Source organism: Streptomyces sp. NPDC051776, from assembly GCF_040681345.1.
In the GTDB taxonomy this organism is placed as follows: Bacteria; Actinomycetota; Actinomycetes; order Streptomycetales; family Streptomycetaceae; genus Streptomyces.
The window spans coordinates 1-48,605 of record NZ_JBFAYQ010000047.1; the positions used below are offsets into that span (position 1 = coordinate 1).

A 48,605-nucleotide genomic window follows, 5' to 3' on the forward strand; every position below is an offset into this window, starting at 1 on the left:
ACGCCCGCGACGACGGTCGACTGCCAGTGCGGCTCCTCGCAGCAGGCCAACCACATGGTGGCCAACATGATCGCGGCCGGTGTCATCGACATCGGCATCGGCTGCGGTGTGGAGGCGATGACGCGGGTGCCGCTCGGCAGCGGCTCCAAGCACGGGCCGGGGAAGCCGTTCCCGGATGAGTGGAACGTCGACCTGCCCAACCAGTTCGAGGCGGCCGAGCGGATCGCGCGCCACCGCGGCCTGTCCCGCGAACGCGTCGACTCCCTCGGGCTGCTCTCCCAGGAACGGGCCGCGCAGGCCTGGGCCGAGGAACGTTTCAAACGTGAGACGTATGCGGTGCAGGTGCCCACGACCGAGGCGGAGCAGGCGGCGGGGCAGGGCATGTGGCGCCTGGTCCACCAGGACGAGGGGCTGCGCGACACCAGCATGGAGGCGCTGGCCCGGCTGAAGCCGATCATGCCGACAGCCGTGCACACGGCGGGCAATTCCTCGCAGATCTCGGACGGGGCCGCGGCCGTGATGTGGGCGTCCAAGCGGATGGCGAGGGCTCTGAAGCTCAAGCCGCGGGCCCGTATCGTGGCTCAGGCGCTCGTCGGAGCCGACCCGCACTTCCACCTCGACGGGCCCATCGACGCGACGAGGGCCGTGCTCGGCAAGGCGGGGATGACGCTCGCGGACATCGATCTCGTCGAGATCAACGAGGCGTTCGCGTCGGTCGTGCTGTCGTGGGCGCAGGTCTTCGACCAGGACCTGGAGAAGGTCAATGTGAACGGCGGGGCCATCGCACTCGGCCACCCCGTGGGCGCGACGGGCGCCCGGCTCATCACCACGGCGCTGCACGAACTCGAGCGGGCGGACAAGGAGTTCGCGCTCGTCACCATGTGTGCGGGCGGCGCGCTGGCGACGGGGACGATCATTCAGCGGCTGGGCTAGGCTTCCGAGACGGGAACTCCGTTCGGATGGCCGGCGAGCCGTTCGACATGCGCTCGTCCGCGGTCTTCTCGTCCGCGGTCTTCGTCCGGACGCAGGGCTTGGGGATCGGTGTTCCATGCGGCGATCCAGCTGCGGATGTCTTCCTCCAGTGCTTGGGCTCTCTAGTGGACGCCTCGCCGTATCTGCTTGTTCGTCAGCTCGGCGAACCACCGCTCGGTGCTCGGCGCCGAGTGCAGACCCGGTCAAGCTCATGGTCATGCCGAACCGTGCGGCGGCCTGGAGCTGCGCGGCCTTGAAGTCGGCGCCCGTGACCGCCGCCGGGTGGTTGACACAGCGGGCTCCGTGGAGTGGTCAACGCTCGCGTTCCTGCCACCGGAAAGTGATCGCTGTCAAGCCGGTCAGGACCGCACTGGTCAAAAGCAGCAGCCCGCTGCTGTAGAGGGTGGAATACTGCGCAGGCAGCCCGGTGAGCGTGTGCCTCAGCAGGTCTCCCATGTAGGTGAACGGAAGGAACTCGGCCGCCTCTGCGATGGGGGAGGGGAACAGTGTTACCGGTAGCAGGACGCCGCTGAGTATGAGCACGACGGGAACGGCGAGGCCGAGCACCGGAGTCACCAGCTCCGGCGAGGCGAACAGACCGCCCAGGAAGTAGCCCAGTGCGGTGAGTGTGAGGCAGCACAGCAGCAACGTCCACAGCAGCAACGTCCACAGCAGCAACGTCCACAGCAGCAACGTCCACAGCAGCAGGACGGGATGGCTTGTGTTCAGTGCGCCGCCTGCAGATGCCATTGCTCCGACCAGCACCAGCTCGGCGCCCACGACTACGGCGCGTGCGGGTACCAGCGCGGTGACGAAGGCCAGTCGTGTCACTGGTGTGAGGCCGACGGCGCGCAGTACCCCGCGCTGCCGCAGCACTGTCAGCGGTACCGCCGTCCCGGTCGTGGCGAGCGAAGTCATGGCCAGCAGGAGCACCGCCGGAAGCCCGAAGACGAGACTGTCGACCGGAGCAGCGCCCGGTGCGGGAGCGACGTCGGGTAGGAAGGTGAACAGCAGGATGAAGCCGAGCGGGAAGACGATCGACATACCGATGTTCACCGGGTCGCGGGCGAGTTCGCGCGCACTGGTCAGGGAAAGCTGGCGAAAGGAGGCGAGGTTGGGCATCAGTCTTCCTCTTCCTGCTCGCGTCCGGTCAGAGCGATGAATACGTCATGGAGAGAGCCGGGGCGAATCTGCATCGTTGTCGTTGATACCTGGCCCAGTTGGTTCATGTGCTGTGCTGTGCTGTGCTGTGCTCGGCTTCGGCGGTCAGTAGCCGGATCTCGTAGTTGCTGCCGCGTCTCACCCTCGCCGTCCGGGGCAATTCGCCTACTGGCGGGGGAAGGCGGGGGATGCGGCCGGGGCCGCGGCGGCGTTCGCGGAGCTTCTCGCCGACCGGGTGCGGGTGCTGGGCGATGACCACCCCCACACCCTCACCACCCGGCACGGTCTTGCCTACTGGCGGGGGAGGCAGGAACCTCAAATTCCACGATCTCGACACCGAACCCCTTGAGCACATCGTGACCCGGTGGCTCAGGCCCGATGCACCGGAGAGCACCCCATGAAGATCCACCTGTCCAGCGTCTTCGTCGACGACCAGGCCAAGGCCCTGCGTTTCTACACGGAGATGCTGGGCTTCTTGAAGAAGACCGACGTACCGGTGGGCGAGGACAGGTGGCTGACCGTCGTCTCGCCGGAGGATCCCGACGGGACCGAACTGCTGTTGGAGCCCGACGGCCATCCCGCGGTGAAGCCGTACAAGGCGGCGCTGGTCGAGGACGGCATCCCGGCCGCCTCCTTCGCCGTGGAGGACGTACACGCGGAGTTCGACCGGATGCGCGGGCTCGGAGTGCACTTCACGCAGGAGCCGCTGGAGATGGGCCCGGACACCACCGCCGTTCTGGACGACACGTGCGGCAACCTGATCCAGATCGTGCACAGTGCGCAAAGGCCCTCGTAGAAGCGCCACTTGCGATCCCTTGTGCGAGGTCGGAAGAAGACGCGGCAGAAGCGCTGCCTGCTCTGCTCGATGAGCACACCGAGGGTGCCGTGGTCTCGGCGGCGGACCGGGGGACGGGCCGTGGGCGGGAATGTGGTCATCCGCTCCGTCCACGGCAGCGCAGCCGACCGTGCGTCGGGGGCCCGTCTGTCACACGAATTCGCTCCCCGGCCGGGTAGCGGTGAGCCATGAACGCAACGTTCGCTCTCCCCCATTCGCTGGCAAAGATAGGGCGGCGATGGAAGCCCGCGAGTATTCGCTGACGACACGCCATGGTCGGGAAAGGACAAGAACTTGGACAGCCGATCCTGGTCATCGGAACCGCGGAAGGGAAGTGGTAGCGCGGTCGATCACGCCGTCAGTCCTGGCGGGGCGCCTCGGGCATTGCGGGCGGAGCCGGTTCGGTGAAGACCACCGGCACGTCGAACGCGGCGCGCCGCGTCGCCCGGCGCAGAGCCCCCAGCACAGCGGAGCCCAGGGTGAGCGTGGCGACCGCCGTCAGCACGGCCCGTCCCAGATCCCAGCCGAGCGAGGTGGCGGCGCAGTAGGCGGCGAAACGGACGAGGTTCTCGTGCACCGGATCGCCGGGGACGAACGAAATGCCCGACGACATACCGCTGATGTACGGCCAGCCCTGGAGGTTCATCGCAGTGCCGTAGAGGAAGGAGGCGGCGGCCCCGTACGCGGCGAGCAGGACGAGCTCGCCGCGACCGCGCAGCCACCGCGCTCCGGCGCCCGCGGGTCGTGCGCCCCCGGCGCCGGGGAGCAGTCCGGCGCCCATCGCCACCCAGCCCATCGCAAGCATCTGGAACGGCATCCACGGCCCGACTCCGCCGGTCAGCAGGGCCGAGGCGAACATGGTCACCGCGCCCAGCGCGAACCCGAAGCCGGGTCCCAGGACTCGCCCGCTGAGCACCATGAGGAAGAACATCGGCTCCAGTCCCGCGGTTCCTGCCCCCAGGGGACGCAACGCCGCCCCGGCCGCGGCCAGTACGCCCAGCATGGCGACGGCCTTGGAGTCGAGACCCCCGCCGTTCGCGGTGTCGCCGATCGTCGCGACGACGACGGCGACGAGCAGTGGGAGCAGTGCCGCGAACAGCCAGGGCGCGTCCTGGGCATGGGCGAGCCCGGATGAGCTGTCGGCCAGCAACGGCCATCCGAACGAGGCGACCCCGACGCCCGAGACGATGCAGAGCGCGAGGGCGGCGCGGGGGCCGAGGACGACGGGACGGCCCGCCCGGATGCCGGTATGGCGGCCGCCACGAGAGGAGTTGAGTGCCGGAGGACTCATGGTGCGGCCTCCAGGGCCGCGCGTACCTCGCCGACCGTCAGCCAGCGCTGCGGGCTGAGGATCTTCGTCACCTGCGGGGCGAATGCGGGGGAGGAGAGCACGACGTCGGCCGTCGGCCCGTCGGCGACCACGTCTCCGTCGGCCAGGATCACCACGCGATGGGCGAGTTCGGCAGCAAGCTCCACGTCGTGCGTCGCCAGGACGATGGCATGGCCCTCCGCCGCCAACCCGCGCAGGATCTCCACCAGCCGCGCCTTCGTCGCGTAGTCCAGCCCGCGCGTGGGTTCGTCCAGGAGGATCAGCGGCGGGCGGGCGGTGAGCACGATCGCCAGGGCCAGGGCGAGGCGCTGGCCCTCGGACAGATCGCGCGGGTGCGTCGAGTCCGGTACGTCGGGAAGCAGTTCGGCGACGAGCGCGCGGCAGGTGCCGCGTTCGGCCTTCGCGTCCTCATCGGCCGCGGCGCACTCGGCCGCGACCGTGTCCGCGTAGAGGAGGTCCCGCGGCTCCTGCGGTACCAGGGCGACACGGCTGATGAGATCCCGCGGGCTGCTCCGGTGCGGCGACAGGCCGCCGACGCGTACCGAACCGGCCGCCGGGGCGTGCAGACCCGTCAGCGTGCCCAGAAGTGTCGACTTGCCCGCGCCGTTGCGGCCCATGAGCGCCACCGTCTCACCGCGCCGCACCGTCAGGTCGGCGCGGCGCAACGCCTCAATTCTGCCCCGGCGTACGGACAGTCCGGAGGCGTCGACAGCGGGTCGGCCCCGGTCCGTACGACCCTCGCCGGTGTGTGCGCGGGTGGGTCTGCTCCCGCTCAACGAGGCGGCGGGCGGCATCTGCCCGGCCAGCCGTTCGCGCAGCGCCACCGCCTTGCGCCGTGCGTCGCGGACCGACAGCGGCAGAGGCGACCAGCCCGCCAGACGGCCGAGGGACACCACCGGAGGATGGACGGGGGAGACGGCCATGATCTCGGCCGGGTCGCCGGAGACCGGCGGCTCGCCGGGAGCGGACAGCAGCACCACCTGGTCCGCGTACTGAACGACGCGCTCCAGCCGATGCTCGGCCATCAGCACGGTCGTGCCGAGATCGTGCACGAGCCGCTGGAGCACGGCGAGGACTTCCTCGGCCGCGCCCGGGTCGAGCGCGGACGTCGGTTCGTCGAGGACGAGGACCCGCGGGTGCGGGGTGAGGACCGAGCCGATCGCGACCCGCTGCTGCTGGCCGCCGGAGAGCGAGGCGATGGGCCTCTCGCGCAGGTCGGCCAGGCCCAGCAGGTCGAGCGTCTCCTCGACACGGCGGCGCATCACATCGGGGGGCATGCCCAGGGACTCCATGCCGTAGGCGAGTTCGTCCTCGACGGTGTCGGTGACGAAGTGCGCGAGCGGGTCCTGCCCCACCATGCCCACGACGTCGGCCAGTTCGCGCGGCTTGTGCGTACGGGTGTCCCGGCCGGCCACGGTGACGCGGCCGTGCAGCGTACCGCCGGTGAAGTGCGGTACGAGGCCGTTGACGGTGCTCAGTAGTGTCGACTTGCCGACTCCGGACGGTCCGACGAGCAGGCACAGTTCGCCCTCGGGGACGGTGAGGTCGACGCCGTGGATCGCAGGGTCGGGCGCGCCGTCGTGGACGACGGACACCTGCTCGAACCGGATCATGTGGACTCGCCTTCTGCGGTACGGCCCTGGGCTGCGGTACGGCCCTGGGCTGCGATACGGGCTTGCGGTTCTCCGCCGTCGCCGGATGCTGTGCTTCGGGGTGATGTGCCGCCGTGGGGTGTTGTGCTGCCGTGGGGTGCTCTGCCGCTCCGCAGTGGCGTCGTGCCCGGCGGCCGGCCGGCCGCGCGATCCCGCTCCCCGTAGCGTGCCCGGACCCGCCGCGGCGGAGCCGGGGCGACGAACGCCGGCAGCAGTCCCAGCAGCACGCCCGCCGCCGGCCGCAGCGGGAGGAGAGGCGCGGTGAGCGGGACGACGGAGGGGTGGAGGGCGGCGAGGTCCACGGAGCCGTACCGGATCAGCACGGCCGCAACCGCAGCTCCCGACCCGGACACCAGCCACGCGCGCAGGTCCCAGCGGTCCGGCCGGTAGCGGGTGCGGACCGCGCGGCGGCCGCCGAGGCGCAGCCCGGCCAGCGCCGCGGCCACTCCGGCCAGCAGCACGGGCAGGCCGAAACCCGCTCCCTGCGCGGCCAGCAGACCGTAGGTCCCGGCGCACACCCCGAGCAGGCCGCCGAGCGTGAGCACGGTGGTGGTGTGCCGGACGGCGGGCGGGACCTGGGCCGTACGGCCGTAGCCCCGGGCGTCCATCGTGGCGGCCAGGGCGACCGACCGCTCCAACGCACCCTCCAGCACCGGCAGTCCGATCTGCAGCAGCGAGGTGAGTCCCTTGTCGGTACGGCCGCGGAGACGGCGGGCGGCACGTAGCCGCAGCACGTCGGAGACGAGGTTCGGCGCGAAGGTCATGGCGACGACGACGGCCACGCCCGCTTCGTACAGCGCGCCGGGAAGGGACTTGAGGAGCCGGGCCGGGTTGGCGAGGGCGTTCGCCGCACCGAGGCAGGCGAGCAGGGCGGCGAGCTTGAGGCCGTCGTACAGCGCGAAGACCACGCCCTCGGCGGTGACCCGGCCACCGATCCGCACACCCTGCGCCCAGCCGGGGAGCGGGACTTCGGGAAGGGTGATGAGCGTGATCGTTCCGGGCACCGGCGAGCCGAGGAACAGGGAGAAGACCAGGCGGATCGCGATCACGAGCACGCCGAGCCTGAGGAACGCCGAGTAGCTGCGCGCCCAGGGTGCGTCGGTGCGGCGGACGGACACCACGTACCCGGCGACGACGAGGAGCAGGCCGAGGAGCAGCGGATTGGTGGTCCGTGACGCGGCGGTCGCGAGTCCGAGGGCCCAGAGCCACCAGGCCCCGGCGTGCAGTGTGTTGCCGCGCGAGGCCACGGCAGGCCGGGGGCGCGCGGGCACGCGCGGGCGCTGCGGGCGTACGGGGAGGTGCCGGGCGTTCATCGGCGGCGGCGCGCCTGCCACAACGCCGCGGCGCCCAGGACGGCGACGGCCGCGGCTCCGGCGATCGGACCGATGGACGGCCCGCCGGCATCGGGCCGGTGGCGGGAGCGTTCGCTCCGCCCCTGCGCCTCGTCCGACTTCGCGTCGCCGTCCTGCTGCGCCCTGCCGTCCTGCCGCGTGCCGGATCCGTCCCCGGAGACCTGCTCGGCGCACCCCTTCTCCGGGTAGCCCGATATCGCGCAGAGGATGGCCGCGGAGTCGTAGCGCAACGGCTTCGCCACTGCGGCGAGCGCCTCCGCGGACGAGGCGTCCTCGGCGACCCGGGCGCACTCAGTGCGGCCCTGCGGCTGGGTCTCACCACCGGGTGCGTCGGTCGCCTTACCGAAGTCGAGGACGAAGGCGACGCGTTTTGAACCGGACTTGGCGGGCGTGTCCGAGCAGATCGCTGTGAACTCGGCCCGGCCGCGCGGCTTCGCGCCGTCCCCGGAGTTCTCGCTCACGGAGAAGCGGAAGCCCAGGACGTCACCGTCGTCGGGCCGCAGCGTGGCCGGGCCCTGGGTGGCGTACGTCCACCGTGCGCCGTCCCGCTCCCAGAACGACCAGTAGCGGTAGCCGTTCCCGGCGTGTGCGGTCCCGGCCCCGAGCGCGAGAAGGGCCGTCGTAGCGATGACGGCGGTGGCTGCGGTGGCGGCGGTGGCTGCGATGTCCGGGCAGGCCGCCGTGCGTCGTGCGCCCCGCGGCGGCCGTGCCCGTTGCCTGGTCCTCCCGGTCACGTCTTCTTGCGGCCGCTCATGAGGAAACCGATGCCGACGCCGGCGACCAGACCGACGCCGGTGATCCACCAGACGCTGTCGCTGACGCCGCCGTCGCCGGAGTCGCCTGACTGCCCACCGGGCGCGCCCTTCGCCGGCTGGGTGCCCTCCGGCTTCGGCCCGGTGGCGTTGAGCTGCCGGACGAGGTCGGTCCCGCCGAAGTCGTGCGGGTCGGCGCCCGCCGCGTGCGCGGCGAGGACGAGCGAGCCGAGCGCGGCCGGGTTGCCCTTGGCCCAGGCCGAGGAGTTCCGCTCCAGCCACCGCAGCGGGACCTCGGCCGCGTCCTTGTGGCCGCCGGCGGCCAGCGCCAGGGCGGCGTCCGTCGTGTTGGCGAAGTCGGGCGCGGGCGTCTCTGCGCCCGGGGCGAGCGCGGACAGATGGCCATTCTTCTTGAGGGCGGACGCCAGGTACGCGGCCGCGCCGCCGGCCGCCTCGTCCGGCTCCCGCGCGTCCTTGGAGTCCGTCTCGGCGCAGTCCAGCGCGGTGACGTCCTCGTTGTCGTCCTTGCCGAGCGGTTCAAGTGCCAGGCCCTTGCCGAGTCCGGCCAGGGCGGCGGCGGCCGTGGCATCGGCGTTGGCGGCCAACCGGCCCTTCTTGTCGGGCTGGTAGGCGAATGCGCCGCTTTCGACGCCCTTGGCGTCACAGCCGAGCTGGAACGACATCAGCGCGTCGTACGCCGACTTGCCCTTCGGGGACCTGACGTCCTCGGGCTTCTCACCCGCGGCGGCGAAAGCGCCGATCACCACGGACGTGGAGTTGGCGTCGCTCGGGCCGCCGGGGGCGTAAGCCCAGCCACCGTCCTCGTTCTGCTTCGACTTCAGCCAGTCCACGGCCTTGCCGACCTCGGCGCCGTGGCCGCCGAGCGCGGCCAGGGCCTGGGCGGCGATGGCGGTGGCGTTGCTGTCGACCGGTGTCTTCGCGTCGCACTTCGCGGCCGCGTCCGCCCGGTACGGGGCGAAACCCCCGGAGGGGCACTGCTGTCCGGCCAGCCAGTCGACGGCCTTCCGTGCCGGGGTGACACCCGCCGTGTCCTGCGCGAGGAGGGCGACGGACTGCCGCCATACACCGTCGTACGCCGGGTCCTTGGTGCCGTACAGACCGGACGGCAGCTTCGCCGTCGGCGAAGGCTTCGCCGACGGGTCGTCGGCGCGCGCTGCCGGTGCCGCGGCCAGGCAGAGCGCGGCGGAGGCGGCCAGCGCGGCGGCGCCCCGGTGGACGGCGGCACCTGTCGCGCCCCGGCGCGCGGTGCTGCGGCGGGCTCTCGACGGCCGGGCATCCCGGCTGCGGCGTATCTTCACGGACGGTGCCTTTCGGTGGGCGGGTGCGGGCAGCGGATCCGCTGCGCACCGCGGGGCGTGCGGGATCTCGCACGCGGCGGGGCACCGGGCTCCGGCTCCGTATTCCTCGACAGTGCCGGTCACCGGCCGTGGCCGCGGGGCGCGCCACGTACGGTGACGTGAGCCGTTCACATCCGGCAGGGCGTTCCGACTCGCCGCCGTCGGAGGCGGCTCACGGTTGCGGGTCAGTGCCGGATTTGCACCAGCTTTCCCCTGTGGGATGCGATATCGACGCGCATACTCTACCGGCCTTCCGCAAGCCCTTCGAGGGAGGTCGTCCGAGGTCCGGGGACTGTTCCGCCCGTATCCACCCGTATCGCTCGTACGCCCGCGGGGGCGCGCGGGCCGGTGATGGGCAGACTCCCGCCATCCGGCGTCAAACCGCCTGATAGGTCATCGGGTCGCTGCCGGGTACGGGCTCGGCACGGCCCTGCTTCACGAGGCGCCGGAGATGGGCCGCGGCCTCGGAGACGGCGATGTTCCGGGAGCCGAAGGGGATCTGCTCCCAGGGGCGGTTCCACTCCATCCGCTCGGTGAGTTCCCAGAGCGTGAGGGGACGTTCGGTGAGCAGCGCGAGGAGGTCGGTCAGTCGGCTCTCGTGGTGCGTCAGCAACTCCCGTACGCGGGCGGGCGCGTCGGTGAACGCGTGCTGGTGGGCGGGCAGCACCTCGGCCGGGGCGAGGCGGTCGATACGCATCAGGGAGTCGAGGTAGTCGCCCAGGGGGTCGTCCCGGTCGGCGCCGGCGAGAGGACTGGCGCCGGAATCGGCGTCCGGGTCCTCGTACAGGCCGATGTGCGGGGTGATCTCGGGGAGCAGGTGATCGCCGGAGAACAGACGGCCGTTGCCCACCCGCCCGGCCGCCGGATGGGCCTCCTCCAGGTGCAGGCACACATGCCCCGGGGTGTGTCCGGGTGTCCAGATCGCTCGCAGCCGACGGCCCGGCAGATCGAGCAACTCGCCCGGGACGATGTCCCGGTCGGGCAGGGCGGCGCGGTTGCTTGGCAGCGCGCGCGCCTTCCCGGAGGCGCGCGCCTTCCGCAGTGGCGCAAGGTGCTCCTCGGGGGCGCCGGCGGCGGCGAGCCGGGCGGTCAGGTAGTCGAGCCAGGCGGCCGGTTCGGCGGCGCGGGTGCGCCGTACGACCTCGATGTCCGCGGCGTGCATGGCGATCCACGCACCGGACGCCTCGCGCACCTTCCCGGACAGACCGTGGTGGTCGGGGTGGTGGTGCGTGATGAGCACGCCGTGCAACTCCTCGACCGCCGTACCGCACGCGGCCAGGCCCGCGACGAGCGTGTCCCAGGCTTCCGGGTCGTCCCAGCCGGTGTCGACGAGGACGGGGCCGCGGTCGGTGTCGAGGAGATGGACGAGGGTGTGGCCCAGGGGATTGTCCGGAATGGGAACCGCGATGCTCCGGACGCCGCCGCCGTGATCCGTGACTACGGGTGTCCCCTGCGTCATGAAGTCCCCTCTCGCACATCGCACGACGCGGGCCCGCACGTGCGGGGATCACTATAACTAGAACCGGTTCCAATCTGCTGCCGCAATGGGCCTCTGGAGGAACCCTTGAGTCCCTCCCGGTCGCAGCGTCCGGCCGGGAGGGACCGCAAGCTCCACCGCCGGGACACCGGCCCGCCACCCGAGACCCCGGAGGACGCCCGGTGGTGCTTCACCGGCGTGCACGTGCAAGTCGGGAGAGCCGCTTGCGCCACTTCCGCAGGGCTCGCTGCTGCTCCCCGGCTGCTTCCGGCAACGGCCCGCCCGGTGACTTCCGTACGCCGGACCTGCCGCTTCCGGGGCGTGTTGGGCGGCCGCACCAGGCGAATGCCAACCGGCCGTCTCCATCGGTCGGTCGGCGGAAATGCAGGCCTGGGCGCGAAATCCCTGCTCGGGGCGTTTCGGTCCCCTCCGTGGACTCCTGGAACTGGAACTGGTATCAGTTCTGAAACGGTGTCAGAGAGGCCCGATCCGCGGGAGGCATGGGCGATGACCGACCTCATCGAGCACGGACAGCTCCACATCGGCGGGGAGTTGGTCGACCCGCTGGGCACGGACACCATCGAGGTGGTCTCACCGCACACCGAGCAGGTCATCGGGCGCGTACCGCATGCCTCCGCCGCCGATGTGAACCGGGCCGTCGAGACCGCCCGGGAGGCGTTCGACCACGGGCCCTGGCCGCGGGCGAGCCTGGAGGAGCGGATCGAGGTCGTCACGCGGATCAAGGACGCCATCGCCGTACGGCACGAGGAGATCGCCCGGGTCATCAGCGCGCAGAACGGCTCGCCGTACTCCTGGAGCGTCCTGGCCCAGGCGCTCGGCGCGATGATGGTGTGGGACACGGCCATCGCCGTGGCCAGGGGCGTCACCTTCGAGGAGCCGCGGCAGGGTGTGCTCGGGCCGATCCTCGTACGCCGCGAGCCCGTCGGTGTCGTCGCCGCCGTCGTGCCCTGGAACGTGCCGCAGTTCGTGGCCGCCGCCAAGCTCGCGCCCGCCTTGCTCGCCGGCTGCTCGGTGATCCTCAAGCCGTCGCCCGAGACACCGCTCGACGCCTATCTGCTCGCCGACATCGTGGCCGAAGCGGGCCTGCCCAAGGGCGTGTTGAGCATCCTTCCGGCCGGCCGCGAGGTCAGCGAGTACCTGGTCGGCCACCCCGGGGTCGACAAGGTGTCCTTCACCGGGTCGGTCGCGGCAGGTAAGCGGGTGATGGAGGTCGCCTCCCGCAATCTGACCCGGGTGACCCTCGAACTCGGCGGGAAATCCGCCGCGGTGATCCTGCCGGACGCCGATCTGGAGGCCGCGGTCGCGGGGATCGTCCCCAACGCCTGGATGAACAACGGACAGGCGTGCGTCGCCCAGACCCGTATCCTCGCGCCGCGCAGCCACTACGACGAGATCGCCGAGCGGTTCGCGACGGCGGCCGGGGCGCTGACCGTCGGGGACCCGCTCGACGCCGCGACCCAGGTCGGGCCGCTCGTGGCGCAGCGTCAGCAGAAGCGGTCGCTCGACTACATCCGGCTCGGGCAGGAGGAAGGCGCCAAGGTGCTGACGGGCGGCAGCCGTCCGGCGGGGCTGGAGCGCGGCTGGTACGTCGAGCCGACGCTCTTCGGCGGCGTCTCCAACTCCATGCGGATCGCCCGTGAGGAGATCTTCGGCCCCGTCATCTGCCTGCTGCCGTACGAGGACGAGGCGGAGGCCGTACGGATCGCGGGCGACTCCGACTACGGCCTGTCAGGGAGCGTCTGGACCTCGGACGTGGAGCACGGCATCGACATCGCCCGGCAGGTACGCACCGGCACGTACTCCGTCAACACCTTCAGCCTCGACATGCTGGGCCCCTTCGGCGGCTACAAGAACTCCGGTCTGGGGCGGGAGTTCGGGCCGGAGGGCTTCGCCGAGTACCTGGAGCACAAGATGATCCATCTGCCCGCCGGGCACGGAGGGGCGGGCTGATGGGGGACCGCTGGCGCGTCGAGGTGGACCGCTCCGTCTGCATCGGCTCCGGGCTCTGCGTGAGCAGCGCGCCCGGCGGCTTCCGGCTCGACTCGGCACGCCAGTCGCATCCGGCGGAGGCGGACACGGACGCGTCCGAAGCGCTGCTCGCGGCGGCCGAGGGGTGTCCGGTCGAGGCGATCGCGATCCGGCTCGCGGACTCGGGCGAGCCGGTCTTCCCGCCCGACGAAGGGTGACGTCCGGCCCTGACGCGGTACGGCGAGAGCGCCCGCGACCCCTGACCCCGTACGGTGCGGACGCAGGCTGCGCGCGGACCTGACCCGTACCGTACGGAGCCGCGTGGTGGCGGCCGGTGGCGGCGCATACGTCCGTCGCCTGCGGCCCGCGTCGAGTGTGCATCCACCCCGGCCCCGCTACCGCGCTCGCCCGGCTACCGCGGTCCGGCTAACGAGCTCCCGCTGCCCCGGCCCCGCTACCGGGCTCGCCCGGCTACCGCGGTCCGGCTAACGAAGTCCCGCTACCGCGGGCCCGCTACCGGGCTCGCCCGGCTACCGCGGTCCGGCTAACGAGGTCCGGCTACCGCGGTCCGGCTAACGAAGTCCCGCTACCGCGGTGCGGTGACGTCGATCAACCGGCAGACCGTCTCGATGTCGATCTTGACCTGAGCGATGGAGGCCCGCCCGGAGAGCCAGGTGATGAGTGCCGAGTGCCAGGTGTGCTCGATGACCCGGACCGCGGAGAGCTGTTCGGGCGTCGGCTGGCCCTCCAGCCCCATCGCGTCCAGGATGATCGCGGTGGTGAGCCGGGAGACCGTGTCCACCTCCGGGCTCACCGAGCGGTCGGCGAACGTCAGAGCGCGGACCATGGCATCCGCGAGGTGCGGTTCGCGCTGCATCGCGCGGAAGGCGCGCATCAGCGTCTGCGCCACCCGCGCCGAGGGCTCCTCCTGCGTCGGCGGTCGCTTGCGCAGCGTCTCGTGCAGATGCCCGAGCTGGTCCTGCATGGTGGCCACCAGCAGGTGCACCTTGGAGGGGAAGTAGCGGTAGAGCGTCCCGAGGGCGACGCTGGAGAGCTCAGCGACCTCGCGCATCTGCACGGCGTCGAAGCCGCCCCGGCTGGCGAGCTGCGCACTGGCGTGCAGGATCCGACGGCGGCGCGCCTCCTGGCGTTCTGTCAGGGGCGGGGAGGACGGCTTGGGTTCCGTGGTCATTTGTCCCATTCCGTGACTTCCGTATGGTTCGTCGTCGATTGCGGCGGGCGGGCTCCGGGCGGACAGCATGGCAGGGGGTGCGCCGTGGCGCGAATCACCTGCTCCGGACCTTCCGGGACGGCTACCTGCGGGTAGATTCGAAGCTCCTTGCGCGATCAAGTCTGAAACTTGTTCTACATTAACGCGAGCGGTTACGCTCCGGCGGAACTGGAGCTGAGAAGGGGGCCGAGAGTGACCGCTGAGGCCGTACGGGAAACCGCGCCTCGCCCCCCGGCCGGGCTGGAGCCGGGTCCGGCCGACCGCCCCCTGCGCATCGCGCTGCTGACCTACAAAGGGAACCCGTTCTGCGGGGGTCAGGGCGTCTACGTCCGCCACCTCTCACGGGAACTCGCCCGCCTCGGCCACTCGGTGGAGGTCATCGGCGCCCAGCCGTACCCGGTCCTGGACACCGGCGTCGCTCTCACCGAGCTGCCCAGTCTCGACCTCTACCGCCAGGCGGACCCGTTCCGCACACCGAAGCCCGGCGAATACCGCGACTGGATCGACGCGCTCGAGGTGGCCACCATGTGGACCGGCGGTTTCCCCGAACCCCTGACCTTCAGCCTCCGGGCCCGCCGCCATCTGGCCGCCCGCCGCGGCAGGTTCGACGTCGTCCACGACAACCAGACGCTCGGCTACGGGCTGCTGGGACTGGAACGGCTCGGATTCCCCCTGGTCACCACCATCCACCATCCGATCACCGTCGACCGGCAGTTGGACCTCGACGCGGCGCGCGGCTGGAAGCGCCGCTTCTCCGTCCGCCGCTGGTACGGCTTCACGCGCATGCAGAGGCGCGTGGCCCGCCGCCTGCCGTCGGTGCTGACCGTCTCCGGCTCCTCCCGCCAGGAGATCGTCGAGCATCTGGGAGTGCGCCAGGACCGTATCCACGTGGTCCACATCGGCGCCGACACCGATCTGTTCTCGCCGGATCCGGTCGTGCCCCGGATACCCGGCCGCATCGTCACCACCTCCTCCGCCGATGTACCGCTGAAGGGCCTGATCCATCTCATCGAGGCGCTGGCCAAGGTGCGCACGGAGAACCCGGACGCCCACCTCGTCGTGGTCGGCAAGCGGGCCGACGACGGACCCGTTGCCGCCGCGATCGAGCGCTACGGCCTCGCGGGCGCGGTCGAGTTCGTCAAGGGCATCAGCGACGCGGAACTGGTCGACCTGGTGCGCGGCGCCGAGATCTCCTGCGTCCCCTCGCTCTACGAAGGATTCTCGCTGCCCGCGGTCGAGGCCATGGCGACCGGCACCCCGCTGGTCGCCACCACCGGCGGCGCCATCCCCGAAGTCGCGGGCCGCGACGGCGAGAGCTGTCTGGCCGTACCGCCGGGCGACGCCGGAGCGCTGGCCGCCGCACTGGGCCGGCTGCTGAACGACGAGCCGCTGCGGCGCAGGCTCGGAGCAGCGGGCCGGGAGCGCGTCCTGGCCCGCTTCACCTGGCGGCAGGCCGCCATCGGCACGGCCGAGCGCTACCGCGAAGCCATCGCGACCCGATCCGCCCGCGCCCCCGTTCCGTAGCCACCGCACGCCACCTCCCCGCAGCCGCCAGAGAAAGCAGAAGGCATTGCTGACCGTAGACTTCACCCGCTTCCCGCTCGCCGCGGGCGACCGAGTGCTGGATCTGGGGTGCGGCGCCGGCCGTCACGCCTTCGAGTGCTACCGGCGCGGAGCGCGGGTCGTCGCGCTCGACCGCAACGCCGAGGAGATCCGCGAGGTCGCGAAGTGGTTCGCGGCCATGGAGGAGGCCGGTGAGGCACCCGCCGGTGCGGTCGCCACCGCCATGGAGGGCGACGCGCTCGCCCTGCCCTTCCCCGACGACAGTTTCGACGTCGTGATCATCTCCGAGGTCATGGAGCACATACCCGACGACAAGGGCGTGCTCGCCGAGATGGTGCGCGTCCTCAAGCCGGGCGGGCGAATCGCGGTGACCGTGCCGCGCTACGGTCCGGAGAAGATCTGCTGGGCGCTCTCCGACGCCTACCACGAGGTCGAGGGCGGCCACATCCGCATCTACCGCGCCGACGAACTGCTGCGGAAGATGCGCGAGGCGGGACTGCGCCCGTACGGCACGCACCACGCCCACGCCCTGCACTCGCCGTACTGGTGGCTCAAGTGCGCCTTCGGCGTGGACAACGACCAGGCACTGCCGGTGAAGGCGTACCACCGGCTCCTGGTCTGGGACATCATGAAGAAGCCCCTCGCCACCCGGGTCGCCGAAAGCGCGCTGAACCCGCTGATCGGCAAGAGCTTCGTGGCCTATGCGACCAAGCCCCACGCCCCCTCGCTCGGCGAGGAGTTCACCGAGGCCGCGGCGGCCGCCCAGTGACGTCACCGGGGCGCACGGAGCGGCTGGTCCTGCCCGGAGTGCTCACCGCGCAGGAGGCGGCGCAGACGGTCCAGGGCATCCGCGCGGGGCAGCGCGAGGACGGCGCCATACCGTGGTTCCGCGGGCACCACCTCGACCCGTGGGACCACGTCGAAGCGGCGATGGCCCTGGACGCGGCCGGGGAGCACGGGCGCGCCGAGGCCGCGTACCGGTGGCTGGCCCGACACCAGAACCGGGACGGCTCCTGGTATGCCGCGTACGCCGACGGGGCCGCGGACCGGCCCACCGACCGCGGCCGGGAGACCAACTTCGTCGCCTACATCGCCGTCGGCGTCTGGCACCACTATCTCTCCACCGGGGACGACGCCTTCCTCGACAGCATGTGGCCCACGGTCCGCGCGGCCCTGGAGTTCGTGCTCGAACTGCAACAACCCGGCGGGCAGATCGGCTGGAAGCGCGAGGACGACGGAACGCCCGTCACCGACGCGCTGCTCACCGGCTGCTCCTCGATCCACCAGGCGCTGCGCTGTGCCCTGGCCGTCGCCGAGCACCGCGAGGAGCCCCAGCCCGACTGGGAGCTGGCAGCCGGCTGGCTCGGCCATGCGATACGGCGCCACCCCGAGCGGTTCCTCGACAAGGACCGCTACTCGATGGACTGGTACTACCCGGTGCTCGGCGGGGCCGTCACCGGAGTACCGGCCAAAGAGCGCATCGAGGCGGACTGGGACCGATTCGTCGTCCCCGGTCTCGGTGTGCGCTGTGTCTCCGACCGGCCCTGGGTGACCGGCGGTGAAAGCGCCGAACTCGCCCTCGCGCTCTGGGCGATGGGCGAGTCGGACCGTGCTGTGGACGTTCTCCGCTGGATCCAGCACCTGCGCGCCGAGAACGGCATGTACTGGACCGGGTACGTCTTCGAGGACGATGCCGTGTGGCCGGAGGAGCTCACCACGTGGACGGCGGGTTCGCTGCTCCTCGCGGTGGCCGCGCTCGGTGGGGACGAGGCGACCACGGCGGTGTTCGGTGCCGAGCGGCTGCCGTCGGGACTGGAGCCGGACTGCTGCTGAGCGGGCGCAAGACCCCGATTGGTGCCGGACGTGCTCGCCGAGCGGTGCCGCTGGGCGGGATACGGGGACGGGGGACGAGGGCCGGTGCTCTCTTGCGGCGCCGGCGCGTCCGTACGCGGCGGTGAGCGGTCGCCTGCGCCGTCAGACGCGACGGAAGCGACCGGCCACGGCATGACCGATGAGCAGATAGACCACGGCGGGCAGCCCGTAGTTGAGCACCGTCCGCAGCCATTCGGCGTCCATGGTGAACAGGTCGTGCGACCAGCCGGCCAGCCAGCCGGCCGCATCCTGCACGAGGCTCACCAGGTCGTTGGACCGGTTGGCGTCGAGTAGGGACATGAGGATCCAGAGGCCGAGTATCACGGCGGCGACATCCGCGACGACCACGACGATCCTTGCAGCGGTGTTTCCTGAAGTACGTCTGGACATACATCCCGCCTTGCCGCAACCAGAGCCCGGAAACCCGCTTGCCTTTCGGTCATGTGTGCATATGGTGCCGCTATGACACTTTTGGGACATGACCGCTACTGCTCGGAAATCACCGTTCAGACGGGCTTGTTGAGGGACGCCGTCCGTGGCGCCGACCTGTCGGCGACCGTGCCCACCTGCCCCGACTGGACGCTGGGCGACCTGGCGCGCCATGTCGGAGGTGCCCACCGCTGGGCCGGGACGATCGTACGGACACGGGCGGCCGGTGACGTCCCGGAAGAGGAGGTTCCGGGCTTTTCCGGGCCGGACGGAGGCGACGCGTCCGCGCTGGACGCCTGGCTCGCCGAGGGCGCCGAACTGCTGGCCTCCGCGCTGAGGGAGGCCGGGCCCGATACCGCCGTGTGGACCTGGGCCCCCGAGCGTACGGCGGGTTTCTGGGCCCGGCGCATGACGCACGAGACGGTGGTCCACCGGGCGGACGCGGAGCGGACCGTGGACCGCCCGTTCGCGGTGGAACCGGACGTCGCGGCGGACGCCATCGACGAGTGGCTGGAGATCCTGAGCAACTTCCGCGCAACGGCGGAGGACCCCGCGCTCGCCGAGCTCCGCGGCACCGGCCGGAGCATCCACCTGCATGCCACGGACGCGCCCCCCGGTGTGGACGCCGAATGGTTCATCGAGTTCGGCCCCGGGGGCTTCACATGGCGGCGCGCACACGCCAAGGCGACGGTCGCGGTCCGCGGACCCCTCGCCGACGTACTGCGCGTGTTCTACCGGCGGTTGCCGGCGGAAGCGACCGCGTCGAGGTCCTGGGGGACGCGGCGTTGCTGCGCTTCTGGCTGGAGCGGGCGAGCTGGGACTGACGGCGGACCGCGGTTGACCGGGCGGGGCGCCGTTCCGGCCCGGCGGCCGTGGCGCTGCGGCCGACCGGGAGCCTCCTGGTGCTCGGGACCCCGATCTGTGGGAAGCGGGCATCGCACACTGGTCGGGGTCCGGCGGGTCCACCGGTAGACGGCGTTCCTCAAGCCGAATCTGCCTCAAGCCGAATCTGCCTCAAGCCGAATCTGCCTCAAGCCGAGGCTGCCCAGCCGTTCAGCTCCGCCAGCGTCCGGAGTGTCAGCGGGTCGGGAGCCGTCACCAGCAGGTCCGTGACCGGACCCTTGCGCCACAACTCCAGGCGTTCGGCAATACGTTGGCGTGGACCGACGAGGGAGATCTCGTCCGCGAACGCGTCCGGCACCGCCTCGATCGCCTCCTCCCGCCGACCCTCCAGGAAGAGCTGCTGAATGCGGCGCGCCTCCTCCTCGAAGCCCATACGCGCCATGAGATCCGCGTGGAAGTTGCGGGCGGCATGGCCCATTCCGCCGATGTAGAAGCCGAGCATCGCCTTCACGGGCAGCAGGCCCTCGGCCACGTCGTCGCACACCTGCGCCCGTGCCATGGGGGCGATCACGAACCCCTCACGCAACTCCGTCAGGGAGGCCTCGTAGACGTCGGTCCGCATCGGGGACCAGTACAGCGGGAGCCAGCCGTCGGCGATCCGGGCGGTCTGGGCGATGTTCCTCGGCCCCTCCGCGCCCAGCAGAACGGGCAGATCGGACCGGAGCGGGTGGGTGATCGGCTTCAGCGGTTTGCCCAGGCCCGTGGCCTCCGGTCCGGTGTACGGGTGGGGGTGGAAGCGCCCGTCCAGCTCCACCGGGCCCTCGCGGCGCAGGACCTGCCGGATCACCTCGACGTACTCGCGGGTCGCGGTGAGCGGGCTCTTGGGGAACGGCCGCCCGTACCAGCCCTCGACGACCTGCGGACCGGAGAGCCCGAGCCCCAGCATCATCCGTCCGCCGGAGAGGTGGTCGAGCGTCAGCGCGTGCATGGCCGTGGCGGTCGGAGTGCGGGCGGCCATCTGCGCCACCGCGGTGCCGAGCCGGATACGGGAGGTGCGGGCGGCGATCCACGCCAGGGGGGTGAACGCGTCCGACCCCCAGGCCTCGGCAGTCCAGACCGAGTCGTAGCCGAGCCGCTCGGCCTCGACGGCGAGTTCGACGTGCCCGGGGTCGGGGCCGCGTCCCCAGTAGCCGAGTGCGAGGCCGAGTCGCATGCCGTACCTCCCGGAAGCCGTTTTCCGCCCTCATTCCTGACGGAGCGTCAGAAGTGCCGAATCCACGGGGACTGTACGGGGCGGGCTCCGCCAAGGCAACGGCCCCCCCCGCCGCGAGTTCGAGGGCGAGGGGCCGCAGGTGCCGGGCCATTCTGGGCCGGGCCGGATGCTGGGCCGGGCACGGCCGGCACGGCCTGGTCTAGCCGCGCTGGATGCCCGTGGTGTCCTGGAGGACACCGCGACGGCCGTCCTGGGTCTGGGCGACGAGCGCCTGCCCGCGCTGGTCGACCGCGAGGTACCAGGTGCCGGGCGCCAGTTCGGCGATCGCCGTGGGCGAGCCGTCCTCCGCGTAGAGCGGGCGGGCCACGGGCACGGCGAACCAGAACGGTGCGAACTCACCACCGGGCTGGGGCGCTCCGGGCCCCGGCTGCGGCGCGGCCTGCTGCTGCCCGCCGTACGGCTGCTGGCCACCCGGCTGCGCGCCGTACGGGGTAGGGGCGCCGTGCTGCGCCGGGTAGCCGTATCCCGGGTTCGGGCCCGCGCCGTACGGGGAGGGGGCCTGCGGGCCGGGCGTGCCCAGCAGCGGGGCCTTGAGCGCCGGAAGCGTCTGGCTGAGCACCGCGCCCGCTGCGAGCGCGAGCGCGGCGATGAAGCCGAGGATCTGGCCGATGCCCTTGTCGAAGTCGAGCCCGCCGATCAGCGTCCACAGCGCGCTCCACGCCGCGAAGACGGCCAGCGCGGTGCCCCATTGGTCCAGGCCCAGACCGGCGAGCTTCTTCCCTGCGGGCTGGAACCGGGAGGCGACGATCAGGCCCGCCGCGATCAGACCCGCCAGAAAGATCGAGGGCAGCACGGGAAAGAGCTTGTCGTCCCAGCCGTTGGGAACCTCCCCGCAGTAAGCGCCGTCGCAGGAGTAGAAATCGAGGAACGAGGCGATGAAGAGCAACACCGCTGCTCCGATCGCCACGCCGTCGCCTCGAGTGAGGGAGCGGATATTCACGTCATGTCCTTAGTCGGTCTCGTCACGAGCTGTCGCTTCGCCGGAACGCGCGGGGCGTGGCGCGGGGGTGGCCCCCATCGTACGGATGAATCTAGCGCTCGGTTCCCGGGGGTGTCCTGCCGGTTACGGTGGTCCCGAGTCGTCCGGAGTCATGACGAGAGATCACGGATGATCGTGAGAGATCACTGTTTGAGATGGGCCCCGATGCCGTCGGCAATGCCCTGCGCGGCGCGCCGGCGCCACTTCGCGCTCGTCAGCCGGTCGGCTTCGCGCGAATCGCGCATGTTGCCGCACTCGATGAACACCTTGGGAATCTTCGAGAGGTTGAGCCCGCCGAGGTCGGAGCGGACGTCAAGGCCCTTGTCGCCGACGTAGTTGGACGGGGCGCTGCCCGTCCTCTTCATGAACGCGGCCGCGATCCGCTCGCCCAGGTCGCGCGAGGGACCGACGATCCTCCCGGTGTCCGCAGACCCCTCCTTCACCTTCGCGGGAAGGATGACGTGGAAGCCGCGGTTGCCGGTGGCGGAGCCGTCGGCGTGGACGGAGACGGCGGCGTCGGCCCTGGCCTCGTTCCCGATCCGGGCGCGCTCGTCGACACACGGGCCGTACGGTCGGGAGCCGTCCTGCGTGAGCTTCACCGTCGCGCCCTCGGCTTCGAGGAGTTTGCGGATGCGGCGCGCGACGTCGAGGGTGAAGGACGCCTCGGAGTAGCCGTCGTTCGTGGAGGTGCCGGTGGTGTCGCACTCCTTGCGGCCCGTGCCGATGTCCACACTCCTGCCGATCTCTCCCGCGTGCTTGCGGTTGCCCGGGTTGTGGCCCGGGTCGATCACGACGACCTTCCCGGAGAGCGGGCCGCGACCCGAGGACGGGGACCCGTCGTCCCCGTCGTCGTCCGGGGTGTCGTCCGTGGTGTCGCCTCCGGGCGAGGACGCGGACTCGCGGGCCGGCGGTACGCCGTCGCCCTCCGTCGCCCCGGACTGCCCCGGCCCCGAGCCGCAGGAGACGGCGAGTGCGGCCAGCGCGAGGAGCACGGCGCCGCCGAGGGCGCCGCGCGGTGCGGGGGGTGATCCGTTCGACACGACCGCGATGCTAGTGCCGCACCCGCCGAGGCTTGCCCGGTGGGGAGGCGTCCTGGTGCGATCGGATGCAAGGCGCCGGATCGGTCGCGCAGTGGGCCTGCTCCGCTGATCCGGCGACGCGGCGGGCGGCCGTGCCAGGGCGGCGAGCGGGGCGAACCTTGGCGGGGGAGCCACCAGTGGCCCGTTCAGATGCCCGGAGCCGTACGCCGCAGGACGTGCAGCGAGCGGGTCGCCGAGACCTCGGTGAATGCGCCGGACTCCAGCGCCCGGCAGCGGATCCGGTACGGAGCCTGGCCGCCGTCGGCGGGGTCGGCGAAGACGTCGTGGATGACCAGGAGGCCGTCGTCCGCGATGTGCGGGGCCCAGCCCTCGTAGTCGGCGTTGGCGTGCTCGTCGGTGTGGCCCCCGTCGATGAAGACCAGGCCGAGGGGCGTGCCCCAGAGTGCGGCGGCCTGCGGGGAGCGGCCGACGACGGCGACCACGTGCTCCTCCAGGCCTGCCTTGTGGAGCGTGCGGCGGAAGACGGGGAGGGTGTCCATGCGGCCGACCTCGGCGTCGACCACGGTCGGGTCGTGGTACTCCCAGCCGGGCTGCTGCTCCTCGGAGCCGCGGTGGTGGTCGACGGTGACGGCGACGACCCCGGCCTCGCGGGCTGCGTCGGCGAGGAGGATGGTGGAGCGGCCGCAGTACGTGCCGACCTCGAGGAGCGGGAGCCCCAGGCGGGCCGCTTCGGCCGCGGCGGTGTGGAGGGCGAGTCCCTCGTCGACCGGCATGAAGCCCTTGGCCGACGCGAAGGCGGCCATCGTCTCCGGCTTGGGGCCCGGTGCCATGCGCTCTCTCCCGCTTCCGTGCCGGCTGTGTCCCGGTGGTGTTCCGGCGATGCTCCGTGACGCGGCGCGTAGCCCCCGACGTGCCGCGGTCGTCCATGCTGCCTCATGGGCCCGGTGCGGGATTCCCCGGGGTGGGGACGGAGCCCCCAGTACGGTCCGGGGGGAGGAGACCGCCGCGTACGTCGGACGGCGGCGCCCGGTGGCGCGGACGGTCAGAGCCAGCCGTTGCGACGGGCGGCCCGGGCCGCCTCCCCCTGATCGCGGGTTCCGGTCTTGCCGATCGCGGAGGAGAGGTGGCGGTGGACGGTGTCCTCGGAGACGGACAGTGCCGCCGCGATACCGGCTGCGTTCGCGCCGTCCGCCGCAGCCGCGAGCACCTCGCGCTCGCGCACCGTCAGCGGGTTCGGTCCGGTGCCGAGTGCGGCCGCCGCGAGGGCCGGGTCGATGACCGACTCACCCGCCAGCGCTCGGCGCACGGCCTCGGCCAGCTCCTCGACCGGCCCGTCCTTGAGCAGGAAGCCCGCGGCTCCGGCCTCACTCGCGCGCTGCAGATACCCGGGGCGTGCGAACGTCGTGAGGATGAGGACCCGGCAGCCGGGGACCTCGTCGCGCAGGTCGGCGGCCGTCTCCAGGCCGCTTCGGCCCGGCAGCTCGATGTCCAGCAACGCGACGTCGGGGATGGTGGTCAGAGCGGCGGAGACGACCTCGTCGCCGCGGCCGACCTGGGCCACGACCTCGATGTCCCGCTCCATGCCGAGCAGATGGGCCAGCGCGCCGCGTGTCATGCCCGGGTCCTCGGCCAACAGGACTCTGATCATGGTGGGCTCCCTGGCATCTCCGGCCGGTCCGGGCGGTTCGGGACGGTTCCATCCATTGCACTGTGGATCCGCCGATTTTGCCCGATCCTACGCCGAGGTGGGCGTTCGGGATCGTCGGCGTCACCTTGTCACGTCGCGCGCCTCCGTTCCGCCGCGCTCGACCACGTCCTTGCCCCCGGTTCGTACGGGGTGGTGCGGCGTCGGGGGTGCTTGCGGACACGGCGGGGCCGGGTGCGTGCGCGGCGACCGCACGCTCCTTGTCGATCTGACGTTCCGTCAGCACCCTTCCCTTGGGGCAAGGGGTGCGTTATACATGGGGGCCATCGGCTAGAACGCGTTCTACGTCGAGAGTGCGGGCGCGTTCCCCGCCGACCGGATACGACCCCGGTGCGACCGACGGTGCGGACGGCTGCGCCGGGGTCTCCCGTCCCGCATCGCCTCGTCCACCGTCGTCGTCCGCGCCCACCACGTCTTCACCGTCCGACCGGCCCAACGATTCCACCGGCTCCACCCGACCCGGCCCAACGTTCCACCGGCGCCACCCGACCCGGCTCCACCCGACCCGGCTCCACGTTCCACCGGCTCCACCCGACCCGGCTCCACCCGACCCGGCTCCACGTTCCACCGGCTCCACCCGACCCGGCTCCACGTTCCACCGGCTCCACCGGACCTCCGCGGGCCGCGCACCCCTCCTCGATACCACCGTGGCGAAGGAGCAGCACCGAGCATGCCCATCGACGTCGGAAAAGCCCTCACGGCCGAACCACGCAGGACCGACCTCGCCTGGAACCACAAGGACGTTCTGCTCTACCACCTCGGCGTCGGAGCGGGCTCCTCCCCGGACCGGGACAACGCGGCGATCCACCCCGACGAGTTGCGGTACACCCTGGAGAGCCGTCTCCAGGTGCTGCCCAGCTTCGCCACCGTCGCCGGCGGCGCCCTCGCGGCGGCCGGCGGGCTCTCCTCTCCCGGCATCGACGTCGATCTGGCGGCCGTCCTGCACGGCGGCCAGCACATCGAACTGCACCGCTCCCTCCCGGTGTCGGGCAAGGCCGTCCAGTCCTCGCGGATCGCCGCCGTGTACGACAAGGGGAAGGCAGCCGTCATCGTGCTGCGCTCCGATGCCGAGGACGACGACGGGCCGCTGTGGACCAGTGACACCCGCATCTTCGTACGGGGCGAGGGCGGGTTCGGCGGTGAGCGCGGGCCCTCCGAGCGCCTCGACGTCCCCTCGCGCGCCCCGGACTTCGCCGTCGAGCGCCCCATCCGTGAGGACCAGGCCCTGCTCTACCGGCTGTCCGGCGACTGGAATCCGCTGCACGCGGACCCGGACTTCGCCAAGCGCGCGGGGTTCGACCGGCCGATTCTGCACGGGCTGTGCAGCTACGGCATTACGCTCAAGGCGGTTGTCGACTCCGCGCTGGGCGGCGACGCCACGCGCGTCCGCTCGTACGGGACGCGCTTCGCCGGAGTCGTCTTCCCGGGCGAGACCCTGCGGATCCGGATGTGGCGGGGGGAGGGGAGCGTCCAGGCCGAGGTCACGGTCGCCGACCGGGACGACGCACCGGTGCTCGGCGACACCGTCGTCCGGCACTCCTGAACACCGTCGCCCGGCGCACCGGGCTCGCTCGTTGCCCGATGCCTCCTGTGTGCTGCCCCCGTCGAGCCGAACTCACCTGCCACGCAGGGTAGTTCGCGGGGTCCGGTACGGGCACGGGCGCGCGGCGAGCCCCGCAACGAACCCCCGAGAGCGACCGTCCGCCACCGACCCCAGCACGACCTCCGGAACCGTGCGCTGGAACCGACTTCCGCACGACCGTCCGCCACCGACCCCAGCACGACCGCCGAGAACCGGCGCCGCAAGACGGCCCGAACCGAACCGCCCGGAAGGGAGCACCCCATGCGCGCAGCCGTACTGCACGAGACAGGGCAGGACAAGCTCGATGTCCACGACGACGTCGAGGCCGTCGGGTTCGGCCCGGGAAAGGTGAAGCTGCGCATCCGGGCCACCGGGCTGTGCCACTCCGACATCTCAGCGATGAACGGCGTGCTGCCGCAGCCCGCCCCCTTCGTCCCGGGTCACGAAGGCGCGGGTGAGGTCATCGACGTCGGTGACGGGGTCACCGGTATCAGCCCGGGGGACCGCGTGCTGGTGTGCTGGCTTCCGGCCTGCGGAAGCTGCCCGTCCTGCAAGCGCGGCCAGAGCCATCTCTGCCTCACCGGTTTCCTGGGCGCCGGAACCCCCAACTTCAAGCGACCTGGCGGCGATGTGTTCGGCTTCGCGGGGACCGGCACCTTCGCAGAGGAGGTCGTGATCAGCGCCATGTCGGCCGTACCGATCCCGGACGACGTGCCGTACGACGTCGCCGCCCTCATCGGCTGCGGCGTCACCACCGGGCTCGGCGCGGCGCTCAACACCGCGAAGGTGGAAGCCGGTTCGTCGGTCGCCGTCATCGGCTGCGGCGGTGTGGGCATCAGCGCCATCCAGGGCGCACGGGCTGCGGGCGCCGCGCAGATCGTCGCCGTCGATCCCGTCGAGGGGCGGCGCGAGGCCGCGATCCGCTTCGGTGCCTCCGAGGCCGTGGCGCCGGAGGCCCTTCAGGACGCCAAGGAGCGGATCACCTCGGGCGAGGGCTTCGACTACGTCTTCGAGGTCGTCGGCAAGTCGGCCACCGCGCGCACCGCGTACGAGACGACCCGGCGCGGCGGCACCCTCTGCGTCGTCGGTGCCGGCGCGATGGACGACTTCCTCCGGTTCAACATGTTCGAGCTGTTCTTCGACGAGAAGCGGGTGCTGCCATCGCTCTACGGCGGCGGCGACGTCCTCAGGTCGTACGAGCGGGCCATCGCCCTCTGGCGGGCGGGCCGCATCGACCTCGAAGGACTCATCACGCACCGCGTCCGGCTGGCCGAGATCAACGACGCACTCGACCAGATGCGGACGGGCGAAGCGCTGCGCACCTGCATCGAGATCTGACGGGAGCTGCGATGAGTCTGGACGGCAGGACCGCCGTCGTCACCGGCGCCGGGCGCGGGCTGGGACGGGCCGAGGCCCTCGAACTGGCGCGCCTGGGCGCCCGGGTGGTGGTCAACGACTTCGGGCAGCCGGGCCGGGACGGCTCGGGCGGTGCGTCCTCGGGCCCGGCGGAGCGGGTGGTGGAGGAGATCAGGGCCCTGGGCGGGCAGGCCGTCGCCCACACCGGTGACGTGGCCGACTTCGACCAGGCGCGGGGTCTGATCGATCTGGCGATCGATACGTACGGTTCGCTCGACGTCCTCGTCAACAACGCGGGCATCCTGCGGGACCGGATGATCTTCTCGATGACCGAGGACGAGTGGGACTCGGTGATCCGCGTGCACCTCAAAGGGCATTTCAACACCACTCACTTCGCGGCGGTGCACTGGCGCGAGCGGTCGAAGGCGGTGGGCGGACCGGTGCACGGGCGGATCGTGAACACCTCGTCCGAGGCGTTCCTCGCCGGGTCACCGGGGCAGCCCAACTACGCGGCCGCCAAAGGCGGGATCATCGGCCTGACCACGTCGACGGCGCTCGCGCTCGCCAAGTACGGGGTGACGGCCAATGCCATCTGCCCGCGCGCCAGGACCCGTATGACCGAGGATGTGTTCGCGGACGTACCGACCGGAACGGCTTCGGGAACGGCGTCGGGAACGGCAACGGCACCGGCGGGCGGTCCCGTGGAAGACGAGGCCGAGGGCGGGGGGTCCGGGTCCATCGACCCGCTCGCGCCCGAGCATGTCTCACCCCTGGTCGGCTATCTCGCCTCGCCCGCCGCCGGGCAGGTCAACGGTCAGGTGTTCGTCGTCCACGGCGGCATGGTGGCGCTCCTCGAACGGCCCAGGGTGGCCATCCGGTTCGACACGGCCAAGGACGTCTTCAGCTACCACGAACTCGACGACCTGCTGACCCCGTACTTCGCCGAGCGCCCGCGGAGCGAGACCTTCGCGGCCGCGGAGGTGCTTGGCCTGAAGAAAGGCGGCTGACGAAAGGCCGCTGAAGAAAGGCAGTTGACGAAAGATCGTTGAAGGAATGGCTGAGGAGCGGCAGTTGAAGAAGCCCGGTTGAAACAAGCTCAGTTGAAAGAATCGGCTGAAGAAGGGTCACCGCGCAGGACGCTCCGAAGGGCGCACGTGCGGAGCGCGGCGATGTCAGCTCCTCGAGCCCTCGGAGGAAGGGCGGCGGTGCCGCCCGTGCGCCGGGGACTGGCTCTCCTCGGACGCGGCCGGGCCGCGGTGCTTTCCGTGCCCGTCGGCGGCCTGGGCGGTGGCTGCCTCCCGCGGATGCGGCTGATTCGTGTCGGTCCGTGCTTCGGACATAGAGGAATGTCTCCCCATGGGATCGCGTCGTGCCGTGCGCTCGGGGGCATCCGCAGCGAGCGTCCGTACGGGGGACAACCGGCCCTCCGTACAAAACTGATGAGCAGCCGTCAGGCCCATACCGACGCGCCCACGGGAGAGCTGCGCGGCCCCCGCCCGAGTCTAACCAGTCGGATGATCGTGAAGCTACCTGGTTCTGGCCATGGGGGCCTGCTGAAGGGGGACGGGGCGCAGCGGCGCGTCCGCTCGCCGCACCGTCACCACAGCCCCGCGCCCGGCCAGTTCCAGCTCCGAGGTCGCCCGGCCGGAGAGGTCCGGTCCCGCGGTTCCCGGGCCGGCCGGCGGGACCGGCCGCACCGGGCCCGGCGCATCGGCCGGAGCGACGGTCCGCGCCACCCCGCACGGCATCTGCGGAGTGGAGCACGGCAGCCGCAGCTCGCCCCGCGCCGTCCACAGTCCCACCCCTGCCAACCACCCCACGGGCGCAGGGAGTTGGTGCAGCCGCCGGCCCGCGGGCCGCCAGATGCCCACCCGGCTGCCCGCAGGCCCGTCGATGCGCAGCGCCACGGCGCAGTTCTCCGGCATCAGCATCTGCCCCGGCTGTACGGCGAACGGGGTCACCGCCGCGTCCGCGAGCCGCAACACCTCCGGGAACCGCAGCGGATGCCGGCTCCCCAGCACACCCCAGCCCAGCCGGTCGTGCCCGGCCGCGTCGGACCGTACGAGCAGCAGCCCGCTGTCCGGATCGGCCAGCAGCACACGGTCGTTGCTGTCCTCGGTGATCTGCAGCAGCGGGCTCGTCTCTCCGCCCCGCCCGAGGTCCACGGCCAAGGCCTTGACCGGGCCGCCCTCCGCCAACTCCTGGTCCAGCGCCAGCAGTCGGCCCGTACGGTCCAGCCAGGCTCCTCCCGAGCAATGGCCCGGCAGCTCGGCCACGCACTCCGGCCCCGCCGTGCCGCCGTGCACCCGCCACACCGCTGTGGACCGCTCGCCGGGCGCGAGGGCGAAGGCGTCCGTGCCGCCGGGCGGGGGCGGTAGCAGGACGAGTCGGTCGCAAGCGACGCTGCCGAGCGGCAGTTCACCGGTGCTGGGGCCCGACGGGTACAGCAGCGCCACGTCGTGGCGGTCGGCCACCCGGCGGCGGATGAGCACCCGCCCGTCGGCCAGCGGCAGCAGCTCGCTCTCCACCTCCTCGGGCTGGGCGAGGGGCAGCGGCACCGCGTACGGCTCCGGGCCCCCCAGTGTCCAGCGCTCCGGGTACCAGCTCCCGGGCTGCCCGCCGCTCACCAGCCGTGCCGCGTAACCGCCGTCCGCGGCGATCGTCATCGGCGCCGGCCGTACGCGCACGGTGCCGCTGTCCGTGATGCTCTCCAGGACACAAGCCGTCATCGCGTGGTCACCTCCTGCGACCGACCGTAGTTTTCGTACGCGTTGCCGACCGGGGCAAGTTGTCCAGGCTTCACACATACGGGTGTTGCCGGACCGGTTCGGCCCGGCTGCGCACGGGAGTTGTGCTCCGGCGGCCCCCGCCGGGCCGTGGCACGGTGCCGGGCGGATCCCCGTGCCGTTCGCTCGGGGGCAGGTGCGAGGTAACCTCTCACCCGTGCCCGCACTGTCTGAAGTCATCGCCGCGCTCGACGCCCTCTGGCCGCCCGAGCGGGCGGAGGAGTGGGACGCCGTCGGGACGGTCTGCGGTGACCCGGACGCCGCTGTGCAGCGTGTTCTCTTCGCCGTCGACCCCGTGCAGGAGATCGCCGAGGAAGCCGTGAAGCTCGGTGCGGACCTCCTCGTCACCCACCACCCGCTCTATCTGCGCGGTACGACGACCGTCGCGGCCTCCACCTTCAAGGGCCGTGTGGTGCACACCCTCATCAAGAACGACGTCGCCCTGCACGTCGCTCACACCAACGCCGACCGCGCCGACCCCGGGGTCTCCGACGCCCTCGCCGGCGCCCTCGGCCTGCGGATCACCGGCCCGCTCGTGCCGGACCCGGACGACCCGGCAGGCTGCCGCGGCCTCGGCCGGATCTGCGCACTCGACGAGCCCATGACGCTCCGGGACTTCGCCGAGCTGGCCGCCGCCCGGCTCCCCGCCACCGCGCAGGGCATCCGCCTCGCCGGGGACCCCGGCATCACGGTCTCCCGGGTCGCTGTGTGCGGTGGCTCCGGAGACAGCCTCTTCGACCGGGTGCGCGCGGTCGGCGCCGACGTCTTCGTCACGGCCGACCTGCGCCACCACCCCGCGTCCGAGGCCCAGCAGCAGAGCCCGCTGGGCCTGGTGGACGCCGCGCACTGGGCCACCGAGTGGCCATGGATCGAGCAGGCCGCCGCCCAGCTCGACGAGATCTCCGACCGTCACGGCTGGAATCTGCGCACGCACATCTCCCGTACGGTCACCGACCCGTGGAGCGCCCACGCGGCGTCCCACTCCACCGTCACCCCAGGAGCCCCGAACTGAACGCCGCGCCCGCCGACCAGATCCGCCTGCTCGACGTCCAGGCGCTCGACCTCCGTCTGTCGCAGCTCGCGCACAAGCGCATGAGCCTGCCGGAGCACGGTGAGATCGAGACCCTGAACGCCGACCTCGCCCAGTTGCGCGACCTGCTGGTCGCAGCCCAGACCGAGGAGAGCGACACCGCCCGCGAGCAGACCAAGGCGGAGCAGGACGTGGAGCAGGTGCGCCAGCGCGCCGCCCGCGACCAGCAGCGGCTGGACTCCGGGTCCATCACGTCCCCCAAGGACCTGGAGAACCTGCAGCACGAGATCGCCTCGCTCGCCAAGCGCCAGGGCGACCTGGAGGACGTCGTCCTGGAGGTCATGGAGCGCCGGGAGTCCGCCCAGGAGCGCGTCACCGAGCTGACCGGGCGCGTCGGGTCCGTCGAGGCCAAGTCCGCCGACGCCCAGGCCCGGCGGGACGCCGCCCAGCAGGAGCTCGACGCCGAGTCCGGTTCGGTGGCCAAGGAGCGCCAGGCGGCCGCCGCGGCCGTCCCCGCAGACCTGCTCAAGCTCTACGAGAAGCTGCGCGAGCAGCAGGGCGGCGTCGGCGCCGCGCGGCTGTTCCAGCGCCGCTGCGAGGGCTGTCGCCAGGAGCTGGCCATCACCGAGCTGAACGAGGTGCGGGCCGCGGCCCCCGACACCGTCATGCGCTGCGAGAACTGCCGCCGCATCCTGGTCCGTACGCCCGAATCCGGGCTGTAGTCCCGATGAGTGCGGGGAGCAGGCGGCGCTTCGTCGTCGAGGCGGACGGCGGCTCCCGGGGCAACCCGGGGCCCGCCGGCTATGGCGCGGTCGTCCGCGACGCCGAGTCCGGGGAACCGGTCGCCGAGGCCGCCGAGTACATCGGTACCGCGACCAACAACGTCGCCGAGTACCGCGGGCTGATCGCGGGGCTGCGCGCCGCGCACGCCCTCGACCCGGAGGCCGAGATCCAGGTCCGCATGGACTCCAAGCTCGTCGTCGAGCAGATGACGGGCCGCTGGAAGATCAAGCACCCGGACATGCGTCCTCTGGCCGCCGAGGCGAGGACCGTCCACCCGGCCGACCGGGTCTCGTACGAGTGGATCCCGCGGGCGAAGAACAAGCACGCGGACCGGCTGGCCAACGAGGCCATGGACGCGGGTAGGCGCGGCGAGCAGTGGGAGCCGTCGCGCTCCACGGCCGCGCTCGACAGCGGGCCGGGCGGGGCCGGTGCGGGCGGTGCCGCTGCGGGCGGCTCCCGCTCGGCGACAGCGCGCCCCGACGCCGCCGACGAGGAGGACGATCCACTCGCCGAACCTCCGCGGGCCTCACCGGTCGGCTGGGCGGCGCCCGCCGACCTGGGCAAGCCCACCACGTTCGTCCTGCTGCGGCACGGAGAGACCGCCCTCACCCCCGAGAAGCGCTTCTCCGGCAGCGGCGGCACGGACCCGGAGCTGACGGAGACCGGCCGGCGCCAGGCCGAGCACGCGGCCGCCGTCCTCGCCTCACGCGGCACGATCGAGGCCGTCGTCACCTCACCGCTCCGCCGCTGCCGCCAGACGGCGGAGGTGGTCGCCCGCAGGCTCGGGCTGGACGTTCGTACGGACGAGGGGCTCCGGGAGACGGACTTCGGCGCCTGGGAGGGCCTGACCTTCGCGGAGGTCCAGGAACGGTACGGGCCCGACCTCGACGCCTGGCTCGCCTCCGTCAGGGCCGCGCCGAGCGGCGGGGGCGAGAGCTTCGCGCAGGTCGCGCGCCGCGTCGCGCTCTCCCGCGACAAGCTGCTCGCCCGCTACGCGGGCCGCACGGTCCTGCTCGTCACCCATGTCACACCGGTGAAGACGCTCGTACGCCTCGCGCTCGGCGCCCCGCCGGAGTCCCTGTTCCGGATGGAGCTGTCGACGGCGTCGCTGTCGGCGGTGGCGTACTACGGGGATGGCAACGCGTCGGTGCGGCTGTTCAACGACACGAGCCATCTGCGCTGACCGAGCGGTCCGCGCCGGCACGGCGTCCGCGACGACCCGGATCGCCTCGGGCGCGGCGGGCGTCCGCAGGGGTGACCTCGATCTACCGGCAGCCCCCCGCGCACCAGCGCGCGGGCGAGCGGCACCGCGTCGGCCGCGTCGTCCAGACCACGGCGGGGATGACGGGGGCGAGGCTGAGCACGGACGTCGTGCGCGCCATCCTGCCCAGCGCTCGAGGCGTCGTGCAACGAGCGTCGCATGGTGTGCGACGAGCCGGGTTCGGCGTCCTCGGCGCCGTCGCTCACGCTTCGGTGGACGGCAGGTCCGGCGTACGGAAGACGCGGCGGTACGCGGTGGGGGAGACGCCGAGTGCGGCCCTCATGTGTTTGCGCAGAGAACTGCTGGTCCCGAAACCGGCCGTGCAGGCAACGTCGTCAACGGAAAGGCTGCTGGTCTCCAACAGGTGCCGGGCGCGCTCGATGCGCTGGTGCAGGAGCCACTCCGTCGGACTCGCCCCTGTCTCCGCGCGGAAGCGCCGGGTGAACGTGCGTACGCTCATGGACGCTTGCTGCGCCAAGTCCCGGAGAGTCAGCGGTCGGCCGAGGTGCTCGAGGGCCCATGCGCGAGCGGGCAGTGTGGACGTGAACCGGGGTTCCGGTACAGGGCGCTTGATGTACTGCGCCTGGCCGCCGTCCCGATGGGGAGGTACGACAGCGCCGCGCGCCACCGTATTGGCGAGGGTTGCGCCGTGGTCCCTGCGCAGCAGATGAAGGCAGAGGTCTATGCCGGCCGCTTTGCCGGCGGACGTCAGCACATCCCCGTCATCCGTGTAGAGGACGTCCGGTTGGACATCCACCTTGGGGAAGAGCTGCTTGAAGTGGTCGATCTGGCTCCAGTGGGTCGTGGCCGGCCGGCCGTCGAGCAATCCGGCGGCCGCCAGCAGATAGGCACCCGTACAAATGGAGACCACGCGAGCATCTGGGGCGATCCGATCGAACGCGGCGGTCAGGGGCGGCGTGAGTCGGCCCTCCGTGTACGCCGTGCCCAGCTCCTCCGTGGCGGGCACGATGACGGTGTCCGCGGTTGCCAGCGCCTCTGGTCCGTGCTGGACGAGAATCGGGTGGTCCGAGTCCGTCCGTACCGCGCCCGGTTCCACCGTGCACGTCATGACCTGGTACAGCGGCTCCCGGCAGGCGTCGCGAGCAGCCCCCAGAAGGCAGTTGGGGATGGCGAGCTCGAAGAGGATCACTCCCGGCAGTGCCAGTACGGCGACCCGGTGTCCGTCCTTCCCCTGTGACGGCTGTGACGAGCCGCTCCGAAGGTTCATCGTCTGCGACATGGCCCGATCTTCCCACATAGTGTCCCTCAGGCCACTATGCGCGGTTTTCTGCGGCTGTGAGGCTGCATTCATGCCTCAACTCCAGGCCGTCATCAATGAGATGGAGCGAGTCGCGCTTCCTCAGCCATTGGCGCAACCGCGACGATTCTTCAAGAGCCCCGGAATGCGGCCCTACAACCGCCTGGCCGTATTCGTCATCGCCGTGAATGCGGCAATGGGGTTTGCGTTCCGGGGCGATGTCCTGGGCTCCCCGCCGGCCCTGTCACTCGCCGCGACCATCAACGTCGCGCTGGCTGTTCTGATTCGGCAGCAACACGTGGTGAATGGCGCATTCCGGCTGGCTACGCGTGCCCGTCACGGGTGGCCGATCAGCATCAGATGGGCGCTGGCCAAGGTCTATCAGATCGGAGGTCTGCACGTCGGGGCGGCGGTGTCCGGGGCCTGCTGGCATGTTCTGCTGACGGCATGCCTGACGCGCCGTGCCCTGCACGGCGATGCCGACCCTCCGCTGTTGACGGTGGCCTGTGCGCTGACCGTCCTCCTGGTGTCGATGGTTGTCACCGCCATGCCCCGCTTCCGCAAGAGGTTTCATGACACCTTCGAAGGAATCCACCGATTCGGAGGCTGGGCGGCGACCGCGCTGTTCTGGTTCCAGGGACTGATTCCTGCCCACCGCGCATGGGCTCGGCACGCCACCTTTGCCTCTCCGCTCGACCACCCCGCGCTCTGGCTCCTGGCGCTCACCACCGTGAGCAGCTCACTGCCGTGGCTGCGCCTGCGCAAAGTGGCCGTCGACATAGTGAGGCCGTCCGCCCACGCGGCACTGGTGCACTTCGACCACGGGGTCACTCCCGTCTGCGGTTCGGGGCTGCCCATCAGCCGCAATCCATGGACGGGTTGGCACGCCTTCGCCAGCATTCCGACACCTGGCAGGACGGGCTATCGCATGGTCATCTCGAGAGCCGGCGACTGGACGGCTTCATTCATCGATGAAATGCCCGGACATGTATGGGTGAAGGGAGTCCCCACCTGCGGAGTCGGCCATATTGCGAGGCTGTTCGACCGGGTGGTGTTCGTCGCCACCGGAAGCGGCATCGCTCCGGTACTTGCGCATCTGCTCGCCGATTATGTTCCGTCGCACCTCGTGTGGGTGACGCGGAACCCACGAGAGACCTATGGAGATCAACTCGTGGACGAAATCGTCGCCGTGCAGCCGGGGGCAAGAATATGGGACACCGACCGGGACGGCCGCCCCGATCTTCTGTCGATGGCATACGCCGCCTATGCGTCCTTCGATGCGGAAGCAGTCATCTGCATCTCCAACGAGACCTTGACGTGGCGGGTGGTACACGGTCTCGAAAGCCGAAACGTTCCGGCGTTCGGCGCCATATGGGACTCCTGACACCACGGATACGCGCGGCCCCGGCCACCGGGGCACCGGTGCGTGCGCCTACGCAATTCCTCACCACGGAGGTGTTCCGGCGACATGGATTTCTGCCACTACGACTGTGTGCGGTACTCGGACATGCGGCGCAGGGAGAAGACCGCGGAAGCCACCCGGCGGGCCATCGCGCTGGAAGCGGCCAGGCAGCAGCGAACCCCCCGCAGGTGGCGCCCGTGGTTCTCGCGGCCGGTGCGGGACCGCCGATGACAGCACCGCCTCACGCGGGCCGTGGGCGAGCCGACCTCGTCGTGCGGCGCGCCCGCCTTGCGGTGAGCCGGTCAGTGGATCTCGCTCACCACGACGTCCAGCCGCCAAGCCGCCCCGCGCTTGGCGGGCGCCTCGGCCTCGACCACGTACCCGAGATCGCGCAGCGCCTCGACGAGCCGTGCGGGGTCCTTCGGCGCCGCGCCCGCGGTCAGCAGTTCCCGTACGAGCCGTCCCTTGGTCGCCTTGTTGAAGTGGCTGACCACAGACCGCTTTTCGACACCGTCCACCATCTGCGCGTGCAGCACGCGCATCGCCGCGGTACGTCCGGCGATCTCGCCCTTCGGCTTCCACGCGGCGGCGTACGCGGCCGACCGCAGGTCAAGGACGAGCCCGCCGCCCGCCATCTCCGGAATCACTTCGTCCATGGGCTTCCGCCAGTACGCGCCCAGCGCGCCGAGTCCGGGCAGCTTGACCCCCATCGAGCACCGGTACGACGGAATGCGGTCGTTGATCCGTACCGCGCCCCACAGCCCGGAGAAGACCAGCAGGGACCGCGCGGCACGCCGGTGGGCGGCCGAGTCGAGGGTGGACAGACCGAGCGCGTCGTAGAGAACGCCCGTGTAGATCTCGCCGGCGGGGCGGGCGGGCGCGGTCCGCAGCGCGGCGTTCTTGGCCACCTCGCCGCGCAGCCCCTCGCTCAGGCCCAGCACCTCGCGTGCCTTCTCCTCGTCGCCGGTGCAGAGCGAGACCAGCTCCTCCAGCACCGCCTCGCGCGCCGGGCCGAGCCCCTGGAGGGACAGCCGCTCGGCCTTGAGCGCGGCCCCGGACCCGCCGACGGCCTTACCTTCGGACGGCGGCAACAGCACGAGCACGGTGGATCTCCTTCACGGCGGGGTGGTCGGGGGCGTGCCGGTGGTCGGCGTACGGCTGATGAGCCGACGAGGCCCCGGCGTCGCAGCCTAACCGGCGCGGGCCGGGCGGCCCTCCGGCGGCGGGCCGACGGGCTCTCCGCGGCGGGTACCATGGTCAACACGGCAGACGAGCCGAGCGGGCGGTCGCGTCGGGACCTTCGGGCCCCGCCGAGGAACGTCCGGGCTCCGAAGGGCAGGGTGGTGGGTAACGCCCACCCGGGGTGACCCGCGGGACAGTGCCACAGAAAGCAGACCGCCGGGGACCTCGGTCCTCGGTAAGGGTGAAACGGTGGTGTAAGAGACCACCAGCGTCCGAGGTGACTCGGACGGCTCGGTAAACCCCACCCGGAGCAAGGTCAAGAGGGAGCGCCCCGGTGCTCCTGCGCGGACGATCGAGGGCTGCCCGCCCGAGTCCGCGGGTGGACCGCACGAGACCGGTGGCAACGCCGGTCCTAGATGGATGACCGCCTCCCGCCGGGCCGCGAGGCCCGGCGGAGACAGAACCCGGCGTACAGCTCGACTCGTCTGCCGCTACTGCTGCTTTTCCTCGGAAGGGCCTCTGACCTGCGTCGGAGGCCCTTTCCGCTCTTTCGGGGACTTGCCGAGCTACTAGGTGGCGGAAAGTCCCTCGGAAGTCCCTCGGACAGCGCTGAAAGTCCCTGAAAAGTCCCAGGAGGATGGGGTTGAAGGACGCCTCTGAGCTGGGGTTGATCGACCGGGCATAGCGCATTGGCGTCCGTGCACCGCAATGCAACTGCCCGTGAGGCAAGGACGTGGCCAGGGGGCGGGCATGCAGAACTGGCCGCGGCTGAGGTCAGTCGGCTCAAACTCAACCCATGCCCGCGTCAGGATCCAACTACGCCACGTGATCCCCTCGCTCGCTGGAGACAGCAACAGAACGGCCCCAGATCGACAAGGTGCAGGCGCTCGTCACCGAGGACCTGGAGGAGTTCCCGACTCTCACCGACGAGCTCATTCACGAAGGGATCGTGCCGAGCTGAGAGCTGGACACAGCCGACAGTCTCACCGACGTACTGATCTGGCGACTGCGGCGGCTGGGCAAGCTGCCCGCCACTCCAGACGCAACCCGTACAGGCACGAACTCGCGTCGGCCCAAGAGGCGGCTCCGAACTGGCGAGCCACAGGTCGTCGAGCCCGGACTAGACATCGGCAGCCGACGGCTGTTGGGGCAGGTCGGATAGAGAGAAGGAGACAGTTTCGACGCCGAGCGAGGACCTTGAGCCCCCGAGAGCCGGTGTGCCGGAGACGCCCTCCGGGGACGACCCACTGCTGCGGCTCCAGCACGAGATGCAGCTCCAACGACAACATCGTGGTCTCCATGCCACTGTCCACCCTGATGAAATCCTCATCACCGGCATTACCGTCATGTGCTCGCAGTGTGGCGCTCGCCGGGACTGGATGGTGATCCGCGACAGAGCCGAGATCAGCATTCGCTGCCGCTGCTCGTACCAGTGGGTTGAGCGCGAACTGACCTGCGCGGACGATCAGGCGATGATCGACGACGGTGTCGGTCCGGACTTCCCGAGCCTGCAGGCTGCAGCCCAGGCTGCGGGATGCGACGGCACGCTGGCCGGCACTTATCTCGCCGCCCCCGGGCCCCAATAGGCTATGCCGCGGACATCCTCGACGCTTCTGGCGAGGCGAGCCGTCCGGTGCAGCGGCGCAGACTCCAGAGCTCGCCATGAAGACACCCGGATAGAGCGGGTGCCTTCAGCGCTCCCGAAGCAGGCAGATCGCACCTGGCCAGGTGAAGAACATGCCCACTGCGGGGAGGGCCCGGCGATCTCGAGGAAACTTCCCGTTACCCAATCGACCCTGCAAGTGCCGCGGGCCGGCCGCAGGCCATCGCGAAAGCTGCTCATCCAATACCGGCACAAGGCCCTCGGCAACGGCGCAACAAAGACACCATCAACCGATCGGTAGCGTTCATGATCGGCTCCGGTGAGCGCAGTAACATCGCGCCTCCACGGAGATAAGAGCTCACGCCATACAAATCGATCCCTCACCGGCCGGAGCGCCAGTAGTCACCGGCTCCACCCAGGACATCGGGGCGGCCATCCCCACCGGCCTCGCCCACGCCAGCGCTCACGTCGTCCTCAACGGCCGCAGCGAGTAGCGCGTAAAGCACACGGTCCGGACCATCCCGCACCGAGCGCAGCAACGAGAAGACCACGGGCGCCGCAGGAGACCTGGCGACCGAGGAAGACACCCACGCCGTCCTCGAAACCGTCCCCGAGGCGGACATCCCTGCCCGCCGCCGACCGCGGACCCGCCAAGAATTCTGCCGACACCGACGTCACCATCAACTCCGTCACCGCCGGCTACGGGCTGATCCAAGGAACGGTCTTCGCCGCAGCACACCGTGACCATCTGGCCACCCACAGGCTCCTACGCCAGGCATAGATCGAATTGACCCTTCTCTCCTCCGGCGCACGGTGCAGTGGCGTCGGGGCGGGTCGGCGCGGCAAATGGATGGTTTTCTGACATCCCAGTGGGTCCACCCTGCGCTCCACGGAAAGGACGACTATGAATTGCCAGGTGACACCTTGTAGCTCGCAAGCAATGGACCTTAATTGGCTCTTGGATCCGATTACGGACTCCGAGTTCTTTCGAACCAACTGGGAAGTGCAACCCCTCTTCATCGACAGAGGGGCCCCTGACTATTTCGCGACTCTACCCGGACTTGACTCGGTTGAAGAGTTGATTACAGCAACATCGAGTGGAAAAATTCGATCGAGGGAAGATGCGAATCTCGTTCGGAGCGAGCCAATCGGAACCCCGTCCGCGCGGGAAATCCAACTGAACGTCAAAGGCATTCCCGATATTCAGGATGTCTATCGCGCGTATCGCGAGGGATATACAGTTATCGTCAATCGGATTCATTACCGGTCCGCTGTGGTTGCAGATCTCAGTCGCGCTTTGGAGGCCTCGCTTCATCACCCGGTTGGCGTAAACCTTTATCTCACTCCGCAGCACGGCCAAGGTCTCCCCCCTCATGTGGATACGCACGACGTTTTCATTTTGCAGCTGCACGGAGTCAAGGAGTGGCATGTCGGAAGTCCACCTCAGGAGCTTCCACTTGCCAATGCAGAGAAAGAGAAGATTGAACTCTGTGAATTTCGAAAATTCAGATTGAACCCTGGCGACATGCTCTACCTGCCGCGAGGATTTCCGCATGAGGCGCTGACGTCAACCTCCTCTTCGCTCCATCTGACAGTTGGTGTCCACGCCTACCGCTGGATCGACCTCATGAGCGAGGCGCTCGGAGCACTAGCCGAGGAGGATTTGCAGCTCAGGCGCACACTGCCGCCAGGTTTCCTTGATCGACCCCTCGATGTCGCACACGTGTCTGGGCTCGTGGAAGGGCTGGCAGGGTGCCTGAAAAGGGGGCCCTTGGCGGAGCGGGCGAAGGTTCGCCTCGGCACAAAGCTGTTCCAGGACGCCAAGGCAGTGGGCTCAGGGAATTTTCGCTCGCTGGACGCTATTGCAAGTCTGACTGAAGACTCGCTTATTGCCCGCGTCCCCGATCTCTTCTGCCAAGTGCGGTCGAACTCCGGCGAGTCCGTGATCGAATTCCCGGGCAACTTTGTTTCAGGGCCCCTATTCTTGGAATCGGCGCTCAGGTTCATCGCAAATCATGATCACTTTGTGGTGCGTGACCTGCCTGACACACTTTCGCGCGAAGATAAACTTGATCTCGTAGGCAGACTGGTTGCTGAAGGACTCCTCCAAATCCTCCCGGAAAGTAAGGAAGACGTCTGATGGCTGTTGGTAAGGGCGACATGGGGTCGTATGATTCGAGCCCGCAGCAGGCTTCTGGAGGCCGTCCTTCAGGAAACGCGATGAATGCCGACGATGATCTTGTGCTGAGTCGCTGGTACCAGGCTCTTTTGATGCAGGATTCTCGGTATGACCGCAAAGATCTCTTCAAGAATCTCGTCAAGCTGGCCGCAGTGTCCATGAGTGATGACGAATTTCGACAACGATTGGTCAACGACACAGGGAGCGTCCTCGCCGAATTCCAGTCCTGGCTAAATCTGCCAGCGGGGTTGACCATTAAGTTCTGGGACAACACGCCAGATACTCTGCACATCGTCCTGCCTCCCAGGGCCGGAGAGGCGAGCAAGCGACCTGAACCACTGCGCAACCTCCTACGCTCGCGCCCCATGGACCATGGGGGAGGTCGGGACGACTGGACCGACTTTGGTGACCCCGTTGATCTTCAATGGAATCCCAACCACGGCGACCGCGGCAAGGATGGGTAGAGCCAGGCGGACCAGTGCAGCAGGTGTGCCAGATTGCGGCAAGGCTGTGGCAGCACGGTGGCTCGCAGCAGGCGGACCAGTTCGCGAGCACTTGCCACGACGAGACGGACAGGGCCGGCGGGGGTGGTGATACGGGCGCGGGTGATGGCGAGGACGGCGGCGGCGAGCATGCTGATCAGGGTCCACCGTATCCAGGAGTTCCAGCAGATGTCTGGCCCTCGTCGAGGCCGCAGACGCCCTTTGCGAGCTGGAAGTCCTCTTCGACCTTCCAGCGGCGGGTGATCACATCGATCAGGGCCGACAGCATGGCGGCGGCGAGCTGCGGCTTGGTGGCGAACTCCACCTCGTCGGGGAACATGGGTGAGCGGACGGCGCTCTTCGTCTTCGGTCCAGGCGGCCGGCGGGTACAGGGCACGGTCGATGATGGCGTGGCCGCGCTCGCCGGCATTGGTGAGGTGGACGGCGACCTGGCACAGCCCCACCCCGCCGAGGGCCTGTATTTCAATTACAGCTTGGTGTAAGGGAGTTGGCGGGATAATGGCGTGTGACTACGCGTACGGCCGCTCGGGCTTCGGTTGTGGCTTTGAGGGCGAAGTTCAATCAGCTCCTTCCCCATCTCGATGAGCGGTGCCGTCGGATCTACCTGGCCAGCGAGGCCGCCGCGCTTGGCCACGGCGGGATCACGCTGGTAGCCGCCGCTTCCGGGGCCAGTACGGCCACCATCGCACGCGGGATCGCCCAGCTGTCCGGGCGACCTTTGCCAGCCGGGCGGATCCGGGCTCCAGGAGCCGGCCGTAAGCCGCTGACGGTCACCGACCCCGGTCTGCTGCCCGCGCTTGAAGCTCTGATCGAGCCACACACCCGGGGCGCTCCGGTCTCGCCGTTGCGCTGGACCACGCTCTCACTGAGGTCCCTGGCATCGGCACTGACCACTCAGGGCCACCCGATCAGCGCGGCGACCGTCGGACGCCTGCTGCACGCCCTGGGATACAGCCTGCAAGGCACTGCCAAGACCACGGAAGGCGCCAGTCATCCGGACCGGGATGCCCAGTTCACGCACATCAACGCCACCGCCGCCGCATTCCTCGATGACGACCAGCCGGTGATCAGCGTGGACACCAAGGCCAAGGAGTGGCTGGGCAACCGTGACCGGCCCGGCCGCACCTGGCGTCCGAGCGGAAGTCCCATCCGTGTGGACTGCCACACCTTCACCACGAGTGACCAGGCCGTGGTCATCCCTTACGGAATCTACGACATCGCCCGTAACACCGGCTGGGTCAACGTCGGGACTGACCACGACACGGGCGAATTCGCGGTGGAATCCATCCGCCGCTGGTGGCAGCACCGCGGACGCGGCGACCACCCGGACGCCACCCGCCTGCTGATCACCGCCGACTGCGGCGGTTCCAACGACCCCCGCCGCTGGACGTGGAAGTAACACCTCGCCGCCTTCGCCCTGGAAAGCGGACTCGAGATCACGGTCAGCCACTTCCCACCCGGAACATCGAAGTGGAACAAGATCGAGCACCGGATGTTCTGCCACATCACCGCGAACTGGCGGGGCAGGCCCCTGACCAGCTACCAGACCGTCATCGACACCATCGCCGCCACGACCACTCGAACGGGACTCAGGATCGGCGCCGAACTCGACACTGGCCGATATGACCTGGGCACCACAGTCCCACCCGCAGAGTTCCACGCCCTGCCGATCACACCACACACGTTCCACGGCGACTGGAACTACACCCTGGCACCGTTCCCTCCCCGGCTCCCAGAGCCGGCACCGAGCCGACAACAGATCGACCCTGCCCTGACCGCGATGCTCACCGACCCGGCCCTGACCGGCATGTCACGCTCCGCCTTCGACCACCTGGTCGCCATCTCAGAACCGTACTGGGACGCCCTGGCCGAGGCGGCATTCCAACGACGCTTCCACCGCCCACGCAGCTACCTCCACCCGCAGACCAGCAGCCTCGACCACTACCACCGCCTCCTGACCGCCCTGTTACGCCGCCGCAGAGCCGTCACCAGCACACTTCTGGCCCAGCTCCTGAACGTCGGCCGCACCAACCTGTCCAACCAGTTCCAAGACGGCCACCGCCTCCTAGACCTGCACCGCGTCGCGGTCACTCCGCTACCTGGAACCCCGGCCCGCACCCTCGCACAACTACAAGCCCGCCTACCGTCACGCGACGACACCTGCAAAGATCAATTCTGACGGTTATTCAGACACAGCTCCCGAGCGCTCCGGAGTATTGCCGGGCCGCCCCGACGCAGTCGGTGGAAGGACTTCGCATCGCCGGTCTCGTCCACGATCAACACCGCTTGGTCGTCGGCGAGTTCCCCCGCGGTCCAGGCGGCGAGCCGGTCACGGGAACCACCCGACCAGCACGAACACGTCGACGATCAAGAACTACAGCTGCCGTATCTGAACTCCAAGTACGCGTTTTCCCAGCTCTGTTCGGTTTCCGTGGGCACGCCCCGCGCCAGGTGCTCCAGCCGCCACAGGCAATGGTCCAGGCTCTTGGACGCAGTGTTCGTGTCAGTGTCTCCCAACAACGCGCAGGTCTCCGACAGCGAGGAACGGCGGGCCTCAGCCGCGCTGAGTTCGGCGTGCACCTCAGCGGTGAGCTCCAGCGGCGCGGGACCGGTCGCTAGCCCGCGGCCGGCAGCGATGCTCTGATAGCGGCCCGCGAGCTGTTTGACCCCATGGTTGTGCTCGGCATAGGCGTTCAGGCGCCGCTCGTCCCGGCGCACGGACTGCTCACGCCGCCCACCGTGCCCGTTCGTTCAAGTTTCTCACCAGGAACGACGTGACAGCACCGAGCAGGCTGCCCGCTCGATGCCGCACCCCGAAGCGACAAGCGACAACCGCCGCGGTAGGGCCCGCCGACCAGAGGCCGCACCATTCGGCCCGGCCGATCAGGGGAGCCGCCGCGGCGGAAGATGTCAACCGGCCAGCAGGTGACCGATCTCCGTCTTCGCTCTGTCTGGTCCTCGGGTGGATCGAGAATCAGGAGTGTTGGCACCGGCACGGCTCTCCCGAAGCAAGTGGGCGGATGAACTATCGGTAGATGCTGCCCACGTTCCTGGAGTTGTCGATGGCGGCGCACTGGGACCGGGCCCTGCTGCCGTTCGTGGTCAGCGTCAGGCCGTTGGGGTTGGCGCAGTGGTTGTTCTGCCGCCCTTCCTGCGCGGTGTTCTGCTGGGCAAGCCGCATCGCGCCGGATCCCCCCGCGGCGTCGGCACCGCCACCGATCTCGGCGGTCTTAACGCTGGCGGAGTGATCACGCGTGGCGCACCGAGAGTCCAGATCACCGCCGGTGAGCTCGATATCGGTGTCGTTGGGGCTGGCGCAACGGTTGTTCTGCCGGCCTTCCTGTGCGGTGTTCTGCTGAATGAGGTTGCCGCCTGCACTGGAGCCACCATCGGCCGTGGCGCCACCTCCTCGGGACAGAACGTGTTGGTTGCGTGAAGCGTCGGAGTGCGAACAAACGCCAGTCGCCCGGCCTCCCGTCACCTCGAAGTCAGCGGAGTTGAGGTCTGCACAGCTGTTGTTCTGGCGGCCTTCCTGAGCCGTGTTCTGGTCGAACACGACGGCGGACCCCCCGGAACCGGCAGAAGCATCGGCGCCTTCGTTGGTGGTGAGCGTGTGGTCATTCTCGGAGGCGTCGGCGCTGGCGCACGTGCGGTGCAGCCGCCCCCCGGAGACGGTGAGAGCGGCAGAATCGCTCGCGCAGCTGTTGTTCTGCCGTCCCTCCTGAGCAGCATTCTGCTCGTTGAGATTGACACCGCCCTCATTTGAGCTGCCTTCGGTACGAGCCCTGCCCTCACGAGTCACAGCGTGCCGGTTGCGGGAAACATCCTTATGAACGCACTTGTCGTCCACCCGTCCGCCCGTCAGGTTGATCTCACCATTCGTCAGATGAGCGCAGTGATTATTCTGCCGACCCTCCTGCGCCGCGTTCTGCTGGAAGACAACAGGGGAAGAACCAGCGTCGGTGTGGGCGCCCCCGCCCTGAGTCAGGGTGTGTGCGTTCCCGGACCCATCCACGTTCCCGCACCGGCGCTGGGCCCGCCCACCGGAAGCGGTGACGACGGACAGGTTGGGGTTGTCACAATGGTTGTTCTGCCGTCCGTCCTGCGCCGCGTTCTGCTGCGAGATGGAGCCTGACGCCGAGCCGCCGAAGGTGGTCGCTCCGCCGCTGTGAATGCGTGTGTACCTGTTGCGGGAGCCGTCCTCGCTAGCGCAACGGGTGTTCACCCCACTGCCCTCCAGCGTGATGGAGGTGTCATTGGGGTTAGCGCAGTCGTTGTTCTGCCGCCCCTTCTGGGCGGTGTTCTGCTGCGAGACGTCGCCCGAGAGGTTGGAGCCCCCGTCCGCATGGGCGCCCCCGCCGGCAACGACTGCACCCTGGTTGAACGAAGTGTCTCCGGTCGCACATCGGGTCCTGCCCCGACTACCGGTCGGAGAGGCGAGCCCCTCCTCGCCGTTGCTGCTGTCGCAGTTGTTGTTCTGCCGGCTCTCCTGAGCGGTGTTCTGCTGGAACACGTCAGCACCCGCGCTGGAGCCGCCGCTGGCCTCTGCGCCGTGGTCTCCGGCGAAGGCGATCCCGCAACCGGTGGAGGCGAGGCCACCCATGGCCACAGCCACAAGTGCAGCCCTCGTGATCTTGTGTAGCTCCACGGTTCCTCCAACGGTGCCAAAGGTCAACGACGTTGCCCTTACCAACACCTGCGGGGCCAAGGGGACATGGCACCGCCCCCAGGTGCCCCCGAACGGCCCACAGACTCGGCACCGCTCCCACGATCTGGCCGACTCGCCCCTCTTTCGCTCTCCCGGCCATGCCCGGCCGTAGGCCGCGGTCGTGAACTCATCCACAGGGCGAACGCCTTAGCTTCCCAGGGCAGTTCACGGCATGAGAGCAACCGAGATGAACGACAACCCGACACCTGAATCCGCCCAGCCCCCAGGTCTACCCCCTCCCCTGACCAGCGAGCGGAGTCTGCCGTTGGTCAACGTGGCGAACCCACTGCTGCCTCTCCTGGCACGGGTCCTCGACGGGGTCATCATGCTCGATGCCCTTTCGCCGTCGGGCTCTCTCCGGCCCTGCGGTGTCTTGCCCCGCAGAGAGACGTCTATCTGGCAGTGATCGGCGTCCTGGCGCTCGTAGCGTGCCTGGCCGTCGGCGTGCTGTACGAGCCGGTGCAACTGGCGCGCTACGGCCAGACTCTGGGCAAGCATGCCTGCGGACTCCGCGTACAGCAGCTCGTGGATGGAGCGCCGCTCATGACGGGAGCCGCCTTCGGACGGTGGGCGATCAGCATGTTCCTGGGGCTCCTCCCGTTCGTAGGACTCGTCAACGTGCTCCGCTGCACCTGGGACCTGCCGTATCGGCAGTGCTGGCACGACACCACCGTCGGCAGCGCGGTCGTGACAACTCGATCCTGAAGCCGAGAACTACGCGAAGACCGCCTGCCGGGGCCCGGGAGGAGCTCGGCGCCCTTGAGCGGCCGCCCCCTCCCGCCCGGCACCGACGCGTCACCCTCGACTGTGGTTACAGGCGGGCGATGCGGCCGAGCGGTGCACGGGGTTCGCGTCGGGCGATACGGCCGGTCAACAGGATCAGGCGGGCAGCGCGGTGCCGCTGCCCGGCGTAGGGGGCGAGAAGCTCCGGCATCTCGGTGTCGCCGAGGCCACGGTGGCCAGTCAGCACGAAGCCGATGTGCCCGGGCATATGCAGGTCCCCGGTGGTGATGGCATCGGGCGCTCCGTTGGAGCGCTGCAGCACCTCGGCGGCAGTCCACAACCCGATCCCCGGCACCAGCTGCAGCCGACGCATTGCCTCAGGCAACCCATGCCGGCGGCCTTCCTCAAGCCGGGACGAGTGACGGCACGCCCGCACGATCGCGGCAGCGTGCTTGTCGTCCACACCCGCCTGGTGCCACTCCCAGGAAGGGATCAGCGCCCAGACCCTCGCCATCGCCGGGTGGCGAGCCAGTAGTTCCTCCCCGAGTCGGATCCGCCGAGCCGGACATTCCGGCTCGACGAGCCCGGACCGATCCCCAAGGAGAGGACGGCCCGGGTCCCTGACTAGGCGGGCGGGCCAATGAGTCAAGCAACAGTCGCCCCCCGGCTACGTCATTTTGATCACAACCTCGTGATACTGCCATGCTTGGAGGCCGTTCCCCTGGAGGGTCACTCGGGGAGTGGCAAGCCCTACCAGCCGACGGCCTGTACCGAGCAGTCCCTGCACTCGCCAGCTCGTCGGTCCCCCATTCGCTAACATCCCGGCACCGTCTCGGCGTTCGCCACCTGTACCTGTAGCGGGGAACGGTAGGCGTTGCGCAACTCGTCAAAGCCGCTCAGCTCGGGGTGTTTCTTCAGCAAGGCGGGATAGCTGGTGGTTCGGTGCGTCCACCGACTCCCGTGGGCATCGGAAAACCAGATCATGTCGACTCTCATTTCGGTATCCGGCGTCCATGAGCGGCCGAGCTCGTCCCGCACCATCTTGGCCGGGAAGGTGATCTTGGAGCACGGGCCGACGGTGGCGATCTGCAAAACGTAGGGCCGTTCGAACGGCGAAGATCCCTTGAGGCGTGGGCCGGGGATCACGGTGATCACGATGTTGACACTCGTCACAGGGTCCTTGGAGCGGTTCGAGATGACCCCGGTACTACCGCCGCTCTTCTCCCGATAGGACCAGGCGGAAACGAGATCGGCTTGCTTGCGCGCTCTGGCTTCGGAGTCTTCCTGAGACTGGTCCAGTTGATCCTTTGAAACTTGCGCAGAGTAGTAGGTGCTGATTCCTGTGAAGAGGAGACCTCCGACTGCGGTGATCATCGTGAGGGTCGTAGCGAATTTGGCCCAGTCGGGATGGCGTCGTTGGGGTTCTTGTGTCCCGTCCCCGCTTGTGCCGGTTGAGGTGCGCGCTCGCGAGGGTGCTTGTTCTCCTCCTGGGCGCCTGCGCACGCGCCTGAGAAGTGCTCGCCGTTCTCCGCTACGACTCACTTGGTCCCCCCGGCCATATGCAGATGAGACTGCCGAGTGGAGACGTACCCATCGAACCGTGACAACACCGGGAAATCTCAGCGGAAGGGATGGCCCGGGGCCCGCCTGAGCCGGAGGGCGTGCCAGCGAGTGATCAGCACCCCGGGGCTACACCTCTTGATAGGTGATGGTGGGACTGCTGCGGGATCTTGGGTGACAGCGTGACCTGCCCCACGGTTTGGGTTCCAGCTGCGGTGGCTAACTGGCGGCGGGGATGGTGTCTTGTTCGGAGATTAGCTCGTACTCGATCGGGGTGCGGTAGCCCAGTGCTGAGTGGCGCCGCTGTCGGTTGTGGAAGACCTTGATGTACTCGAAAATCGCGTTCGCCAACTCGACCCGGGTCTTCCACCGTTTGCGGTTCAACAGCTCAATCTGCATCGAGGACCAGAACGACTCCATCATCGCGTTGTCCAGGCCGTCTCCGACCGTGCCGAACGACGGCAGGAGCCCGGCGGAGCGGATCCTTTCCCTGAAGACCCAAGAGGTGAACAGGGTGCCGTATCGGCGTGCACTATCCCGCCTGGTTCGGGGCGCCGGTTGCGGAGGGCCATGTCTAACGCGTTGACCACCAGGGTGAAGTCCTGTCTGGAGCCGATCGACCAGCCACGATCTTGCGGCTGAACGCGTCCAGGACCGCCGCGCAGTACACCCACCCTTCTCTGGTGCGGTGTTGCGTGATGTCGGTGACCGGACCGCGGATTCAGCGCCGGGCGCCGGGCGCAAGCAAGCAGAGCGCCCCGGGAAGCCACGAATGGCCTAGCCTCGCCGTTTCGGTTGGGGTGATGAGGCGTCGTTGAGGGGGGAACTGTCGGGTGGCCGACAGGATTTCGGTGTTCGGACATGGTGGAGACCCGG

General features: G+C 70.0%; 38 protein-coding genes, 1 other RNA gene, 7 pseudogenes and 1 riboswitch. Of the genes and pseudogenes, 21 read left to right on the forward strand and 25 right to left on the reverse strand.

Going from position 1 to position 48,605, the window contains the following annotated elements:
• A partial coding sequence (locus AB0M26_RS26655) for a steroid 3-ketoacyl-CoA thiolase (protein ID WP_365264746.1) occupies nucleotides 1-933 on the forward strand: 933 nt, incomplete at its 5' end.
• Here the strand turns inward: AB0M26_RS26655 and AB0M26_RS26660 are convergent.
• The 3 genes and pseudogenes from AB0M26_RS26660 to AB0M26_RS26670 form a co-directional block, all read right to left on the reverse strand.
• Nucleotides 930-1,148 (reverse strand): annotated as a pseudogene (locus AB0M26_RS26660) (IS630 family transposase); the annotation flags it as partial. The gene AB0M26_RS26655 and the pseudogene AB0M26_RS26660 sit on opposite strands and share 4 nt — an antisense overlap.
• A 136-nt stretch (nucleotides 1,149-1,284) precedes the next feature.
• Complete coding sequence (locus AB0M26_RS26665) at nucleotides 1,285-2,094, reverse strand: ABC transporter permease (RefSeq protein ID WP_365264748.1); 810 nt, start codon at nucleotides 2,092-2,094, stop codon at nucleotides 1,285-1,287.
• Nucleotides 2,095-2,197: 103 nt separating this feature from the next.
• Nucleotides 2,198-2,398 (reverse strand): hypothetical protein, encoded by a 201-nt coding sequence (locus AB0M26_RS26670; protein ID WP_365264825.1) that lies wholly within the window; start codon nucleotides 2,396-2,398, stop codon nucleotides 2,198-2,200.
• A 132-nt stretch (nucleotides 2,399-2,530) separates the two neighbouring features.
• Here AB0M26_RS26670 and AB0M26_RS26675 point away from each other — a divergent pair, with 132 nt between their 5' ends.
• The gene (locus AB0M26_RS26675; RefSeq protein WP_365264750.1) at nucleotides 2,531-2,929 is read left to right on the forward strand and encodes a VOC family protein; all 399 of its coding nucleotides are present in this window, start codon (nucleotides 2,531-2,533) and stop codon (nucleotides 2,927-2,929) included.
• A 397-nt stretch (nucleotides 2,930-3,326) separates the two neighbouring features.
• Here AB0M26_RS26675 and AB0M26_RS26680 read toward each other — a convergent pair whose 3' ends face one another.
• From AB0M26_RS26680 to AB0M26_RS26705, 6 genes are all read right to left on the reverse strand, one after another.
• Nucleotides 3,327-4,259, reverse strand: coding sequence for an ECF transporter S component (locus AB0M26_RS26680; RefSeq protein ID WP_365264752.1), 933 nt, complete (start codon nucleotides 4,257-4,259; stop codon nucleotides 3,327-3,329).
• Complete coding sequence (locus AB0M26_RS26685; protein ID WP_365264754.1) at nucleotides 4,256-5,911, reverse strand: ATP-binding cassette domain-containing protein; 1,656 nt, start codon at nucleotides 5,909-5,911, stop codon at nucleotides 4,256-4,258. The genes AB0M26_RS26680 and AB0M26_RS26685 overlap by 4 nt, the downstream gene beginning before the upstream one ends.
• Nucleotides 5,908-7,263, reverse strand: a complete 1,356-nt coding sequence (locus AB0M26_RS26690; RefSeq protein WP_365264756.1) for a CbiQ family ECF transporter T component — start codon at nucleotides 7,261-7,263, stop codon at nucleotides 5,908-5,910. The genes AB0M26_RS26685 and AB0M26_RS26690 overlap by 4 nt, the downstream gene beginning before the upstream one ends.
• Nucleotides 7,260-7,931 (reverse strand): SCO2322 family protein, encoded by a 672-nt coding sequence (locus AB0M26_RS26695; RefSeq protein WP_365264817.1) that lies wholly within the window; start codon nucleotides 7,929-7,931, stop codon nucleotides 7,260-7,262. Before AB0M26_RS26695 ends, AB0M26_RS26690 begins: the two co-directional genes overlap by 4 nt.
• A gap of 101 nt (nucleotides 7,932-8,032) precedes the next feature.
• The gene (locus AB0M26_RS26700) at nucleotides 8,033-9,271 is read right to left on the reverse strand and encodes a prenyltransferase/squalene oxidase repeat-containing protein (RefSeq protein ID WP_365264819.1); all 1,239 of its coding nucleotides are present in this window, start codon (nucleotides 9,269-9,271) and stop codon (nucleotides 8,033-8,035) included.
• Nucleotides 9,272-9,530: 259 nt separating this feature from the next.
• Nucleotides 9,531-9,677: riboswitch (cobalamin riboswitch) on the reverse strand.
• A 111-nt stretch (nucleotides 9,678-9,788) separates the two neighbouring features.
• Nucleotides 9,789-10,871: an MBL fold metallo-hydrolase gene (locus AB0M26_RS26705; protein ID WP_365264758.1), complete on the reverse strand. Its 1,083-nt coding sequence runs from the start codon at nucleotides 10,869-10,871 to the stop codon at nucleotides 9,789-9,791.
• Nucleotides 10,872-11,396: 525 nt separating this feature from the next.
• Here AB0M26_RS26705 and AB0M26_RS26710 point away from each other — a divergent pair.
• Both AB0M26_RS26710 and AB0M26_RS26715 read left to right on the forward strand, forming a co-directional pair.
• Nucleotides 11,397-12,860 (forward strand): aldehyde dehydrogenase, encoded by a 1,464-nt coding sequence (locus AB0M26_RS26710; protein WP_365264760.1) that lies wholly within the window; start codon nucleotides 11,397-11,399, stop codon nucleotides 12,858-12,860.
• Complete coding sequence (locus AB0M26_RS26715; protein ID WP_365264762.1) at nucleotides 12,860-13,096, forward strand: ferredoxin; 237 nt, start codon at nucleotides 12,860-12,862, stop codon at nucleotides 13,094-13,096. The genes AB0M26_RS26710 and AB0M26_RS26715 overlap by 1 nt, the downstream gene beginning before the upstream one ends.
• A gap of 368 nt (nucleotides 13,097-13,464) precedes the next feature.
• On the opposite strand, the gene AB0M26_RS26720 is transcribed toward AB0M26_RS26715, so the two are convergent.
• On the reverse strand, nucleotides 13,465-14,070 hold the full coding sequence (locus AB0M26_RS26720; protein ID WP_365264764.1) for a TetR family transcriptional regulator: 606 nt from the start codon (nucleotides 14,068-14,070) through the stop codon (nucleotides 13,465-13,467).
• Between the two features lie 279 nt (nucleotides 14,071-14,349).
• Between AB0M26_RS26720 and AB0M26_RS26725 the strand changes: the two genes are divergently transcribed.
• From AB0M26_RS26725 to AB0M26_RS26735, 3 genes and pseudogenes are all read left to right on the forward strand, one after another.
• Nucleotides 14,350-15,633, forward strand: coding sequence for a glycosyltransferase family 4 protein (locus AB0M26_RS26725; protein WP_365264821.1), 1,284 nt, complete (start codon nucleotides 14,350-14,352; stop codon nucleotides 15,631-15,633).
• Nucleotides 15,634-15,676: 43 nt separating this feature from the next.
• Nucleotides 15,677-16,441: pseudogene (locus tag AB0M26_RS26730) on the forward strand (methyltransferase domain-containing protein); the annotation flags it as partial.
• Complete coding sequence (locus AB0M26_RS26735) at nucleotides 16,438-17,505, forward strand: prenyltransferase (protein WP_365264766.1); 1,068 nt, start codon at nucleotides 16,438-16,440, stop codon at nucleotides 17,503-17,505. The pseudogene AB0M26_RS26730 and the gene AB0M26_RS26735, both read left to right, overlap by 4 nt.
• 141 nt (nucleotides 17,506-17,646) lie before the next feature.
• Here AB0M26_RS26735 and AB0M26_RS26740 read toward each other — a convergent pair whose 3' ends face one another.
• Nucleotides 17,647-17,934 carry a hypothetical protein gene (locus AB0M26_RS26740; RefSeq protein ID WP_365264768.1) on the reverse strand — a complete coding sequence of 96 codons (288 nt, stop codon included), beginning with the start codon at nucleotides 17,932-17,934 and terminating at the stop codon, nucleotides 17,647-17,649.
• Between the two features lie 72 nt (nucleotides 17,935-18,006).
• Between AB0M26_RS26740 and AB0M26_RS26745 the strand changes: the two are divergent.
• Nucleotides 18,007-18,797, forward strand: a pseudogene (locus tag AB0M26_RS26745) (maleylpyruvate isomerase family mycothiol-dependent enzyme).
• Nucleotides 18,798-19,003: 206 nt separating this feature from the next.
• Here the strand turns inward: AB0M26_RS26745 and AB0M26_RS26750 are convergent.
• The 5 genes from AB0M26_RS26750 to AB0M26_RS26770 form a co-directional block, all read right to left on the reverse strand.
• Nucleotides 19,004-20,029 (reverse strand): LLM class F420-dependent oxidoreductase, encoded by a 1,026-nt coding sequence (locus tag AB0M26_RS26750; RefSeq protein WP_365264769.1) that lies wholly within the window; start codon nucleotides 20,027-20,029, stop codon nucleotides 19,004-19,006.
• A 199-nt stretch (nucleotides 20,030-20,228) separates the two neighbouring features.
• Nucleotides 20,229-21,029 carry a hypothetical protein gene (locus tag AB0M26_RS26755; RefSeq protein ID WP_365264771.1) on the reverse strand — a complete coding sequence of 267 codons (801 nt, stop codon included), beginning with the start codon at nucleotides 21,027-21,029 and terminating at the stop codon, nucleotides 20,229-20,231.
• A 182-nt stretch (nucleotides 21,030-21,211) separates the two neighbouring features.
• The gene (locus AB0M26_RS26760; RefSeq protein ID WP_365264774.1) at nucleotides 21,212-22,108 is read right to left on the reverse strand and encodes an N-acetylmuramoyl-L-alanine amidase; all 897 of its coding nucleotides are present in this window, start codon (nucleotides 22,106-22,108) and stop codon (nucleotides 21,212-21,214) included.
• Between the two features lie 185 nt (nucleotides 22,109-22,293).
• Complete coding sequence (locus tag AB0M26_RS26765) at nucleotides 22,294-22,938, reverse strand: class I SAM-dependent methyltransferase (protein ID WP_365264777.1); 645 nt, start codon at nucleotides 22,936-22,938, stop codon at nucleotides 22,294-22,296.
• 212 nt (nucleotides 22,939-23,150) lie between these two features.
• On the reverse strand, nucleotides 23,151-23,756 hold the full coding sequence (locus AB0M26_RS26770) for a response regulator transcription factor (RefSeq protein WP_365264779.1): 606 nt from the start codon (nucleotides 23,754-23,756) through the stop codon (nucleotides 23,151-23,153).
• Nucleotides 23,757-24,483: 727 nt separating this feature from the next.
• On the opposite strand from AB0M26_RS26770, the gene AB0M26_RS26775 reads away from it, so the two are divergent.
• The 3 genes from AB0M26_RS26775 to AB0M26_RS26785 all read left to right on the forward strand — a co-directional run bounded on the left by AB0M26_RS26775 (nucleotide 24,484) and on the right by AB0M26_RS26785 (nucleotide 27,758).
• Nucleotides 24,484-25,356, forward strand: coding sequence for a MaoC/PaaZ C-terminal domain-containing protein (locus tag AB0M26_RS26775; RefSeq protein ID WP_365264781.1), 873 nt, complete (start codon nucleotides 24,484-24,486; stop codon nucleotides 25,354-25,356).
• Nucleotides 25,357-25,656: 300 nt separating this feature from the next.
• Nucleotides 25,657-26,733: a Zn-dependent alcohol dehydrogenase gene (locus AB0M26_RS26780; protein WP_365264783.1), complete on the forward strand. Its 1,077-nt coding sequence runs from the start codon at nucleotides 25,657-25,659 to the stop codon at nucleotides 26,731-26,733.
• Between the two features lie 11 nt (nucleotides 26,734-26,744).
• Nucleotides 26,745-27,758, forward strand: a complete 1,014-nt coding sequence (locus tag AB0M26_RS26785) for a 3-oxoacyl-ACP reductase (protein ID WP_365264786.1) — start codon at nucleotides 26,745-26,747, stop codon at nucleotides 27,756-27,758.
• A 519-nt stretch (nucleotides 27,759-28,277) separates the two neighbouring features.
• On the opposite strand, the gene AB0M26_RS26790 is transcribed toward AB0M26_RS26785, so the two are convergent.
• Nucleotides 28,278-29,480: a hypothetical protein gene (locus AB0M26_RS26790; RefSeq protein ID WP_365264788.1), complete on the reverse strand. Its 1,203-nt coding sequence runs from the start codon at nucleotides 29,478-29,480 to the stop codon at nucleotides 28,278-28,280.
• Nucleotides 29,481-29,694: 214 nt separating this feature from the next.
• Here AB0M26_RS26790 and AB0M26_RS26795 point away from each other — a divergent pair, with 214 nt between their 5' ends.
• Genes AB0M26_RS26795 through AB0M26_RS26805 form a run of 3 tightly spaced genes read left to right on the forward strand, consistent with a single transcriptional unit; the run spans nucleotide 29,695 to nucleotide 32,533 of the window.
• Complete coding sequence (locus tag AB0M26_RS26795; RefSeq protein ID WP_365264791.1) at nucleotides 29,695-30,549, forward strand: Nif3-like dinuclear metal center hexameric protein; 855 nt, start codon at nucleotides 29,695-29,697, stop codon at nucleotides 30,547-30,549.
• The gene (locus AB0M26_RS26800; RefSeq protein ID WP_365264823.1) at nucleotides 30,546-31,289 is read left to right on the forward strand and encodes a C4-type zinc ribbon domain-containing protein; all 744 of its coding nucleotides are present in this window, start codon (nucleotides 30,546-30,548) and stop codon (nucleotides 31,287-31,289) included. Before AB0M26_RS26795 ends, AB0M26_RS26800 begins: the two co-directional genes overlap by 4 nt.
• Before the next feature lie 5 nt (nucleotides 31,290-31,294).
• Nucleotides 31,295-32,533, forward strand: a complete 1,239-nt coding sequence (locus tag AB0M26_RS26805; protein WP_365264794.1) for a bifunctional RNase H/acid phosphatase — start codon at nucleotides 31,295-31,297, stop codon at nucleotides 32,531-32,533.
• Nucleotides 32,534-32,813: 280 nt separating this feature from the next.
• Here AB0M26_RS26805 and AB0M26_RS26810 read toward each other — a convergent pair whose 3' ends face one another.
• On the reverse strand, nucleotides 32,814-33,851 hold the full coding sequence (locus AB0M26_RS26810) for a helix-turn-helix domain-containing protein (protein ID WP_365264797.1): 1,038 nt from the start codon (nucleotides 33,849-33,851) through the stop codon (nucleotides 32,814-32,816).
• 70 nt (nucleotides 33,852-33,921) lie between these two features.
• On the opposite strand from AB0M26_RS26810, the gene AB0M26_RS26815 reads away from it, so the two are divergent.
• Nucleotides 33,922-35,253: a hypothetical protein gene (locus AB0M26_RS26815; protein ID WP_365264799.1), complete on the forward strand. Its 1,332-nt coding sequence runs from the start codon at nucleotides 33,922-33,924 to the stop codon at nucleotides 35,251-35,253.
• Nucleotides 35,254-35,573: 320 nt separating this feature from the next.
• On the opposite strand, the gene yaaA is transcribed toward AB0M26_RS26815, so the two are convergent.
• Nucleotides 35,574-36,374: a peroxide stress protein YaaA gene (gene yaaA / locus AB0M26_RS26820; protein ID WP_365264802.1), complete on the reverse strand. Its 801-nt coding sequence runs from the start codon at nucleotides 36,372-36,374 to the stop codon at nucleotides 35,574-35,576.
• A gap of 167 nt (nucleotides 36,375-36,541) precedes the next feature.
• On the opposite strand from yaaA, the gene rnpB reads away from it, so the two are divergent.
• The 4 genes from rnpB to AB0M26_RS26840 all read left to right on the forward strand — a co-directional run bounded on the left by rnpB (nucleotide 36,542) and on the right by AB0M26_RS26840 (nucleotide 40,699).
• An RNA gene (gene rnpB / locus AB0M26_RS26825) (RNase P RNA component class A) lies at nucleotides 36,542-36,941 on the forward strand.
• Nucleotides 36,942-37,670: 729 nt separating this feature from the next.
• Nucleotides 37,671-38,039, forward strand: coding sequence for a hypothetical protein (locus AB0M26_RS26830; RefSeq protein WP_365264805.1), 369 nt, complete (start codon nucleotides 37,671-37,673; stop codon nucleotides 38,037-38,039).
• Between the two features lie 957 nt (nucleotides 38,040-38,996).
• On the forward strand, nucleotides 38,997-40,196 hold the full coding sequence (locus tag AB0M26_RS26835; protein WP_365264807.1) for a cupin domain-containing protein: 1,200 nt from the start codon (nucleotides 38,997-38,999) through the stop codon (nucleotides 40,194-40,196).
• On the forward strand, nucleotides 40,196-40,699 hold the full coding sequence (locus AB0M26_RS26840; RefSeq protein WP_365264809.1) for a hypothetical protein: 504 nt from the start codon (nucleotides 40,196-40,198) through the stop codon (nucleotides 40,697-40,699). The genes AB0M26_RS26835 and AB0M26_RS26840 overlap by 1 nt, the downstream gene beginning before the upstream one ends.
• 301 nt (nucleotides 40,700-41,000) lie before the next feature.
• Here the strand turns inward: AB0M26_RS26840 and AB0M26_RS26845 are convergent.
• Nucleotides 41,001-41,139: pseudogene (locus tag AB0M26_RS26845) on the reverse strand (IS701 family transposase); the annotation flags it as partial.
• 104 nt (nucleotides 41,140-41,243) lie between these two features.
• On the opposite strand from AB0M26_RS26845, the pseudogene AB0M26_RS26850 reads away from it, so the two are divergent.
• A pseudogene (locus tag AB0M26_RS26850) lies at nucleotides 41,244-42,817 on the forward strand (ISAzo13 family transposase); the annotation flags it as partial.
• Between the two features lie 288 nt (nucleotides 42,818-43,105).
• Here the strand turns inward: AB0M26_RS26850 and AB0M26_RS26855 are convergent.
• Both AB0M26_RS26855 and AB0M26_RS26860 read right to left on the reverse strand, forming a co-directional pair.
• Nucleotides 43,106-43,456, reverse strand: a complete 351-nt coding sequence (locus AB0M26_RS26855; protein ID WP_365264827.1) for a hypothetical protein — start codon at nucleotides 43,454-43,456, stop codon at nucleotides 43,106-43,108.
• Between the two features lie 307 nt (nucleotides 43,457-43,763).
• Entirely contained in the window at nucleotides 43,764-45,386 is a 1,623-nt protein-coding gene (locus AB0M26_RS26860; RefSeq protein WP_365264811.1) for a hypothetical protein, read from the reverse strand.
• A gap of 462 nt (nucleotides 45,387-45,848) precedes the next feature.
• Between AB0M26_RS26860 and AB0M26_RS26865 the strand changes: the two genes are divergently transcribed.
• Nucleotides 45,849-46,151, forward strand: a complete 303-nt coding sequence (locus tag AB0M26_RS26865) for an RDD family protein (protein WP_365264813.1) — start codon at nucleotides 45,849-45,851, stop codon at nucleotides 46,149-46,151.
• Nucleotides 46,152-46,257: 106 nt separating this feature from the next.
• Here the strand turns inward: AB0M26_RS26865 and AB0M26_RS26870 are convergent.
• From AB0M26_RS26870 to AB0M26_RS26880, 3 genes and pseudogenes are all read right to left on the reverse strand, one after another.
• Nucleotides 46,258-46,677, reverse strand: a pseudogene (locus tag AB0M26_RS26870) (DNA-3-methyladenine glycosylase 2 family protein); the annotation flags it as partial.
• Between the two features lie 305 nt (nucleotides 46,678-46,982).
• Nucleotides 46,983-47,543, reverse strand: coding sequence for a hypothetical protein (locus tag AB0M26_RS26875; RefSeq protein ID WP_365264815.1), 561 nt, complete (start codon nucleotides 47,541-47,543; stop codon nucleotides 46,983-46,985).
• Between the two features lie 405 nt (nucleotides 47,544-47,948).
• Nucleotides 47,949-48,438 (reverse strand): annotated as a pseudogene (locus AB0M26_RS26880) (IS3 family transposase); the annotation flags it as partial.
• Nucleotides 48,439-48,605 lie beyond the last annotated feature (167 nt).

Bases quoted from the DNA above. Each gene is read 5' to 3' on its own strand.
- AB0M26_RS26685 (WP_365264754.1), bottom strand. From the start codon at position 5,911: ATGATCCGGTTCGAGCAGGTGTCCGTCGTCCACGACGGCGCGCCCGAC.
- AB0M26_RS26710 (WP_365264760.1), top strand. From the start codon at position 11,397: ATGACCGACCTCATCGAGCACGGACAGCTCCACATCGGCGGGGAGTTG.
- AB0M26_RS26810 (WP_365264797.1), bottom strand. From the start codon at position 33,851: ATGTCGCAGACGATGAACCTTCGGAGCGGCTCGTCACAGCCGTCACAG.
- AB0M26_RS26665 (WP_365264748.1), bottom strand. From the start codon at position 2,094: ATGCCCAACCTCGCCTCCTTTCGCCAGCTTTCCCTGACCAGTGCGCGC.
- AB0M26_RS26785 (WP_365264786.1), top strand. From the start codon at position 26,745: ATGAGTCTGGACGGCAGGACCGCCGTCGTCACCGGCGCCGGGCGCGGG.
- AB0M26_RS26790 (WP_365264788.1), bottom strand. From the start codon at position 29,480: ATGACGGCTTGTGTCCTGGAGAGCATCACGGACAGCGGCACCGTGCGC.
- AB0M26_RS26690 (WP_365264756.1), bottom strand. From the start codon at position 7,263: ATGAACGCCCGGCACCTCCCCGTACGCCCGCAGCGCCCGCGCGTGCCC.
- AB0M26_RS26835 (WP_365264807.1), top strand. From the start codon at position 38,997: ATGGACCTTAATTGGCTCTTGGATCCGATTACGGACTCCGAGTTCTTT.
- AB0M26_RS26815 (WP_365264799.1), top strand. From the start codon at position 33,922: ATGCCTCAACTCCAGGCCGTCATCAATGAGATGGAGCGAGTCGCGCTT.
- AB0M26_RS26775 (WP_365264781.1), top strand. From the start codon at position 24,484: ATGCCCATCGACGTCGGAAAAGCCCTCACGGCCGAACCACGCAGGACC.
- AB0M26_RS26770 (WP_365264779.1), bottom strand. From the start codon at position 23,756: ATGATCAGAGTCCTGTTGGCCGAGGACCCGGGCATGACACGCGGCGCG.
- AB0M26_RS26765 (WP_365264777.1), bottom strand. From the start codon at position 22,938: ATGGCACCGGGCCCCAAGCCGGAGACGATGGCCGCCTTCGCGTCGGCC.
- AB0M26_RS26680 (WP_365264752.1), bottom strand. From the start codon at position 4,259: ATGAGTCCTCCGGCACTCAACTCCTCTCGTGGCGGCCGCCATACCGGC.
- AB0M26_RS26740 (WP_365264768.1), bottom strand. From the start codon at position 17,934: ATGTCCAGACGTACTTCAGGAAACACCGCTGCAAGGATCGTCGTGGTC.
- AB0M26_RS26875 (WP_365264815.1), bottom strand. From the start codon at position 47,543: ATGATCACCGCAGTCGGAGGTCTCCTCTTCACAGGAATCAGCACCTAC.
- AB0M26_RS26675 (WP_365264750.1), top strand. From the start codon at position 2,531: ATGAAGATCCACCTGTCCAGCGTCTTCGTCGACGACCAGGCCAAGGCC.
- AB0M26_RS26805 (WP_365264794.1), top strand. From the start codon at position 31,295: ATGAGTGCGGGGAGCAGGCGGCGCTTCGTCGTCGAGGCGGACGGCGGC.
- AB0M26_RS26840 (WP_365264809.1), top strand. From the start codon at position 40,196: ATGGCTGTTGGTAAGGGCGACATGGGGTCGTATGATTCGAGCCCGCAG.
- AB0M26_RS26720 (WP_365264764.1), bottom strand. From the start codon at position 14,070: ATGACCACGGAACCCAAGCCGTCCTCCCCGCCCCTGACAGAACGCCAG.
- AB0M26_RS26715 (WP_365264762.1), top strand. From the start codon at position 12,860: ATGGGGGACCGCTGGCGCGTCGAGGTGGACCGCTCCGTCTGCATCGGC.
- AB0M26_RS26705 (WP_365264758.1), bottom strand. From the start codon at position 10,871: ATGACGCAGGGGACACCCGTAGTCACGGATCACGGCGGCGGCGTCCGG.
- AB0M26_RS26780 (WP_365264783.1), top strand. From the start codon at position 25,657: ATGCGCGCAGCCGTACTGCACGAGACAGGGCAGGACAAGCTCGATGTC.
- AB0M26_RS26750 (WP_365264769.1), bottom strand. From the start codon at position 20,029: ATGCGACTCGGCCTCGCACTCGGCTACTGGGGACGCGGCCCCGACCCC.